The sequence below is a fragment of the Saccharothrix obliqua genome, assembly GCF_019375475.1.
GTDB classification, from domain to species: Bacteria; Actinomycetota; Actinomycetes; order Mycobacteriales; family Pseudonocardiaceae; genus Actinosynnema; species Actinosynnema obliqua.
Genome location: NZ_JAHXGQ010000009.1, coordinates 1 through 56,661 on the forward strand (window position 1 = coordinate 1; position 56,661 = coordinate 56,661).

Genomic DNA, 56,661 nt, shown 5'->3' on the forward strand with positions numbered 1-56,661 from the left:
CACCCGATAATGGGTGCCCCTCAAGGCTTTTTTGCGTTAGGTTCCGCTCGTGGTGGATGTGGTGAAGCACGACGACCTGGCCGGCTTCTGGGCCCTGACCAGTGACTTCTACAACGCGGACCCGGTGTTCCACACGGTCCCCATCGCCGCGGTGAAGCGGCGGCTCAAGCGTCGGGAACCACACGAGGCACCGCCGGTTTCCGTGACGGTCTCCGATGGTGGCGAACTGGTCGCGGCGGCGATCTGGGCGCCGCCGGGACCGGTGGCCCTGAGCGGTGTGCCCGCGCGGTGGGCTGACGCGGTCGCCCTGGGGTTCGCCGGGCACGAGCTGACCCGCGTGCACGGCCCGCGTGAGTCCGCCGAGGCGTTCGTCATGGCCTGGGCCGCTCGGACGGGCCACGGTGTGCGGGAGGTCATGGCCCTGCGCCTGTACCGCCTGGCCGAGCTGACACCGCCGACCGGGGTCCGGGGCACGCACCGCCTGGCGACCGAGGACGACGTGGACCTCCTCGTGCGCTGGTACATGGAGTTCACGGACGAGTCGACGGTGGACGAGCCGGACGAAGCGGAAGCCACCACGTTCGTCCGCGGCACGATGGCCGTGGGTGCGGGCCACACGCTGTGGCTGGACGACGGCGAGCCCGTGTCGTGGGCCGGTACCGGCGCACCGGCGTCCGGCATGTCACGCATCGGCCCCGTCTACACGCCGCCTCGGCACCGGCGTCGGGGTTACGCGGCGGCGGTCACGGCGCAGGCCGCGGCGTGGGGCCTGGACCAGGGCGCGGAGCACGTCGTGTTGTTCACCGACCTGGCGAACCCGACGGCGAACGCGATCTACCAGTCGATCGGCTTCCGGCCGGTGTACGACGCGGCCGAGTACCGGTTCATCCCACCGGCCTGACCCCTACGGGTTGCCGAACAGCTCGCGCGTCACCGGTCGGTTCCGGGCAGCCGAGGAGAACACCAGTGACGTGGTGGTGTCGCCGTACCGCTGGGCCAGCTCCACGAACTCCTCCAGACCGGCCATCGTCCGGCACACCACGCGCAGCAGCCAGCAGTCGTCACCGGTCACGTGGTCGGCGTCGAGCACCTGCGGCGCGGTGACGACCCGCTCCCGGAACCGCGGCGTGTCGAGGCTGCGCACCCGCACCCGGACGATCGCCTCGATCGGCAACCCGAGCCGGTGCGGTGCGACGACGGCCGCGTACCCGGTGATCACCCCGGCCTGCTCCAGGCGGCGCACGCGCTCGGTCGTGGCGGGTGCGGACAACGACACGCGCTTCGCCAGCTCGGCGAAGGTCATCCGCCCGTCGCGCTGGAGCAGGTCGAGCAACTGCCAGTCCACGTCGTCCAGTTCCACCGTGGAATCGTAGGCAGAACGCCCGGAACGCCTTCGTCTTCCCATGTCCTGCCCGGGGCGGCGCAAGCAGGATTTCCACCATGACGAACACGCTGCGCTTCCCAGCCGCCGACCCCGCCCTCGCCGCGGAGTTCTTCGCGGCCGACCTGGCCTGCACCGCTGACCCGGACGACGTCGTGCGTGACCTGCGTGCGGGTGAGACGACCGGTTTCCGGCTGGTGGAGGCACGTGGCGCGGAGGCGTTCGCGCGGGCTCGCATCCCCGGCGCGCTGAACCTGCCGCACTGGGCGATCGACGAGACGACCACCGCGGACTGGGACCGCGACCTGGTGTACGTCGTGTACTGCGAGAGCTTCGAGTGCAACGCCGCCACGAAGGGTGCGCTGCGGCTGTCACGGCTCGGGTTCCGGGTGAAGCGGTTGGCCGGTGGGATGCGTGCGTGGGAGGCCGCCGGTTACCCGGTGGAGCGGTCCGCTGACCCGCAGGGGAAAGGGTGCGTCTGCTGATCTACCCTCGGTTGGGTGACGCGCTTGCTGGTGCTGCAACCCGACGACAACGACCCGGTCGGCCGGCTCGGCGACTGGCTGACCGGCGCGGGCGCGGTGCTCGACGTGGTCCGGCCGTTCGCCGAGCCGCTGCCACCCACCCTGGACGGCTACGCCGGCGTCGTGGTCATGGGCGGCGCGATGGGTGCGTTGGACGACGTCGACCACCCGTGGTTGGCCGATGTCCGCAAGCTCCTGTCGCACGCCGTCGCGAAGCGCGTGCCGACGCTCGCCGTGTGCCTGGGCGCGCAACTGCTGGCCGCCGCGACCGGCGGTCAGGTGCGCCGCGGCGCGCAGGGTCCCGAAGTGGGCGTGCTGCTGGTCGCGAAGCGGGACGTGGCGGGTCGCGACCCGTTGTTCGCGGACCTGCCGTGGACGCCCGACGTGCTCCAGTTCCACCGCGACGAGGTCGCGCTGCTGCCACCCACCGCGGAACTGCTGGCGTCGTCGCCGAAGTACCCGAACCAGGCGTTCCGGGTCGGCGAGAACGCCTACGGCGTGCAGTTCCACATCGAGACCACGCCGGAGATGGTGCGGCGCTGGGCGCGGGACGCACCGGACCTGGCCGCCACCCGACCCGGCCTGCTGGACGCGGACCGGCTCGACGCGGCGCACGAGGACCTTCGCGAGGTGTGGCAGCCGTTCGCCGAGCGGTTCGCCCGGCTCGCGGCCGGTGTGCGGAGTGGCCGGCGGGACTTGCCCCTGGTGTGACGAACAACCGATGATGCGAGTGTTCATCGGATGTACCGGTAGCGTTCATCCACGACTGTGTCGGTTCAGCCGGAGGAATCAGCGTGGATGCCTCGCTCCTCGTCATCATCGTGGTCTGCACGGCGTTGGCATTCGACTTCACGAACGGCTTCCACGACACCGCCAACTCGATGGCGACGTCCATCGCGACGGGAGCGCTGAAGCCGCGCACGGCGGTCGCGTTCTCGGCGGTGCTGAACCTCGTCGGCGCGCTGCTCTCGGTCGAGGTGGCGAAGACCATCTCCGGCGGCATCGTGGACGACGCCCGGATCACGCCCGCGGTGGTGTTCGGCGGTCTGGTCGGCGCGATCATGTGGAACCTGGTCACCTGGTACGTGGGCCTGCCGTCGAGTTCTTCGCACGCCCTGTTCGGCGGGCTCATCGGGGCGACCTGGATCGCCTCCGGCGCGGACGCCGTGCACTTCGCGAAGGTCGTGGACAAGGTGGTGGTGCCGTCGGTGGCCGCGCCGCTGGTCGCCGGCATCGTGGCGTTGCTGGCCACGTTCCTCACCTACCGGCTCACCCGCCGGGCCCGCCCGTCGGTGTCGGACCGGGGTTTCAAAGCGGGGCAGATCGCGTCGGCCGCGTTGATGTCCCTCGCGCACGGCACGAACGACGCGCAGAAGACGATGGGCATCATCACCCTCACCCTGATCACCGCCGGGACGCTCGCACCCGGTGCCGCGCCGCCGATGTGGGTGATCCTGAGCGCGGCGATCGCCATCGCGCTCGGCACCTACCTGGGCGGCTGGCGCATCACCCACACCCTCGGCAAAGGGCTGACCACCATCGAGGCCCCGCAGGGTTTCGCGGCGCAGACCAGCGCGGCGACGGTGATCATGGCGTCCTCGCACCTCGGGTTCGCGTTGTCCACGACGCACGTCGCGTCCGGCGGCATCATGGGCTCCGGCCTGGGGCGGCAGCGGGACGGCGTGCGGTGGGGCGTGGCCGGGCGGATGGCGGCGGCGTGGGTGCTGACGCTGCCGGCCGCCGCCATCGTCGGCGCGTTCGCGGGCAAGGTGGCGTCGCTGGGCACGGGCGGTGTGGTGGCCGTGGCGTCAGCGGCGGTCGTGGTGGCGCTGGGCATCTGGCTGCTGTCGCGGCGGGAACCGGTGCGGCCGGAGCACGTGGTGGACGAGATCGCGGCGCAGGCCGAGCCGCACCAGGTGGCGGCATGAAGGTGGACTGGGCGGCGCTGGGCACCGTGTTCGGGGTGAGCCTGGCGGCGGTGCTGGGGTTGGTCGTGTTGTTCGGTGCGGGCATCCGGGCGTTGTCCGCCCGTGAGGACGCACGGGAGAGCGGCGGCTCGACAACCGTGCCCACGGCGGTCGCCGGCGCGTGCATGGCGGCGTGCCTGGCCGTGGTGGTGTTCGGCATCTACTTGATCGTGGCGAGCTGAGACCGGTCGTGCCGGACTACGGTGTGCGGCGATGACGGATCCAGCCCGCACACCGACGTCCCCCGCCCGGTTCGGCCTGACCGAGGAGCGCAGCGTCGAGCTGCTGCGTGCCGCCGGGTGGTGGGCGGACCGGGTCACCGGTGGCAACGAGCCGATCCTGTGGGCGTTGTCCCGCAGCCCCGACCCGGACCTGGCGTTGCTGGGTGTCGACCGGCTGCGGGAGGCGTCCGGTGCCGACTGGCCCGAGCTGGACGCGGCGTTGCGCGTGGACGAGGTGCTGCGTGGTCGGCTGCTGGCCGTGCTCGGGTCGTCCACGGCGTTGTCGGACTTCCTGGTCGCCCACCCCGACCGGTGGCGTGCGCTGGCCGAGGCGGACCCGGTGTCGTCGGAGGTGTTCGCACCCGCGCTGGTGGCCGCCGTCGAGGGGCTGACCGGTGCGGAGGCGGAGCGCGCGCTGCGCGTGGAGTACCGGGCGCTGCTGTGCCGGGTCGCGGCCGAGGACCTGGCGCACGTGGTCGAGCCGGGCTTGCCCGAGGTGCCGTACGACGACGTGGCCGGTCTGCTGTCGGACCTGGCGGTCGCGGCGCTGCGCGCGGCGTTGGACGTGGCCTCGCGGGAGGTGACGCGGTCCGCCGAGTGCTCGTTGGCGGTGATCGCGATGGGCAAGTGCGGCGCGCGGGAGCTGAACTACGTCAGCGACGTGGACGTGGTGTTCGTCGGCGAGGGCGACGTGGCGGTGGCGACCCGGCTGGCCGGCGCGTTGATGCGCGTCGCCGGGCAGGCGTGCTTCGAGGTGGACGCGGCGTTGCGGCCCGAGGGCAAGGCGGGCGCGTTGGTGCGGACCCTCGACGGGCACGCGTCGTACTACCGGCGGTGGGCGCGGACGTGGGAGTTCCAGGCGTTGCTGAAGGCGCGGCCGGTGGCCGGTGACGCCGCGCTCGGGCAGCGGTACCTGGAGGTGGTGCGCCCCCTGGTGTGGACGGCGGCCGAGCGGGCGGACTTCGTGCCCGACGTGCAGGCGATGCGCCGCCGGGTCGAGGACAACGTGCCGGTCGGGTTGGCCGACCGGGAGCTGAAGCTCGGTCGCGGCGGGCTGCGGGACGTCGAGTTCGCCGTGCAGCTGCTGCAACTCGTGCACGGCCGTGGTGACGAGGAGCTGCGCATCGCCGGCACCACAGCGGCGTTGGCGGCGCTCGGGCGCGGCGGGTACATCGGCCGCACGGACGCCGCCGACTTCGGGCGCGCCTACCGGTTCCTGCGCACCCTGGAGCACCGGCTCCAGTTGCAGAAGCTGCTGCGCACCCACCTGTTCCCGGCGGACGACGACCTGGCCGGGCTGCGGCGGCTGGCGCGGGCCGCCGGGCTGCACGCCGAGGGCGGGCTGTCCGCGGCGCAGGTGCTGCTCGCGGAGTTCCGCAAGCGCGCCAACCAGGTGCGGCGGCTGCACGAGAAGCTGTTCTACCGGCCGCTGCTCCAGGCCGTGGCGAACGTGCCGACCGAGGCGTTGCGGCTGACCACCACCGAGGCCGCGAACCGGCTCGCCGCCCTCGGCTACGCCGCGCCGGACGGCGCGCTCAAGCACATCGAGGCCCTGACCCGCGGCGTGTCGCGGCGGGCCCGCATCCAGACCGCGTTGCTGCCCGTGCTGCTCGACCTGCTCGCGGGCACCCCCGACCCGGACGGCGGGCTGCTCGCGTACCGGCGGGTGTCCGAGGCGCTCGCCGAGACGCCCTGGTACCTGCGGCTGCTGCGGGACGAGGGCGCCGTCGTGGACCGGCTGGCGACGTTGCTCGGCACGTCGCGGCTGGTGCCGGACCTGCTGGTGCGCGCGCCCGAGGTGTTGCGGCTGCTGGCCGACACCGACGCCCTGGTCGGCGACCCGATGACCATCGGGAACCCGCTGCGCAGCACCGTGTCCAGGTACAGCGACCTGGAACGCGCGGTGACCGCCGCCCGGTCGCTGCGCCGCCAGGAGCTGCTGCGGGTGGCGTCGGCGGACCTGCTGGGGCTGGCGTCGCTGGAGACGGTGTGCGTGTCGTTGTCCGAGGTGTGGGTGGCGGTCCTCCAGGCCGCGCTGGACGCGGTGGTGCGGGCGGCGGGTGAACCGCTCGCGGCCATCGCCGTCATCGGCATGGGCCGGCTCGGCGGGCGTGAACTCGGGTACGGGTCGGACGCCGACGTGATGTTCGTGTGCGAGGCCGTGCCGGGCGTGGCCGACGCGGACGCCGTCAAGTACGCGAGCGCCGTCGTGGAGAAGCTGCGGCGGCTGCTCAGCGCGCCCAGCCGGGACCCGGCGCTCCAGGTCGACGCCGACCTGCGGCCGGAGGGCAGGCGGGGTCCGCTGGTGCGCACGTTCGAGTCGTACCGGGCGTACTACGCGCAGTGGTCGGAGCTGTGGGAGGCGCAGGCGCTGCTGCGGGCGAGGTTCATCGCCGGTGACGCGGCGCTCGGCGCGCGGTTCGCGGAGCTGGTCGAGCCGGTGCGGTACCCGGCGGCGGGGTTGGACGCCGGTGCCGTCCGGGAGATCCGGCGCATCAAGGCGCGGGTCGAGGCCGAGCGGCTGCCCCGCGGCGCGGACCCCGGCACGCACACCAAGCTGGGGCGCGGCGGGCTCGCCGACGTCGAGTGGGCCGTGCAGCTCGTGCAGCTGCGGCACGCCCACGAGGTGCCGGGGCTGCGGACGCAGTCGACCGGCGGCGCGCTGCGGGCCGCCGAGGAGGCCGGGCTGGTGGCGGAGGAGGACGCGGCGGCGCTGTTGGACGCGTGGACCACGGCCACGCGTGCGCGCAACGCGATCGTCCTGGTGCGCGGGAAGCCCGGCGACCAGCTGCCCACGACCGGGCGCGACCTGACCGCCGTGGCCGGTGTCATGGGGTACTCGCGGGACCCCGGTGAGTTCCTGGACGCCTACCTGCGCACCACGCGCCGGGCGCGGGCCGTGGTCGAGCGCGTCTTCTACGGTTCGTGAACACTGGGGGCGTGAAGGCAATCGCACAGGACGAGTTCGGCGACGCGGACGTGCTCCGGCTCCGCGAGCTGCCGGATCCGGCGATCAGCTCCGACCAGGTCCTGGTCGAGGTGCGGGCCGCGGGGGTCAACCCGGTGGACCGGCTGGTCCGGCAGGGCGTGCTGAAGGATTTCGTGCCGCACCACTTCCCGCTCGTACCCGGCTGGGACGTGGCGGGCGTGGTGCGTGCGGTCGGTCCCGCCGTGGAGGGTTTCCGCCCGGGTGACGAGGTGTTCGGCTACCAGCGCAAGGACCACGTGCAGCACGGCACGTACGCCGAGTTGATCGCCGCCACGGAGCGCGGGTTGGCGCACAAACCGGCGAACCTGTCGTTCGTGGAGGCGGGCGGGCTCGCGCTGGCCGGGTTGACGGCGCTCCAGTCGTTGCGGCTGGTCGGCGTGTCGGACGGCGACACCGTGCTGGTGCACGCCGCCGCGGGCGGCGTCGGGCACCTGGCGGTGCAGATCGCGCGTGCCCTCGGGGCCGAGCGGGTGATCGGGACGGCGTCGCCGCGCAACCACGAGTTCCTGCGCTCGCTGGGCGCCGAGCCCGTGGCGTACGGGGACGCGCTGGTGGACAACGTGGCGGAGATCGTCGGCGGGGACGGTCGCGTGGACGTGGCGTTCGACTGCGTCGGCGGCACGGCGTTGAGCGATTCGCCGGCGCTGGTGCGCGACCCGGCGCGGATCGTGTCCATCGTGGACACGAACGTGTTGGAGCTGGGTGGGCGTTACGCGTACGCGAAACCCGTGCGGGCCGACCTGGAGCGGCTGGCCGAGTACGCCGCGTCGGGCGCGGTGAAGGTCGTCGTGCAGCAGACGTTCCCGCTGGCCGAGGCGGCGGAGGCGCACCGGCTGCTGGAGGGCAGGCACGTGCGCGGCAAGATCGTGCTCACGGTGTGAGCCCGGTGGGGCCTCCCGTGCCGGGAGGCCCCACCCCGGGTGGTCACTCCTCGTCGTCGGCGGTGGGGACCGAGGTGAAGATCTCGACCACCCACTCCTCGACCAGCGTTTCGTCGGACTCCTCGTCCGGCACCAGCCGGTTGGCGACCTTGACGCCCAGGCCGAGCACGTCGGCGGCGGCGATCGCCTCGATCGCCTCGGAGGCGGAGTCGAAGATGTTGGTGGACAGCACCTGCGCGGTGGTAGCGACGTCATCAGACACGGCGCGACCCTAACCGGACACCACGATCGTGGCGGTGCCCGGGGTGCTAACGCCGGGTGCGCGGCCGGCGACTCCAGTGGTGGGGGCAGTCCAGTACGCGGGAGGCCGGCCAATGGCAGGCGACAAGCACGAACAACCCGTGACCAACACCGGTTTCGCGCCCGGCGGTCCTCTTCCCCGTGGTCGAGGACCCGGCGGTCCCTTCTACGACGGCGAGGTCCCCGGCGTCCCGGCCGAGGACGGCGGCCCGTTCGTGGCCGACCGACCGGGCCCGACCCGCTTCCTCGACTCGGAGGTCGTGGAACCGCCGCGCAAGGGCGGCGACATCGACTGATGGTGCCGCAGACGCTGGGCGCCCTGGGGTCGTTCCTGGCGCTGGTCGCGCCGGGGATCGTGTTCGAGCTGCTGCGGGAGCGCAAGCGCGCGGGCCTCAAGGAATCAGCGTTCCGGGAGTCGGCGCGGGTCGCGCTGGGCAGTCTCGTGTTCACCGCGGCGGCGTGCCTGCTCGTGCTGGGTGTGTTGGGCGTGCTGGCGTTGTGCGGCGTGAGGGTGCTCGACGTGCCGCGGCTCGTGACCGATCCCGCGTACCCGAAGACGGTGTTCTGGCAGGCCGTCGCCGTGGCGGCGGCTCTACCGGTGACGGCCTGCGCGTTGGCCGTGCTGCTCGACCACGTGTTGGGGCGACGTGGTCGGGAGGTCGTCGTCGTTCGGCAGCAGACGGCGTGGCACGAGGCGTTCCGCACGGACCGGCCGGACGACAGCGTGCCGTGGGTGCACGTGCGGCTGACGGACGGTTCGTCGTTCTACGGCTACCTGCGCTCGCACACGGCCTCCGGGGCGCCGGACGAACGTGAAATAGCCCTGGAGGGAGCCGCCCTCACCCACGTCCCCCCGGACGGCCCGCCCCGCACCATCGGCGACCGCTGGTCCCGCGTGGTGATCCCCTCCAGCCAGATCACCTACCTCCGCCTCCAGTACCGCTCGCGAACCACGGACGCTCTAGTCCCACCCCGCAGGCACGGGTCCGGACAAGCCGAAGACCCGGCGTCCACGGGGGACACCGGGTCTTCGACGGGTTCACCGGATCATGCGCCGCAGGTCTGCGCGCCGCATCACACGTCGTAGTACAGGGCGAACTCGTACGGGTTCGGGCGGAGGCGGAGGGGGTTGATCTCCTGTTCCCGCTTGTACGCGATCCAGGTCTCGATGACGTCCGGGGTGAAGACGCCGCCTTCCAGCAGGAACTCGTGGTCCGCCTCCAGGTTGTCCAGGACGGCGTCCAGGGTGGCGGGCACCTGCTTCACGTTCAGGGCCTCCTCGGGCGGCAGCTCGTAGAGGTCCTTGTCGATCGGCGCCGGGGGCTCGATCTTGTTCTTCACGCCGTCCAGGCCGGCCATCACCATCGCCGAGAAGGCCAGGTACGGGTTGCCGGACGAGTCGGGGCAGCGGAACTCGATGCGCTTGGCCTTCGGGTTGTCGCCGGTGATCGGGATGCGCACGCACGCCGAGCGGTTGCGCTGGGAGTAGACCAGGGAGACCGGGGCCTCGTAGCCCGGCACCAGGCGGTGGTAGGAGTTGACCGTCGGGTTGGTGAACGCCAGCAGCGACGGCGCGTGGTGCAGGATGCCGCCGATGTAGTGCCGCGCCATGTCGGACAGGCCCGCGTAGCCGGACTCGTCGTGGAACAGCGGCGCGCCGTCCTTCCACAGCGACTGGTGGGCATGCATACCCGAGCCGTTGTCGCCGTAGAGGGGCTTGGGCATGAACGTGACGGTCTTGCCCGCCTGCCACGCCGTGTTCTTGATGATGTACTTGAACAGCATCAGGTCGTCGGCGGCGTGCAGCAGGGTGTTGAACCGGTAGTTGATCTCGGCCTGACCGCCGGTGCCCACCTCGTGGTGCGCGCGCTCGACGGTGAAGCCGTTCGCCGCGAGGTTCAGCGACATCTTGTCGCGCAGGTCGGCGTAGTGGTCGGTCGGCGTGACCGGGAAGTAGCCGCCCTTGTACTTGACCTTGTAACCCCGGTTGCCGCCGTCCTCCTCGCGGCCGGTGTTCCACCAGCCGGAGACCGAGTCGATCTCGTGGAACGAGGCGTTCGGGGTGGTGTCGAAGCGGATCGAGTCGAAGATGTAGAACTCCGCCTCGGCGCCGAAGTAGGCGGTGTCCGCGATGCCCGACTCGGTGATGTACTGCTCGGCCTTGCGCGCGATGTTGCGCGGGTCGCGGCTGTACGCCTCGCGGGTGAACGGGTCGTGCACGAAGAAGTTGACGATCAGCGTCTTCTCGATGCGGAACAGGTCGAGGCGCGCCGTGTACAGGTCGGGGAGCAGCAGCATGTCCGACTCGTGGATCGACTGGAAGCCGCGCACCGACGAGCCGTCGAACGCCAGGCCCTCCTCGATCGCCTCGGCGTCGAACGCCTCGGCCGGGATCGTGAAGTGCTGCATCACACCGGGCAGGTCGCTGAACCGGACGTCGATGAACTTCACGCCCTCGTCGGAGATGAACTTCAGGACCTCGTCGGGATTCTTGAACACCCTCGTCGACTCCTTCGCTGCGGTGGGGCGCGGTTGACGCCGCCGGTTCGGTGCGTCCTGCCGTCGTCGGTGACGCTATGTCGGCGGTGTTGCCCGGCAGTCACCCGGATGTTTCGCCAGTGTTAACGCACCCCTCAAGGCGGGCAACCGGACCTCCGACCCCTCACCGGCTGAGTACGGCCTTACTCTGGAGGGGTGAGCAAGTGGACCGGATCGTGGCTGTCAGGACCCCGCTCGGCACTGGAGCCGGGTGCCGACTCGGGTGACGGCACCGGGCAGCGCTGGAAGGGCGAACGCCTCGGCCTGCCGAAGTCCGGACCGGGCTCGGTGGCGTCCACGGGCCGCCGCGCGTTCGCGATCATCGTGGACTTCGCGCTCGCCATGGGCGTGGCGGGCGTGTTCACCTACCCCGACCTGCCGCGCAACTGGAGCCTGCTGGCCTGGTACGCCATCACGGTCATCGCGGTGGGCTTCTTCGGCTTCACGCCCGGGCACGCCCTGTTCGGCCTGCGCGTGGCGCGGCTGGACGGCGCGGGCACCGTCGGCGTGCCGCGAGCGCTCCTGCGCACGGCGTTGATCTTCCCGATCATCCCGGCCGTGGTGTGGGACGCCGACGGCCGCTGCCTGCACGACAAGGCCGTCGGCACCGTCGTCATCCGCGTGCGCTGAACGCGCGAACGCCGCCGGCGCGGGCCGGCGGCGTTCGAGTGGTCGACTGGTCGGGACGGGTCAGCGGCGGCGCATGGCGCGCTGGATGTTGCGCATCTTCGCGCCCTGGGGCAGCGGGCCCTTGGGCATGGCCGCGCCGCGGCTGGCGAGCGCGGCGAGGCGGCCGTCCAGGGTGTCGACCTGCGCGGTCGAGATGTTGCGCGGCAGCTTCATCAGGTGGCTCTGGAGCTTGCGGAGCGTGACCTGGCCCTCGTCGTTGCCGACGATGACGTCGTAGATGGGCGTTTCGCCGACCACGCGGGCCACGCGCTTCTTCTCCTGCGCGAGCAGGGACTTGACGCGGTGCGGCGCGCCTTCGGCCACCAGCACCACGCCGGGCCGGCCGATCACGCGGTGCACCATGTCGCCGTTGGTGGTGCCCGCGACGGCCTGCGTCAGCCGCCACTTGCCACGCAGGTTGTCCAGCGCCCACCCGGCCGCGCCGGGCTGGCCCTCGGCCTTCGCGTAGACGTTGCGCTGCACCCGGCGACCGAACACGATCACCGCCAGCAACGCGCCCACCGCGATGCCCAGCGGCAGCAGGACCCAGTGCACGTCCCAGATCAGACCGAGCAGGAACGCCACCGCCGCCGCGCCCACCAGGCACAACAGCATGAGCGGCACGAGCGCCTTGTCCTCGCGGCGCTGCACCTTGAACGCCTCGAAGATCTGCCCGCGCCGCGCCTTGGCGGCCGCGCGCCGCGCCTTCGCCGCTTCCTTCGCGGCGGCCTTGTCCTGCTTACCAGCCATACCCACCAGGATACGGCGCGGGGGGTCGCCCCATCACAACCCGGGTGGGTCGCAATGCGAGGATGCAGCCCATGGAGCGGCTGCTGGAGGGACTCGACCCGGAACAGCGCGCCGCGGTGGACGCCCCGCGCGGCCCGGTCTGCGTCCTGGCGGGCGCGGGCACCGGCAAGACGCGGACCATCACCCACCGGATCGCCCACCTGGTCGCGCGCGGCCACGTGTCGGCCGGGCAGGTCCTCGCCGTCACGTTCACCGCGCGTGCCGCGGGCGAGATGCGGACCCGGTTGCGGGCGCTGGGCGTGCCCGGCGCGCAGGCCCGGACGTTCCACGCGGCGGCGTTGCGGCAACTGCGGTACTTCTGGCCGCGCGTCGTCGGCGGACCGCACTGGGAGCTGATCGACCGCAACAAGCTGCGGCTCGTCGCGCAGGCCGCGAACCGGGCCGGGCTGTCCACCGAGTCCGACTCGCTGCGCGACCTCGCCGGCGAGATCGAGTGGTCCAAGGCGTCGTTGGTCGCGCCCGACGACTACCCGGCGGCGGCTGCCCGCACCCACCGCGACACGCCCGCGCCCGTGGAACAGGTCGTGGAGGTCTACCGGACCTACGAGCAGCTCAAGAACCAGGCGCAGCTGCTCGACTTCGACGACCTCCTCCTGCACACCGCCGCCGCGCTGGAGGAGCACGGCGAGGTGGCCGAGGAGTTCCGCGACCGCTACCGCTGCTTCGTGGTGGACGAGTACCAGGACGTGACGCCGCTCCAGCAACGCGTGCTGGACGCCTGGCTCGGTCCCCGCGACGACCTGACCGTGGTCGGCGACGCCAACCAGACCATCTACTCGTTCGCCGGCGCCTCGCCGCGCCCGCTGCTGGACTTCGCGCGCCGGTTCCCGGGCGCCACGGTGGTGCGGCTGGAACGGGACTACCGCTCGACGCCCCAGGTCGTGGCGCTGGCCAACGAGGTCATCAAGTGGGCGCGCGGTCGTCCCTCCGGTTCCCGGCTGCGCCTGGTCGGGCAGCGGCCGGCCGGTCCGGAGCCGCGGTTCGCCGAGTTCGACGACGAGCCCGCCGAGGCCGCCGCCGTCGCCCAGCGCGTGCGGGCGTTGCTGGACGAGGGCGTCGCGGCCAGCGAGATCGCCGTGCTGTACCGGGTGAACGCCCAGTCCGAGGTGTACGAGCAGGCGCTGGCCGAGCTGGGCATCCCGTACCAGGTGCGTGGTGGGGAGAGGTTCTTCCAGCGCACCGAGGTCCGGCAGGCGATGGTCGCGCTGCGCTCGGCCGCCGCGCAGGAGCCGTCCGGCGAGCTGCCGAAGGTCGTGCGCGAGGTGCTCACCGGGGTGGGCCTGACCGACGACCCGCCGCCCGGCGGCGCGGCGCGGGAGCGGTGGGAGTCGTTGCTCGCCCTGGTCGAGCTGGCCGAGGAGCTGGCCGCCGAGGTGGACGGCGTGGACCTGGCGAAGTTCGTGGTCGAGCTGGACGTGCGCGCGGAGGCGCAGCACCCGCCGACCGTCGAGGGCGTCACGCTCGCCTCGCTGCACGCCGCGAAGGGGCTGGAGTGGGACGCGGTGTTCCTCATCGGCCTGGTCGAGGGCACCATGCCGATCATGCACGCCGATGGCGACGAAGCGGCCATCGAGGAGGAGCGCCGACTGCTCTACGTCGGCGTCACCCGGGCCCGTGAGCACCTGTGGCTGTCGTGGGCGCTGGCCCGCGCCGCCGGTGGCCGCCGGTACCGGCGGCGCAGCCGGTTCCTCCACGGCCTGGTCCCCGAGGACCACCCGGCTTCCCTCGTCGCGAAGCGCGAACCGCTCCAGCGCAAGCCGAAGCCGCAGTGCCGGATCTGCGGCGCGACGCTCACCGACGCGCGGTCGATCAAGCTGAGCCGGTGCGCGAGCTGCCCCTCGGACCTGGACGAGGAGCTGCTGGGCAGGCTCCGGGCGTGGCGGGCGGGCCGGGCGCGTGAGCTGAAGGTGCCCGCGTACGTCGTGTTCACCGACGCGACGTTGGTCGCCATCGCCGAGCAGCGCCCCGAGGACGTCGCGGGCCTGGTCGCCATCGCCGGCATCGGAGCCGCCAAGCTGGACCGCTACGGGGCCGACGTCCTCGCCCTTGTGCAGGGCAAACGCTGAAACTCCACCCGATCGACAGGTATTTGGAAAAAGCAGTTGCATCGGTCGTGGACCGGGTCATAACCTGCTGAGGCCGGGCGCGAAGTGCGCCCGCTGGGGATTGAAGAGCGTTGCGCTGAGACTAGCTGCCCGAGGAGGTGACCGGTGGTGAACACTTCGATGTGCTTCGAGGGAACCGGTCTCCTGATGACCTGGGCAGACGCCGTGTCCGGCAACGCTCGTATCGCTGGGGAGAAGTCTGCCCGCGATCAGCACGCTCTCGTGCGGGGCGCAGGCCGACCGCTGTTCATCCAGGCGCGTGGCAAGTACGTGCCGACCGTTGTCCCGACTCAGAACGTTGCGCCGTCCGCGCAGAGGCGAAGTCCCTGACCGACGTGTCAGGAAACTGAGGCTCACCAAGGCCGCGGACCCGTAACCGGATCCGCGGCCTTCGTGTTTGTTCGACCCGTTTCAGCAGGACAAACCCCATCGCAAGACCTGTGACAGGAGTCCACCTGATGTTGATCGCGACCGTCCCGATAGCCGGGGCGCTGTCCACCGAGCCGGAGCAGGCGGGAGCGGGTGTCGCCAACCTGATCGACACCGCCCCCGACGCCGGCTTGGAACTTCCTTGCCGTACCAACAACCCGGACCTGTGGTTCGCCGACGCTCCCGCCGAGCTGGAGCAGGCGAAGAAGTTCTGCGCCACGTGTCCGGTGATCGCCGAGTGCCTGGCGGGCGCGCTCGCCCGGCACGAGCCCTGGGGGGTCTGGGGTGGCGAGATCTTCGAGCGCGGCGCGGTGATCGCGCGGAAGCGCCCCCGTGGGCGCCCCCGCAAGGACGCCGCACCCGTCGTTCCCGCGGCGCCCGCCGCTGTTGTGCCCGCGGCACCCGCCGCTGCTGTTCCCGCGGCGCCCGCCGCGACCGTTGTCCGGGGGGCTACCGACCAGGAGGCCGCCGCGTGACCACGTACCGCACCACCACCGACGAAGCAGTGACCAGCACCGAACTCGACCCGCGAGGTAACCCCATGTTGCTCGAAGAAAACCTGGCCAGATCCCGAATGCATGACGCCGAGGTATTCGCCCAACGGCAACGGTTGGCCCGCCGCCTGGTCGCCGCCGACAGGTGGCGGCGACTGGCCGGTTGGGCCCACCGCAGGGCCGACCAGGCCCGCGCGGTGGTCTGACCGACCGGCGGATCCGCCGCCGTTGGCACCGGGCCCGCTCTTCCCCCGGTCGGGGGGAGGGCGGGCTCAGCCATGGGTACGGTCTCCGATGTGGCCGCTCACACTCACGACGGAATCGACTGGGCAACCCGCCTGACCACCATGCGCCGGGGCGACGAACTCGACGCCGACACCAACCGCGCCGTCGCCCGCCGACTGGTCCGGGCGTTGCCGGACCACCCGACCGTCGTCGACGTCGGCAGCGGAGCGGGCGGCATGGGCGTCGCGTTCGCGGAAGCCCTCGCCGCCCGGGGTGGCGGAACGGTCGTCCTGGTCGACGCCGTGCCGGAACTCCTCGACGCCGCGACCACGGCCACCCGCGCCGCGGCAGCGCACGAGACCGCCGCCGACCACGCCGTGCGCGTGCGGCCGGTGCTCGCCGATCTCGCCACCGAGCGGCCCGCCGACATCGCGGGACCCGCCCACCTGGTGTGGGCGTCCGGCGTCGTGCACCACCTGCCCGACGAGCGGCGGATGGTGGCCGACCTGGTGGCCGCCCTCGCACCCGGCGGCTGGCTCGCCCTCCGCGAAGGTGGCCTGACCACCAGGTTCCTGCCGTGGGACCTGGGCGTCGGCGAACCCGGGCTCGCCGACCGCCTCGCCCACGCGCGTGCCGAGTGGTTCGTGCGCATGCGCGAGTCGATGCCAGGTGCCGTCCGCCTGCCCGTCGGCTGGAACGTCGTGCTCGCCGAGGCCGGGCTCGCCGAGGTGACGTCGTTCAGCAACCTGGTCGACCGCCCCGCGCCCGCCACGCAGGCCGTGCGGGAGTGGGCGGTGGACCAGTTGCGGTGGCTGGCCGACGTCGGCGGCGACCGGCTGCACCCGGCCGACCGGCACACCCTCACCCGGCTGCTCGACCCGGCCGACCCCGCGTACCTCGCACTGCGCGACGACGTGTTTCTGCTGTCAGCGACGACCGTGTACGTGGGACGCAAACCGTGAACGAGACGTGCGCTCGCTGCGGCCGGACCCGCGAGTCGGTCACCGACCCCGTGAAACTGCTCGCCTGGGTGCGAGAACGCGACCACGACGGGGACCGCTGGCTGTGCGACGAGTGCGCCCGCGCGCACGTCCGCGACATCGAGGGCAAGCTGCCCGCCGATTTCTGGTGACTCGGTGGTGGTTCGCTCCTGATCGACTCCTTTCGGGACTGTCGGTTCGATGGGCGCGCGACTGTTGGTCCGGTGGGCGCGCGCCGAGCGAGGGGCCGGCGCGCTGCCCTGTGCGGCCCACCGCCGGCTTGCCCGGGGGTTGATGAATCACGCGGCTGGTCGAGCGGTCTGATCAGCTTGGGCGCGCCGGTCTTGAACGGAGGTGGGCCGCGCGTGGTGGCTGGGCGGGTGGAGGTGGCCTGGCTCCGCCGCGCTGCCCTCGCGCTGCCCTCGCGCTGCCCTCGCGCTGCCCTCATGCCGCGCTGCCCTCATGCCGCGCTGCCCTCATGCCGCGCTGCCCTCATGCCGCGCTGCCCTCATGCCGCGCCGCGCTCGCGTCACCGCCGCGCCGTGCCCGGGTCATCCTCGTGCCGCGCCCCGCGCGCCGCGCTGCCGTCGTGCCGCGCCGCGCTCGCGCCGCGGCGGGGGAGCGGCTAGGTGAAGGTGGTGTGGCGGTCGCGGAGGAGGGCGCGTAATGCGGCTCGCGGGGCGGCGGTGCCTCGGCTGCTGCCGGCGTCCAGCTCCCGCAGCAGCGCTCGGGCCGGGTAGCCCGCGGCGACGGCGGCGGTCAGGATTCGGGTCTGGTGAGGTGGGTGGGAGTGGCGGGCGGCGTCCAGGGCCGCTCGGATGGGTGGGGCCAGGGGCAGGCCGTCCTTCAGCACCGGGTTCGGCAGGCGGGTGGTGCGTTCCAGGAACACGGCGCCCACGCCCGACTTGCGGTGCGCCGCCGGTTGGAGCAGGTGGATCCGCCCCGGTGGCGGCAGGTCGGAGAAGCCCAGTGCACGCAGGGCGTCCACGCCGGTCAGCACGGCGCCCGGACCGGCGTACGCCAAGGCCGCCCGGACGCGCTGCGCCCTCGTGGGCGGCCCCGCGGCCAGCAGCAGCACGCCGGGCAGCACGCGCTGCCAGGGGCCACCGGGGCGGCACCTGAGGTCGATCTCGTACCGGGGCACACCCGCCGCCCGGAGTTCTGCGGTCCTGATCACATCGGTCATGGATCGATCATGGGTCGGTCGCGACGGGTGCGCCAGGAGGTTCGCAAACCTGTGGACAAGCCCGAACAGCCCTGTGGACAACTAGTCGGCGAACCCCGGCTGCCAGCGGGCGACGATGTCGTGGGCCGGGACGTTCGCGTCCAGCTGGCAGAGGATGCCGGTGGCGCCCAGCGTCACCCGGTGGATCAACAGGTACTGGGGCGGCAGGTTGAGCGACCGCCCGGTCTGCGAGTCGGGGCTGCGCAGGTCACCCACGCGCTCCGCCTGCCGCTGGAGCCACTTCCGGGTGAAGTGGAACGTCTCCGCGCGCAGCGGTTCGACGAACGGCGCGAGGTAGTTCAGCACGTCCTCCTCGCTCAGCTCCGTGCCGGGCCGGATGAAGTGCTCCGAGCGCAGCAGCTCCACCAGGTCCCGCGACCGACCCTCCAGCGCCAGCCGCGTCATCAGGCCCAACGTCCTCGGCAACCCGTCGGGCAGCCGCGCGACGGCGCCGAAGTCGAGCACCCGCAGGCGGCCGTCGGCGCCCAGCATGAAGTTGCCCGGGTGGGGGTCGGCGTGCAGCAGGCCCGACCGGCTCGGCGCGGAGAAGTGGAACTCCGACAGCAGCCTGCCCGCGAGGTCCCGCTCCTCCCGCTCACCCGAACGTATGATCTTGGACAGGGGAGTGCCGTCGGTCCACTCGGTCACCATGACCTTGGGCGCGCTGGCCACCACCTTCGGCACCAGCACCCGGGCGTCGCCGTCGAACGCCTTCGCGAAACCACGCTGGTAATCGGCCTCGGTCCGGTAGTCCAGCTCCTCCAGGTACCGGTCGCGCAGCTCCTCCAGCAGCGGTTTCACCTCGGTGCCCGGCATGATCGCCTGGATCAGCCTGCTGAACCGCAGCAGCTGCTTCAGGTCCGCCTGGAGCGCTTCGTCCGCGCCGGGGTACTGCACCTTCACCGCCACGTCGCGCCCGTCGTGCCACACCGCGCGGTGCACCTGGCCGATGGACGCCGACGCGGCCGGCTCGTCGTCGAACGACGCGAAGCGCTTGCGCCACCCCGAGCCGAGCTGCTCGGCCAGCACCCGGTGCGTGGTGCGCGCGGGCATGGGCGGCGCGGCGGTCTGGAGCTTCGTGAGCGCCTCGCGGTACGGCTCGGCCAGCTCGTCCGGCACCGCCGCCTCGAACACGCTCAACGCCTGCCCGAACTTCATGGCGCCGCCCTTGAGCTGGCCGAGCACCGCGAAGACCTGTTCCGCCGTCTTCGCCGAGACCTCGGCGCTGACCTCGTCGGAACTGCGGCCTGCCAGCCGCTTGCCCCAGCCGCCCACCACCCGTCCGGCCACACCTATCGGCAGACTGGCCAGCTTGGCGGTGCGCTGCACGGCCTTGCGCGGGATATCGCTCACCCGAAGATTCTCCCCTGCCCGATGACGCGGTCGCAGTGGCTTGTGCCCTCCTCGAACCTACACAGCACACGCTGAGGACCCACTCACACAAGTGAGCGGCACTCACAGCGCGGGTGCGCCGGCGCGAGGCGGTGCTCCACCAGCCCCGCGAACGCGTTCACCTCCAGCACCGCGTCCCACGCGGGCGGGCGGGTCCGCGTGGTCTCGCCGGGGTCCAGCGCCAGCAGCGCCTGCCCCACGGTGAACCCCGCGGTGGTCGTCACGGTCGGCAGGTCGGCGTGCAGCGGCCGGTCCAGCAACTGGAGCGCCAGCTCCGGCCAACCCCGGTCCGCGTCGGCCCGGTGCAGGTCCAGGCACCGCAGGCAGCTGCTGCGACCCGGCACGACCAGCGGCCCGACGACGCCGACGCCCTCCGTCGCGCGGACCGCCAGGTGCGGCGTGCCCTCCAGCAGCAGGGCCCGCAGCAGCTCCGGCGGCGGCACCAGCGCGTCGGCCAGCACCACCAGGTCCGGTGCTTTCGGGGACGTCTCGGTGCGCACGGTCGGCGACGCGCGGCGCAGCGCGGCCTCGGCGGCGTCCACGCGGTCCTGGCCGATGTCCGCGTCGAGATAACCCGAACCGGTGTCGCCGGAATTCACCCGACCGCGCGCGACCACCCGGACGTGTCCGACCCCCGCGGTCGCCAGCCCGACGGCCACGGCCACCGCCAGCCGCCCGTCGCCGTGCACCACGACGGAGCGCGTGGAACGCGTGCCCACCAGGTGCGGCGCGGACCGGCGGGTGCGCAGGGCCCACTCGGTGGTCTCGGTGACGAGCCTGCCGTGCGGCACGGGCGCGGCCTCCTCGACCAGGCCGTTGTCGACCAGCGCGTGCAGCAGGTAGGTGAGGTCTTCGGCCTGCGTGTCGTGCCGCGCGAGGCGTTCCCGCAGCTCGCGGACGGTGAGGTGGCCGGTGAGGTCGAGCAGCGCCGCCGCCATGGGCGGTGGCACGTCCTCGATCAGCACGGAGTGCCGCGGGTCGAGGCCGATCTGGAGCGAGTCCGGGCGGCGGTGCAGCACGGGCAGGCCGGGCAGGACGCGGGGGCGATGAGGCAGGTTCACGGGTGCAGGGTGCCGGGCGGAGCGCCGGGACGGGTGCGCCCGTCCACAGGCCCCGCGGGTTGTCCACAGGGTGGCCGGGCGCGGTACCCGGCCACCTGGTCGCTCAGACCTGGGCCTTGCCGAGGATCCGGGTCACCGTGGTACCGCAGACCGGGCACTTGCCCTTGGCCATCCGGCGGTTGTTGCTCTCCTGCACCTCGCCCGTGAAGTCCCGCTTCTCACGACACTTGACGCAGTAGCCGTTGTACGTCTCGGCCACGGCTTCCTCCTTGCTTCGAGAGCACGGCGATCCTCGCCGCACTCAGGGGCTCCGCAGCACGCTACCCGCGCGAACGGACTACCGCTGCACGCGCGGTCCCGCGTGTCCAGCCGTCGTTCGGGCGAATCTGTTGCTCCGTGTTGGTTCATTGCCGCACACCGCCGCTTGGCCGCCGCGAATTGTCGGTCCCTGGCCTTACCGTGAACGCCATGCCCGAACCGCAGGTGGAGGTACGGCGTAGCACTCGACGCCGCCGCATGGTGAGCGCGTACCGCGAGGGGGACACCGTCGTCGTCCTGCTGCCGGCGCGCATGAGCAAGAGCGAGGAGAAGCACTGGGTGGCCGAGATGCTGAGCCGCCTCCAGCGCAGCGAGACCCGCCGGCGGTCGCCCACCCGCACGTCCGACGAAGCCCTGCTCACCCGCTGCGAGGAGCTGGCCGACCGCCACCTGGACGGCGTCCGCCCGAGCAGCGTGCGCTGGGTGCCGCCGATGCGCACCCGGTGGGCGTCGTGCACGCCGAGCGAGGGGACCATCCGCATCAGCGAACGGCTCCGCGACGTGCCCGCGTGGGTCCTCGACTACGTGCTGGTGCACGAGCTGGCGCACCTGCGCGTGCCCGGCCACGGGAAGGACTTCTGGCACCTCGTGCACCGCTACCCGAGGTCCGAGCGGGCCATCGGCTACCTGGAGGGCCTGTCCGCGGCGGCCGGCCTGGGCATCACCGAGGAGGACTGAGCACGCGTGGCCGGCCCGCCGCACGACGGGCCGGCCACGCGCCTAGTCCTCGTCCTCCTCGCGGATGGTGCGCTCCAACTCCGCCATCGGGTCTTCCAACGCCTTGCGGGTCCGGCCGAACCGGTCGGCGAACTCCATCGGGTCGTCCAGGTCCTCGGCGGTCGGCACCAGGTCCGGGTGCTCCCACACGCCGTCCCGCTGCTCGATGCCGTGCTGGTCGCCGAGCAGCTTCCACAGCGCCGCGGCCGACCGGTGCCTGCGCGGGCGCAGCTCCAGCCCGACCAGCGTCGCGAACGTCTGCTCCGCCGGACCGCCCGACGCCCGCCTGCGCCGCAGCGTCTCCCGCAACGCCTCCGCACCCGGCAGCCGGTCGCCGACGGCCTCCGCCACCACGACGTCCACCCAGCCCTCGACCAGGGCGAGCAGCGTCTCCAAGCGGGTCAGCGCGGCCTGCTGCTCGGGCGTGGTCTGCGGCTCCAGCATCCCGGACTTCATGGCCTCCTCGATCGAGGCCGGGTTCGCCGGGTCCACCTGGCCCGCGAGCTGCTCCAGCGCGGAGGTGTCGACGGTGATGCCGCGCGCGAACTCCTCCACCGTGTCCAGCAGCCGCTGCCGCAGCCACGGCACGTGGCTGAACAGGCGCTGGTGGGCCGCCTCCCGCGCGGCGAGGAACACCAGCACCTCGCTCGCCGGGCGCTCCAGGCCCTCGGTGAACTTCTCGATGTTCGCGGGCAGCAGCGCCGCCGTGCCCGCGGGCCCGAGCGGCAGGCCGACCTCGGTGGAGGTCAGCACCTCGGCGCCGAGCTGGGCGAGCGCGCCGCCGAGCTGCGAGCCGAACGCCATGCCGCCCATCTGGCCGAGCATCGACAGCAGCGGACCGGCCGCTTCCTTGGCCTCGGCGGGCATCGCGTCGACCCACGCGCCGGACACGCGCTGGGCCACCGGGTCGCACAGCCGCTGCCACGTGGGCAGCGTGCGCTCCACCCAGTCGCGCGCGGTCCAGCTCTCGGTCCGGCTGGTGCCCGCGGGCAGCGCGGTCAACGGGTCGAGCCACATCTCGGCGAGGTGGACCGCGTCGGCCACGGCCTTGTCCTGGTCCGGGGCGAAACCCAAGCCGCCCTGACCCGCCAACTGCTGCAAGGCGATCTGCTTCGCCAGGTCGTAGTTGACCGGGCCGGACGACGTGCCCGCGTTGCTGAACATCGCGCCGAGCTGGCTCAGCATCGCGCCGAGCTGCGAGAAGTCGAACGGGTTTCCCGCCGGGTCACCCGGCTTGCGGCCGCGGTCGTCGGGGTCCTGCGGGCCGAACCCGAAGGGCACGTCACTCATGCCACCACGGTACGCGGGCCGGGTGCCGCGCGCGGGACCGGTTCGCCGACGGCGTGCGCCGGTGGCCGTACCCTGTCGGGCGTGAGCGAAGGCACCGACACCGCAGTGGCGCAGCCGCCGGCCGACCCGGCACCGCCGCGGCGCGGCCTGACCAGGCGCACGTGGACGCTCGTGATCAGCCTCGCGCTGGTGCTCGGGCTCGGGTTGCTCGGGGGGTTCGTCCGGGTGCCGTACGTGGCGCTGGGCCCCGGCCCGACCTACAACACGCTGGGCCAGGCCCACGGCGCCGACGTGGTGCAGGTCGAGGGCGAGAAGACGTTCCCCACGAGCGGCACGCTCACCATGACCACCGTGTCGGTCACCGACGACGTGTCGCTGTTCGGCGCGCTCGGCCTGTGGATCAGCGGCCGGTACGCCCTCGCGCCGCGCGAGGAGTTCTTCCGGCCCGGCGAGTCCGAGCAGCAGGTCCGCGACCAGAACGTGAAGGCGTTCCAGGACTCGCAGACCAGCGCCGAGGTCGCCGCGCTGCGTTACCTGGGCTACCCGATGAAGGTGGTGGCGGCGGAGATCACCAAGGGCAGCGCCGCCGACGACGTCATCGAGCCCAACGACCGCCTCCTCGCGGTCAACGGCAAGGAGATCGGCGACTACGAGGCCGTCCGCGCCGCCCTGGAGGGCACCAAGCCGGGCGACCGGGTGGAGATCACGTTCCAGCGCGAGTCGGCCCGCCAGACCGCCACCGTCACGCTCGGCAAGACCGAGGACCGGCCGAACGGCTTCCTCGGCGTCCTGCCGGTGGACCGCGCCGACGTGCCGTTCGACGTCAAGATCGGCTTGAGCGACGTCGGCGGCCCGTCGGCGGGTCTGCTGTTCGCGCTGTCCATCGTGGACAAGCTGACGCCGGGCGAGCTGAACGGCGGCCAGGCGATCGCGGGCACCGGCGAGATCAACGACAAGGGCGACGTCGGCCGCATCGGCGGCATCAACTTCAAGATGGTCGCCGCGCGCGAGGCCGGCGCGACGACCTTCCTGGTGCCCGCGGGCAACTGCGACGAGGCCAAGCAGCACGCGCCCGAGGGGCTGCGGCTGGTGAAGGTGGAGAAGCTGGCCGACGCCGTGGACTCGCTCAAGGCCCTCACCGAGGGCAAGGACGTGCCGGGCTGCTGAGCCCGGTCAGGGGCGCAGCGTCTCCAGCAGGGCGCGGGTGAGGTTGGGCGCCAGCTCCGGGTGCTCCACGACCTCCTCGGGCACCTCCACGTTGCCGCGCAACCGCAGCACGCACGCCGCCGACCCGTCCCGCAGCACCGCCGCGACCAGCCGCGCCTCGCGCCGCTGCGGGTGCTCCGCGGCGAACCGGCGTGCCGCCTCGTCGTCCAGGTCCTCCGACAGCCCCGCCTCGGCCTCCGGCGGCAGCACGACGATCTCCTGCGCCAGCGCGCATCCGCGCACGGCGTCCGGCCACACGATCCCGGCCAGCGCCTGGTCCAGCTCGGCGGCGGGCAGCGCGTCCTGCGCGATCGGGGTCAGCGGCGACGCCGCCGGGTCGAGCTGACCCGCCAGCTCGGGCTGCTGCGCGAGCAGGTCCGCGGTCGGGACCAGCGCGAACAACTGGGGCGCCTGGTTCCACCCGGCGGTGGACACGAACTCCTCGACCTCGCGGGCCACGGCGGGCAGGACCACGGGCTGCTTCTCACTGGCTGGCACGCCCGCCATAGTGGCATCCACCCGAATCGGTCGACCGAACGGGGAACCCTCAGCGGCCTCCGTACAGTTGGACAGAACGTACGAAAGCCATTACCGCGATCCAGGAGCGTGCCCAGTGGCCACTCGGCCCCCGGTCGGACTGCCCCGGCTGTCCCGGCGAAGCCGGATTCTGCTCATCGTCGGTGCGGTGGTCCTGGTCGGTCTGATCACCGGTTCCAGGTTGCTCGGCACCTACGTCGACTGGTTGTGGTTCGGCGAGGTCGGCTTCCGCAGCGTCTACGGCATCAAGCTGGCGACCCGGGTCGGGTTGTTCCTCGCCGTGGGCCTGCTGGTCGGCGGCGTCGTCGCGCTCAACCTCATCCTCGCCTACCGCTCCCGCCCGGTGTTCGTGCCGGTGTCGGGGCCCGACGACCCGGTCGCCCGGTACCGCTCCGTCGTGACCCGGCGGATGAAGGTGTTCGGCATCGGCCTGCCCGTGGTCGTCGGCGTCATCGCGGGCGCGTCGGCGCAGGGCGACTGGCAGCGGTTCCAGCTGTTCCTCAACTCCACGCCGTTCAACGAGGTCGACGCCGAGTTCGGCCACGACATCGGCTTCTACGCGTTCCAGCTGCCGTTCTACACGTGGTTGCTGTCGTGGCTGTTCATCGCCACGGCGGTGTCGTTCGTGGGCGCGGTGGTGGCGCACTACCTGTTCGGCGGCATCCGGCTCGCGGGCCGCGGCGGGCAGCTCTCCGGTCCCGCGCGCACCCACCTGTCCATCGTCGCGGGCGTGTTCGTGCTGCTGAAGGCGTTGGCGTACTTCCTGGACCGGTACCAGTTGCTGTTCTCCGACCGCAACGACAAGTTCACCGGCGCCAGCTACACCGACCTGAACGCGGTGCTGCCCGCCAAGCTGATCCTGCTGTGCATCGCGGTGTTCTGCGCCGTGGCGTTCTTCACCGGCGCGGTGCTGCGCAACCTCCAGCTGCCCGCCATCGCGACCGTGCTGCTGGTGCTGTCCAGCATCCTGGTCGGCGCGGCCTGGCCGGCCGTGCTGGAGCAGTTCTCGGTGAAGCCGAACGCCATCGAGAAGGAAGCCGACTCCATCCAGCGCAACATCGCCGCCACCAAGGAGGCGTTCGGGCTCACCGACGACCGGGTGGAGACGAAACCCTACGAGGGCAAGCAGAACGTCTCCCTGGACGAGCTGAAGAGCAACCAGGCGACGCTGGGCAACATCCGCCTGCTCGACCCGGCCGTGATCTCCAAGACGTTCACCCAGTTCCAGCAGCTGCGGCCGTTCTACGCGTTCCCGGAGAAGCTCGACGTCGACCGGTACAAAGTGGACGGCCAGCTCCAGGACTACATCGTCGCGGTCCGCGAGCTGCACACCGCCGGCATCCCGCAGGGCCAGCGCGACTGGATCAACCAGCACCTGATCTACACGCACGGCAACGGCATGGTGTTCGCCGAGGCGAGCAAGGTGAACTCGCCCGCCGACCAGGGCGGCAACGGCGGCTACCCGGTGTTCGAGGTGGCCGAGGTCGACCAGGACGGCAAGGTCAAGCCCGGACCGTTCGGCGTGCAGCAGCCGCGCACCTACTTCGGCGAGGCGGGCGGCGCGAACGACTACGCCATCGTCGGCGGTCGCGGCGGCGACGGGCCGCGCGAGTACGACACCGACCGCAGCCAGTACACGTACGACGGCAAGGGCGGCGTGCGGATCGGCGGCCTGTTCAACAAGCTGGTGTTCGCCGCGGCCTACAGCGAGCGGAACATCCTGTTCAACTCCGCCATCAGCGACGACTCGCGGATCATCTTCAACCGGCACCCGCGTGACCGCGTGGAGGCCGTGGCGCCGTGGCTGACCGTGGACGCCGACCCGTACCCGGCGGTCGTCGACGGGCGGATCACGTGGATCGTGGACGGCTACACGACGCTGGAGAACTACCCGTACGCGCGCCGCACGTCCCTGGCGTCGGCCACGAACGACTCGCTGCCCGGCGTCCAGCGGCAGCCCAACCGGGAGATCAGCTACATCCGCAACTCCGTCAAGGCCACTGTGGACGCTTACGACGGCACCGTGACGCTGTACGCGATGGACGAGAAGGACCCGGTGCTCAAGGCGTGGATGGGCGTCTTCCCGGGCACGGTGAAGCCGAACAGCGACATGAGCCAGTCGCTGCGCGAGCACCTGCGGTACCCCGAGGACCTGTTCAAGGTGCAGCGCGACACGCTGGCCCGGTACCACGTCGAGGCGCCGCGCGACTTCTACTCCGGCGTGTCGTTCTGGGGCGTGCCGTCCGACCCGACCGTGGACAACGCGACCACCGTCGAGCAACAGCAGCAGCAGAACAGCCAGCCACGCGACCAGCAGCCGCCGTTCTACGTGCTGGCGGGCGACCCGACCGGTGACCCGAACAAGGTCAGCTTCCAGTTGACCAGCGCGCTGGTGCGGCAGAACCGCGAGTTCATGGCCTCGTACGTGAGCGTGCGCTCCGACCCGGACAACTACGGGAAGATAAGCGTGCTCACCCTCAACAACGAGGCCAAGGGCCCGCAGCAGATCCAGACCCAGTTCCTCACCTCGGGCGAGGTGAGCGGTGAGCTGAACCTGCTCACGCAGCGGCAGACCAAGGTGGTCTACGGCAACCTGCTCACCCTCCCGGTGGGCGGCGGCCTGCTCTACGTGGAACCGATCTACATCGAGCGGGCCAGCCAGAACACCCAGTTCCCGCAGCTGTTCAAGGTCCTGGTCAGCTTCGGCGACAAGGTCGGGTACGCGCCCACGCTGAAGGAGGCCCTGGAGAAGGTCCTCACCGGCGCGTCGGCGCAGCTGCCCGACCAGTCCGGCAACCAGCCGGGCACGAACCCGCCGTCGACCAACCCCACCCCGCCCGGCACGGGCACCGGGCAGAGCAGCGAGATGCAGTCGGCCGTGAAGGACATCCAGAGCGCCCTGGCCGCCATCAAGGCGGCGCAGAGCAGCGGTGACTTCGCGGCGCTCGGCAACGCCTACAAGGCGCTGGACGAGGCGACCAAGAAGTTCGAGGCCGCGGGGGCGACGGGCAACCAGTCGCCCGCGTCGACCGCGCCCACGTCGCCCACGCCCACCGGCTGAGCGGACCCGCCGACCGCGGATCGGGTGGCCTCGGACACGTCCGGGCCACCCGATTTGCATCCCGGGGCAACCTCCGCGTAGAGTCTGAATTACCGACGCGGGGTGGAGCAGCTCGGTAGCTCGCTGGGCTCATAACCCAGAGGTCGCAGGTTCAAATCCTGTCCCCGCTACAAAGTGCGATTGCCCTGCCTACGGAGTGCGTAGGCAGGGCTTTTTCGCAATCACATTGGGGGCGCAGCCCCCAAACCCCGCGCAGGAGGGCTTCGCCCCCTGCACCCCCGGACTGGTCGCCATTGGCTGCGGCTGGTTGTCATTGGTCGGGGCTGGTGTCGTCCGGTGCTGGGCGGGTGGAATGGCTGGTCCTTGGGGGTGGGTAGGGGCGATTTGGGGAAATGGGGGTGGGGGTGTAGTGTTCTCCATGTCGACGCGGGGTGGAGCAGCTCGGTAGCTCGCTGGGCTCATAACCCAGAGGTCGCAGGTTCAAATCCTGTCCCCGCTACTGTGCGGAAGTGCCCCCCTCACCTGGTGAGGGGGGCACTTCCTTTTTTTGTCAGGTCATGTTCTCCGCCCAGTATTGAGCGCAGACCAGGGAGCACACCCTGCCCTCGCCGGACACCGTGCGGTGCCGGCGGATCTGCTTGCCGCACACCATGCACTCGTCCTTGCCCGCCTGGTCCGGCACGGAGCCGTTGGCCCAGGCACGGGCGTTCTTGACGACCTTGGTATCCATCCACTTGATGCCCACCGCGAACACCTCCGCAACGCCGCCTACGAGGAGTGATGATCCCAGCACTGCTCGTGTGCGCCAGGCCAGAGGGCGCACATCACCGGGTTGTGCTAAGCCGGGCGGGCTGGAACAAGAGCAACAGCGCGGCCAGTGACGTGCCCGATGCCGTTCGGGTGAACGCAAAAGTGCGGTTTCCCTTGCCGGGCAATGGATTTCCAGATCGGGTGGACAGCGGCGGTCAAGCGGCCGAAAGCGTGGCGTTGATCAGCGGCCGGTCACGGAACGAAGCTTCCCGTTGCTCCGCTTGGCCCAACTCCGCTAGCCCGTGATCAGCCACAGTGGACAGAACGGCTGACCATTGTGGACAGCTCCACCTGAAAGTGGCACCGTTGGTGTCGTGTCGGACCTGAACGCTACTGCCGCCGCCCTGCTCGGGCTGCTGCACGACGGACCCAAGACCGGTGGCCAGCTCGTGGCTGAGGCCGGGGAGCGCTTCGGCGCGTTCTTCAGCGTCACCCGCAGCCAGGTCTACCGCGAGCTGCCCGCGTTGGCTGACGCGGGTCTGCTGCGCCTGGGCAAGCAGGGGCCCCGCTCCAGCCAGCAGTACGTCCTGACGGCCGCGGGCAAGAGGGCCTTCAAGAACTGGCTGCTGTCGGAGCCCGGCCCCGACCACCTGCGCAGCCCGCTGATCCTCCGGCTGGTGCACGCCGGCTCGCTGACCGCCAAGCAGCGCCAGACGCTGGTGGACGCGGCCCGCGCGAGCTACGGCGCCGACCAGGAGGCGGCCCGGACGGCCGTGAAGACCGCGGAGGACGCCTACGCCAAGGCCGTGGCCGAGTTCGCGCTCGCCCACGCCAAGGCCGTGCTGAAGCTGCTGGACGCCATCCCCACGGCCTGAGGAGCGCCGACCGGTCGCACCGAGCGGCCGGTCCTGGCGTAATCTTCTGCCGTGAACCCGGACGTCGAAGCAGACATCAAGGACCTCTCCGCCACGCTCGCGAGCATCGAGGCGGTGATGGACCTCGCTTCGCTGCGCGCCCAGGTCGAGGAGTTGGAGGAGGCGGCGGCCCGCCCCGACCTCTGGGACGACCAGGAGAACGCGCAGCGGGTCACCAGCAAGCTCTCCCACAAGCAGGGCGAGCTGCGCCGCGTCGTCGGCCTGCGCGACCGCCTGAACGACCTGGGCGTGCTGTACGAGCTGGCCGAGGACGAGGGCGACGAGGGCAGCATCGCCGAGGCGGACGCCGAGCGCGTCAAGCTCCGCGAGGAGATCTCCTCGCTGGAGGTGCGCACGCTGCTCTCCGGCGAGTACGACGAGCGCAACGCGCTGGTCACCATCCGCGCGGAGGCGGGCGGCGTCGACGCCGCGGACTTCGCCGAGATGCTGCTGCGCATGTACTCGCGGTGGGCGGAGCGCCACGGGTACGGCGTGGACGTCTTCGACACGTCCTACGCGGAGGAGGCGGGCATCAAGTCCGCGACGTTCCGCGTCACCGCCCCCTACGCGTACGGCACGCTGAGCGTCGAGCAGGGCACGCACCGGCTGGTGCGCATCTCGCCGTTCGACAACCAGGGCCGCCGCCAGACGTCGTTCGCGGGCGTCGAGGTGGTGCCCGTGGTCGAGCAGTCCGACCACGTCGACATCGACGAGAAGGACCTGCGGGTCGACGTGTACCGGTCGTCCGGCCCGGGTGGGCAGGGCGTGAACACCACCGACTCGGCCGTGCGCATCACGCACATCCCGACCGGCATCGTGGTGTCCTGCCAGAACGAGCGGTCCCAGCTCCAGAACAAGGCCACCGCGATGGCCGTCCTCCAGGCGAAGCTGCTGGAGCGCCAGCGGCAGGAGGAGCAGGCCAGGATGGACGCCCTGAAGGACACCGGGTCGAGCTGGGGCAACCAGATGCGCTCCTACGTGCTGCACCCGTACCAGATGGTGAAGGACCTGCGCACCGAGCACGAGGTCGGCAACCCGTCCGCGGTGCTCGACGGCGAGATCGACGAGTTCCTCGAAGCCGGTATCCGCTGGCGCAAGCAGCAGCAGGTCGGATAGCCCTTCGGGATCGGTCAAGCCTCCGTTTCACGATGCCACCTTGGGCGAGACGGAGGCTTTACCGAAGCCACGGGTAGACTCCCCGGTCGTGATTCGCCTCGAACACGTGTCCAAGGTCTACAAGACCTCCACGCGCCCCGCACTCGACAATGTCTCCGTCGAGATGGACAAGGGTGAGTTCGTGTTCCTCATCGGACCTTCCGGGTCCGGCAAATCCACGTTCCTGCGCCTCCTGCTCCGCGAGGAAGTGCCGAGCAAGGGACGCGTGTACGTGTCCAACTTCGACGTGGCCAAGATGTCCCGGCGCCGGGTACCGCGCCTGCGCCAGTCCATCGGCTGCGTGTTCCAGGACTTCCGCCTCCTGACGAACAAGACGGTCGCCGAGAACGTGGCGTTCGCCCTGGAGGTCATCGGGAAGCCGCGCAACACCATCGTCAAGGTCGTGCCCGAGGTTTTGCAGCTGGTCGGCCTCGACGGCAAGGCGGACCGGATGCCGCACGAGCTGTCCGGCGGCGAGCAGCAGCGGGTGGCGATCGCCCGCGCGTTCGTCAACCGGCCGCTGGTGCTGCTCGCCGACGAGCCGACCGGCAACCTGGACCCCGACACCAGCCAGGACATCATGCTGCTGCTGGAGCGGATCAACCGCACCGGCACGACCGTGCTGATGGCCACCCACGACCACTCGATCGTCGACTCCATGCGCCGCCGCGTGGTCGAACTCGACCACGGCCGCATCATCCGCGACGACGCGCGGGGCGTGTACGGCGTGGGCCGTTGAGACACCCCCTCATCCCCCGACCCTGAGGAACGTTCCCCCCGATGCGTACCAGCTTCGTGTTCAGCGAGGTCGTCACCGGCCTGCGCCGGAACGTCACGATGACCATCGCGATGATCCTCACGACCGCGATCTCGCTCGGCCTGCTGGGCGGCGGTCTGCTCATCGTCCGCATGGTCGACAAGATGCAGGACAACTACCAGAGCAAGCTGGAAGTGTCGGTCCTGCTCACCAACGACGTCAGCGCCAACGACAAGGACTGCGCGCAGCAACCGTGCGCCGGCCTGCGCAGCGCGCTGGAGACCACGTCCGGGGTGGAGACCGTGGTCTACGAGAACCGCGACAAGGGCTACGAGCGGTTCAAGCAGATCTTCGAGGCCCAGCCCGAGCTGGTGAAGCTGGCCCGCCCGGAGGCGATCCCCGCCACGTTCCGGGTCAAGCTGGAGGACCCGGCGCGCGCGGGCGTGATCGTGCAGGCGTTCACCGGCAAGGCGGGCGTCAAGGCGGTCAACGACCAGGGCGAGTTCCTGGGCAGGCTGCTCGACGTGTTCAACGGCCTGCGCAACATCGTGCTCGGCCTCGCGCTGGTGCAGGCGCTGGCGGCGTTGCTGCTGATCTCCAACACGATCCAGGTGTCGGCGTTCACGCGGCGCACCGAGGTGGGCATCATGCGCCTGGTGGGCGCGACCCGGTGGTACACGCAGCTGCCGTTCCTCATCGAGGCGGTGGTGGCGGGCGTCATCGGCGCGGTCGTCGGCGTCGGCGGTCTCGCGTTGATGGTGTGGGGCGGGACCAGGGTGTCGGGCGAGCTGTTCAGCTCGCAGATCCTGCCACCGATGGGCCTGCTGGACGTGGTGATCATCTCGCCGATCCTGCTCGGCGTGGCGGTGTTCATCTCGGCGCTCACCGGCTACGTGACGCTGCGGCTGTACGTGCGGCTCTAATCGGCTGGCGTGCTCACGTAGAGTTTCCGACATGGTCAAGGAACGCGGTCAGAAGGTGATCGCGTCGAACCGCAAGGCTCGGCACGACTACACCATCCTGGACACCTACGAAGCGGGTGTCGTGCTCGTCGGCACGGAGGTCAAGAGCCTCCGCATGGGCCGGGCGTCGTTGGTCGACGCCTTCGGCCAGGTGGACGACGGCGAGGTCTGGCTGCACGCGCTGCACATCCCGGAGTACGTGGCCGGGACGTGGACCAACCACGAGGTGCGCCGCAAGCGCAAGCTCCTGCTCCACCGCAAGGAGATCGAGAAGCTCATCGGCAAGACCAAGGAGAGCGGTCTGTCGCTGATCCCCTTGCAGATGTACTTCAAGGACGGGTACGTCAAGGTGGAGCTGGCGCTCGCCCGCGGCAAGAAGGCGTACGACAAGCGGCAGGACCTCGCGAAGCGCGACGCGCAGCGGGAGATCCAGAAGGCGCACGGGCGCGCGCTGAAGGGCCGTTACTGAGTCAGCCCAGGTTGAGGTAGGCCAGCACGGCGCGCACCCGGCGGTGCTCCGACGTGCTGGGCTCCAACCCGAGCTTGGCGAAGATGTTGCCGACGTGCTTCTCCACCGCGCCGTCGGACACGACCAGCGCCCGCGCGATCGCGGCGTTCGACAGGCCCTCCGCCATCAGCCCGAGCACCTCGCGCTCGCGCTGGGTCAGCGAGTCCACCGGGTTGCGCTTGCTGCGCACCATGAGCTGCGTGATGACCTCGTGGTCGATGCTGGTGCCGCCCTCGGCGACGCGCCGCACCGCGGCCACGAACTCGGCGACGTCCGCGACGCGTTCCTTCAGCAGGTACCCGACGCCGCTCGCCCCGCCGGCGAGCAGCTCCACCGCGTAACGCTCCTCCACGTACTGCGAGAGCACCAGCACCGGCAGGCCCGGCACCCGCTTGCGCGCCTCGATCGCGGCACGCAGCCCCTCGTCGGTGAAGGTCGGCGGCATCCGCACGTCGACGATCGCCAGGTCGGGGCGGTGCTCCCGCACCGCCGCCAGCAGCGAGTCGCCGTCCTCCACCGCCGCCACGGTCTCGATGCCCTCGTCGGACAGCAGGCGTTCCACGCCCACCCGCAACAGCACCGAGTCCTCGGCGATCACCACGCGCACGGCAGCTCCGTCCGGATCACGGTCGGCCCCCCGGCGGGGCTGACCACCACGACCACGCCGTCAATGGTCGCAGCCCGGTCCGCGAGGCCCGCGAGGCCACCACCCGGGCGCACCTGCGCACCGCCGTGGCCGTTGTCGGTCACCTCCACGACCACGGAGTTCTCCGTGCGGGTGACCTGCACCGCGGCCCGCGTGGCGCCCGAGTGCTTGGCGATGTTCGTCAACGCCTCGGCCACCGTGAAGTAGGCGGTGCTCTCCACCGCTGTCGGCGGGCGCGGCTCGACGTCCACCGACACGTCGACCGGGATCGGGCACTTCGCGGCCAGCGACGACAGCGCCGCGTCCAGGCCGCGGTCGCCCAGGACGCTCGGGTAGATGCCGCGGGCCAGGTCGCGCAGCTCCGAGATGGCCAGCTTGGCGTCCGCGTGCGCCTCGGCGATCAGCTCGGCCGCCGCGTTCGGGTCGCTGTCCATCTTGCTGCGTGCCCGGCCCAGCCCCATGGCCACCGCCACCAGCCGCTGCTGCGCCCCGTCGTGCAGGTCGCGCTCGATGCGCCGCCGCTCGGCCTCCGCGGCCTCCACGCCACGTGCCCGGCTCGCCGACAGGCGGTCCGCCTTGGCCTCCAGCACGCTCGCGCGGGTCGGCCCGAGCAGCGCGTGGGCCATCGCCGCGTGCAGCCGGCCCATGCCCCGGATCACCGGGATCGAGATCAGGGCGAGCAGCAGGCCCAGCACGGAGACCGGCACGGCCTTCGCGAACGAGTCGACCAGCCACACCGCGTCGCCCAGCATCACCTGCGGCGTGACCGGCAGGAGCTGGTGGTAGAACGGCAGCAGGGTGAGCGCGAGCACCGCCGGCCACGTGGCCATCACCAGCAGGAACTCGATCATCCCGAGCGGCAGCATGAGCATCCAGTAGCCGAAGTCGCGCCACGTCGCCGGATCGGTCACCAGGGCCTTCATGCGCGGCCACAGCCCGGAGTCGGGCAGCGGCCGGTACGGGGACGGGATGTCGGCGCCCAGCGTCACCCGCAGCCAGGCCCGCTCGACCTGCGCCGCGGCGCGCGTCAGCACCAGGGTCAGCGCCAGCAGCGGGAAGCCGACCCACACCACCAGCGTGCCGATGCTCAGCGTCAGCAGCGGCACCAGCAGGCTGAACCAGAAGAGCCCGGTGACCAGGTTGAGCAGGAAGTACCCGCTGGTCCGTGCGATGTGCGAGTTGGCCCGCGCAGTCATGTTCCCCACCTTCACGCCGGATGTGCCCGTCCAGCATCACCTGTCCGCCCGGTCCTCAACCATCAGGGCGGCCGGCCTCCGGAGGGTGGGGACAGCCCTACCCGCCGTATTGGGAATGAACCGGCGGGCCCGGCACGTTATGATGGGCGGACGCAAGACCACGACCAGGGGGTGAACGGTTTCGACTTTGTGCGTTGATTCAAGGGAAGCGTGCCGGTGCAGGCGAGAGACCACCGCAAGCGTCATCGCAAACCAATAAGCGCCGAGTCTAACGACCAGGCCGCTTACTCCCTCGCCGCCTGAGGCTAGGAGAGTGAGCTGTCAGCCCGGAGGAGCCTCCGCTCCGGATGCTGGCATCAGCTAGGAGGCTCACCTTCGTCCCCGGCCACGGGGGACGACAGGGACACCCACAGTGGCTGGGCCCGTCACGGCGACTTGTCCGCGTGATCGCCGGGGCCGAGTAGAGACACAGCGGACTGCGCACGGAGAAGCCTTGTTGAAGCGGCAGAGGACCCGGGTTCGATTCCCGGCACCTCCACGGGACGAGGGGTGAGGTGTGCCGACGGAGAGCGTCGGCCATCTCGCCCCTTTGTGCTTTCCGGGGGTGCAACCCCCGGGCCCCGCCCGGGGGTTGCACCCCCGGGCGGGGCCCGACCCTGGCTTGCGTTGGTGGGGGGCTGGGGGGACCGGGGGGCTTGGTTGTGGGGGGCTTGGGTTGGCTGGGGGGCTCTGGGGTTAGAGGTCTGTGGTGAGGATTGTGGCCAGGTTGCGTTCTGCCAAGGCCGTGATCGTCACGAAGGGGTTCACGCCCAGGGAGCCCGGGATGAGGGCGCCGTCGGTCACGTACAGGTTCCGGTAGCCCTTGACGCGGCCGTGGTTGTCGGTGGCCTGGTCGAGGACGGCGCCGCCCAGGGGGTGGTAGCAGAAGTCCTCGGTGAAGGGCTTGCGGTTGGCGAAGACGTCGTAGCGGTAGCCGGTGCCGTTGGCCTCGTTGATCCGGTCGAAGGTGGCCTCGGCGGCCGGCAGCGCCTCGGTCGGGCGCCAGTGCAGGTCGGTCCTGCCCGTGGTGGTGTCGTAGGTGAAGTGGCCGCGTTCCTCGGTGCGCGCGATGGCCAGGTAGAGGCTCACGTAGGTCTCGATGCCGGCCGGGACGGGCGCGATCTCGGCCAGCACGCCGTGCTGCGGCGCGTCGACGGCCAGCACGGGTATCGCCGACTGGCGGAAACCGGTGGGGTCCCAGAGGTGGTTGGCGCGGGCCACCATGACGTTCCCGTTGGGTGCCCAGCCCGTGCCGACCTCGGCGGGCAGGTCCGGCAGGTCGCCGGTCTCGCGGGCACGCAGCAGGAGTTCGGTGGAGCCCAGGCTGCCCGCGCCGAGGAAGAGCCGGTCGCAGGTCAGGTGCTTCTCGGCCACCAGCTCGCCGTCCGGGGTGATCTCGCGGACGGTGAGGGCGTAGCCCGCGCCGTGCGGCTGGATGCGGGTCACCTGGTGCAACGGGGCGATGGTGACGTTGCCGGTGCGCTCGGCGTCGGCCAGGTAACCGCGGTCGAGGGTGAACTTGCCGTGGTTGTTGCCGTAGATGACCTCGGCCGCCAACGCCGACTTCGGGGCTTCACCGCGTTCCTCGGCGGCCATGTGCGCGAACGAGTAGACGTTCGGCACGGTGACCGTGTCGAAACCGGCGCGGGCGGCGAGGGTCCGGGACAGGCGTGCGTAGCGGTAGAACTCGCTGGCTTCGAGCAACGCGCCGGGGATGCGGTTGACGCGCAGCATCCGGTTCGCCAGGGGGAAGTACGTCGCGTACATCTCGTCGGCGTCGACCGAGGGGAACCGGTGGGCGAAGTAGTCGCGGTCGGGCACGACGGCCATGCCGCCGTTGACCAGTGAGCCGCCGCCGACGCCGCGGCCGACGTACACGCCCATGTTCGAGAAGTTGACCCGGTCGAGCACGCCCGCGTGGCGTCGGATGGGCCGGTTGGCCAGGTCCAGGTAGAGGACGCCGTTCACCGGCGCCTCGGTGCGGTCCTTGAACCACATCGAGCGGTGGTCCGGGTCGAGCATCCCGCAGAACACCCGCCCGTCCGGGCCGGGTCGCTGCCAGCGCTGCCCCATCTCCAGCACGAGCGTGCGGACGCCCGCCTCACCCAGGCGTAATGCCGCCACGGAGGCTCCGTAGCCGCTACCGACGACGATCGCGGGTACGTGGTCGGACGCCGCGGTGGCGCGTCCGGTGAACAGGGCTCCGGCGGCGAGGGTCGCCGCGCCGAGGAAACCCCGGCGTGAAAGATCGTTCATGTTTCTCGAGGCTAGCGCCGCGCGGGCGGGGCGGTCAGCGGGTCCTCCGGCCAGCGGTGCTTCGGGTAGCGGCCCCGCAGCTCCGACCGGACCTTCGGGTAGCCGGTGCGCCAGAACGACGCCAGGTCGCCCGTGACGGCCGTCGGCCGGCCCGCTGGCGACAGCAGGTGCAGCACGACGGGCACGCGGCCGTCGGCCAGGCGTGGCGTCTCCGTCCAGCCGAAGACCTCCTGCACCTTGACCGGCAGCACGGGCTCCGGCCCCGAGTAGTCGACGCGCACGCGTGACCCGGAGGGCACCTCCAAGCGGTCCGGCGCGAGGTCGTCGAACCGCGTCGCGGCGGGCCACGGCAACAGCGCGCGAGCCACCTGGCCGCCGCTGATCCGGGCCAGGTCCGCACGTCGCCGCGCCTCGCCCACGTCGACCGCGGCGAGCAGCGCCTCGTCGTCCACGGAGGGCCACGGGTCGCCGAGCACGCGGTGCAGGAACGCCATGCGCTCACGCACCCGGACGTCGTCCGCGGTCCACCGGAGCAGGCCGACGCCCTCCGCGCGCAGCCCCGCGAGCAGCGCCCGCCGGGTGGCGTCGGCCGAACGCAGGGGCTTCGCCGACAGCGTGATCGCGCCGAGCCGGAGCACCCGGTTCGCGACCACGTCGCCGTCCCAGCGGACGTCGTCCTCCTCGGTCAGCAGGTTCGGCGCCGCCGCGCGGGCCAGCTCCTCGGACGCGCGGACCGCGAGCCGGATGCGGCCGTGCCCCCGGCCCGGCGCGCGGTCGGCCGTGGCGACCGCCAGCCACTCGGCGTCGGACAGCGGACCCACCGGCAGCTCGGCCGCCGTGCCGCCCGCCATCAGGTAGACCGGCGAGCCCGGCGCGCGCCTGCGGGCCAGCCGCTCCGGGTGGGCGAGCGCGACCACCAGGGCCGGGTCCGGGTCCGGCCGCTCGACGCCGTCGACCAGGGCCGCCAGCCGGCGCACCTCGCGCGGGTCGGCCCGGCGCGGGTCGAGTTCGACGCCGGGTGACGCGCGGTCGTCGTCCAGCAGCGCCACCACCGCGGCGGCGGCCCGCGGGCCGACCAGCGCCGCGCCGTCCAGCAGGGCGCGGGCCAGGCGGGGGTGCAGGCCGACGTCGGCCATGCGGCGACCGCGCTCGCTGACGACGCCGTCGGCCAGCGCGCCGAGCGCGGTCAGGGTGGCGCGGCCCGCGTCCAGCGCGCCCGGCGGCGGCGCGTCCCACCAGCCCAGGCCCTCCCCGGTCGGGACGCCCCAGCACGCCAGCTCCAGCGCCAGGCGGGTCAGGTCGGCGGTGCGGATCTCCGGTTCCGGGTAGCGGGGCAGCGTGCTGTGCTCGTGCTCCGGCCAGCAGCGGTAGGCGCGACCCGGCGCCTCGCGGCCCGCGCGGCCCGCGCGCTGGTCGGCGACGGCCGCGCTGACCCGGACCGTGGCCAGCCCCGACAGGCCGCGGCGGTGGTCCACCCGCGGCACGCGGGACAGGCCCGCGTCGACCACCGCGCGCACACCCGGCACGGTCAGGCTCGACTCGGCGATGGCGGTCGCCAGCACGACCCGCCGGCGTGGGCCGGGCCGCAGCGCCGCGTCCTGCGCGGCGGCGGACAGCCGGCCGTGCAGCTCGACCACGTCCACGTCCGGCAGCAGCGCGGCGCAGCGCCCGATCTCCGCCACGCCCGGCAGGAACGCGAGCACGTCACCGGTCACCTCGGACAGGGCGCGGTGGATCGCGCGGGCGGTCGTGGCCTCGACGCGCTCGTTGCGCAGCGGCGGCACGTGGACCACGTCGACCGGGTGGGCGCGGGCCTCGACGCGCAGCACCGGCGCGTCGCCGAGCAACGCCGCCAGGCGGTCCGCGGCGACCGTCGCCGACGTGGCCAGCAGGCGCAGGTCGGGCCGCAGGCCCGCGCGCGCGTCGAGCAGCAGGGCCAGCAGCAGGTCCGCGTCCAGGTGCCGCTCGTGGCACTCGTCCAGCAGCACCGTGCCGACGCCCGCCAGCTCCGGGTCGTGCTGCAACCGGCGCACCAGCAGGCCCGAGGTCACCACCTCCACGCGGGTGTCGCGGGACGTCCGCCGGTCGCCCCGCACGGCGTAGCCGACGGTGCGGCCGACCGGCTCGCCGAGCAGGTCCGCCATCCGCGCGGCGGCGGCGCGTGCCGCGATCCGGCGTGGTTCGGCGACCAGGACGCGGCCCTCCAGGGCGAGCGGCACGAGGGTCGTCTTGCCGGTGCCGGGCGGTGCCACCAGGACCGCCGTGCCGTGCTCGGCCAGCGTCCGCACCAGTTCCGGCAGCACCCCGGTGATCGGCAGTTCCACGGTGGGCAGTCTGCCAACCACCGCCCGGCCGCGGACGTGCGAGGCTGGGAGGGTGGTTGACCCGCTGCGCGACCCCGACGACCCGGAACTGCTCGACCCGTACCGAGCCCGCGAGCTGGCGGGCCTGGTCGAGGCGGCGCGGCTCGCGGCGGGCGCCGTCCGGTACGGCAAGGTGGGCGACGTCGGCTGCGCCCGGGTGGTGGTGAACCGGGACAACCCGCTGCCGCAGGGCAACCACGCGTGTGCGCTGGACGGGTCGTCCGCCGAGGTCGCGGGCACGCTGCTGCGGCTGGAGCAGGCGTTCGCGGACGCGGGGCGCGCGGAGGCCGTCGTGTACGCCTCGCCGACCACGGTCGCCGAGATCGAGGGCATCGCCGACGACGCCGGCTGGTACGCCGTGGAGGAGGCGCTGGCCGTCGTGCACCGGGGCCGCGTGACGCCGACCGGCGTGCGGCCCGCGGTGGACGCCGACCTGGCGGGCATGGCCGCGCTGCTCGCCGACGACCTCGGCGCCGAGCCCACCCGGCTCGCGCGGCACCTCGGGCAGCGGCTGGACGACCCGCGCTGCCCGTTCGTCGTGGTCGACGACGGCGACCGGCTCGCCGGGTTCGCGGCCGGGTTCGCCGAACGCGGCGTCGGGCTGGTGGAGCACGTCGTGGTGCGGCCCGCGCGGCGGCGGCGCGGCGTCGGCACGGCGCTGGCGCACGGCGTGGTGGCCGCGGTGCGCGGGATGGGCGCGGCGCTGGTGGCCGGGCACGTGCCCGAGGGTGGCGCGGGGGAGCGGTTCGCGGAGGCGTGCGGGTTCGAGACCGGTTATCCGGTAACCGCCTATGCACGCAGAGTTGACGAACTGCTCGATTGAGATTTCGCCTCACCTTCCGCATATCCTTAGCACAGCTAACGGAGATCGGAGGGCGCTCGTGTCGGGGAACGACATCAGGTCCAAACCCCGGCTGCCCGGCGAGGTGTGGGTGCTCGTCGTGGCGAGCTTCATCATCGCCATCGGCTTCGGGATCGTCGCACCGGTGCTGCCGGCCTACGCCAAGGGCTTCGACGTCGGCACGTTCGCCGTGTCCGCCATCGTCAGCGCGTTCGCCCTGGTCAGGCTGCTGTTCGCGCCGGTGAGCGGCCGGTTGGTCAGCCGGTTCGGGGAGACCCGCACCTACATCGCGGGCATCCTCATCGTCGCCGCGGGCACCGCCGCGTGCGGCTTCGCCACCGCGTACTGGCAGTTGATCGTCTTCCGGTCCTTCGCGGGCGTCGGCTCCACCATGTTCACCGTCGCGGCCGTCGGCCTGCTCATCCGCATCACGCCACCGCCCATGCGCGGCCGGGCGTCCGGGTTGTGGGCGACCGGCTTCCTCCTGGGCAACATCGGCGGCCCGATCATCGGCGCGGCCCTCGCCGAGATCTCCATCCGCGTGCCGTTCATCACCTACGCGGTCGCGCTGACCATCGCCGCCCTCGTCGTGTGGTGGTTCCTGCGCCGCTCCACGCTCGCCGCGCTCGACTCCAGCACCGACCAGGTGTCGCTCACGGTGACCCAGGCGCTCGGCTCGCCCGCCTACCGCGCGGCTTTGGCGTCCGGCTTCGCCAACGGCTGGGCCGTGTTCGGCGTCCGGATCTCGTTGGTGCCGTTGTTCGTCGTGGAGGCGCTGCACGGCGGACCGGCGCTCGCCGGTGTCTCGCTGTCCGTGTTCGCCGTGGGCAACGCGGCCGTGCTGATGATCTCCGGCAAGCTGTCCGACACCGTGGGGCGCAAACCACTGGCCATGACCGGCCTCGCGGTGTCCGCCGTGGGCACCATCTGGCTCGGGTTCACCACGAGCGTGCCGATGTTCATGGTGGCGTCCCTCGTCGCGGGCGTCGGCGCGGGACTGCTGAACCCGCCGCAGAACGCCGTGGTCGCCGACGTCATCGGCACGAAGGCCAAGGGCGGCCCGGTGCTCGCGGCGTTCCAGATGGTCACCGACCTCGGCGCCATCATCGGCCCGCTGCTCGCCGGCGTGCTGGTGGACCACGTGTCGTACAGCGCGGCGTTCACCCTCACGGGTGTGATCATCGCGGTGGCCCTCGCGGTGTGGGTGTTCGCGCCCGAGACGCTGCCCCGCGTGCCGTCGACGCACGTGGCGGAGGACGTGGCCAACGAGTCCGGCCGCCTGGACGAAGGTCCGGAGGTGCCCCTCGGCGAGCGGCTGGCGGGCCGTCCCCGTCAGCCGGACGCGTGACCACTCAGGTTCTGCTCAGCATCTCTCGGTAGCGTGCGGCGACAGGTGAGCGGGAAGGATGCGACGACGTGGGTGGCGCTGAGCGCAACGCTCGGAAGAAGAAGCAGGAACAGCGCGCGGTGAAGGCCGTGGCCTCGGCGCAACGGGCCAAGGGCGACCAGACCAAGGTCGTCATCGGCGTCGTGGTCGTGGTCGTGCTGGCGCTCGTCGTGGTCGGCGGCGTGATCTGGTCCAACTCCGGGTCCCCGAACAACGACGCCCTCACCCCGCCGGACGACATCAAGGGCGTGGCCGCGACGGTCAAGCGCGAGGGCGCCGTCGTCGTCGTGGGCGACGACACCGCGAAGGCCACGATCGACCTGTACGAGGACTTCCTGTGCCCCGCCTGCGGGCAGTTCAAGAAGCTCTACGGCGAGCAGATGAAGCAGGAGATCGAGAAGGGCGCGCTGCGCGTCCGGTACCACCCGCTGCCGTTCCTGGTGAAGTATTCCAGCCCCGAGGGTTACTCGAAGGACGCGGCGAACGCCTCCCTGTGCGCCGCCGACCAGGACAAGTTCTGGCAGTACCACGAGTCGCTGTTCGCCAAGCAGCCCGAGGAGGGCGGCCCCGGCTACACCAAGCAGCAGCTCGTGCAGCTCGGCACCGACCTCGGCATCACCGCGCCCGGGTTCAAGACGTGCGTCGACGGCGACACCCACGTCGCGGAGGCCCAGGCGGAGCTGGACAAGGCACGCGGCACCTCGTTCTTCAAGGGCACCCCGACCGTCGCCGTCGGCGACCAGAAGATCGATGTCGGCGACCGCGACTGGCTCACCAAGCTGGTGAAGTAGCTCAGGACAACCCCGGCGCCGGCGGCGGTCCGCCGTCCCAGCGGACCAGCCGCCGCGCCTTGCCGGTCTCCGCGCGCGGCACCGCGCCCGGCGGCGCGACCACCACCCGGCACGTGATGCCGAGCCGTTCCCGCAACGCCACCACGAGGTCCGCGTGCAGGCGCTCGTCGTCCGGGCCCTCCACCACCACCCACAGCTCCGGCCGTGCGCGGCGGTCCTCCACCACCAGGTAGTGCGGCCCCACCCGCGGGTCGGCGAGCACCACGCTCTCGACCTCCGACGGGAACACGTTCACGCCGCGCACCACCAGCATGTCGTCCCGACGGCCCAGCACCTTGCTCATGCGCCGCAACGTCCGCGGGCTGTCCGGCACCGGACCCGCCAGTGCGGCGACGTCGCCGGTCCGGTAACGCAGCAACGGCATCCCGGTCTTCGTCAGCGTCGTGAACACCAGCTCGCCCGGCGTGCCGTCCGGCACCGGCCGGCCGTCCGGGTCCACCGCCTCCACCAGGAAGTGGTCCTCCGCGACGTTCAACATGCCCGCGGAGTCGAGCGATTCGCACGCCACGCCCGGCCCGATCACCTCGGACAGCCCGTAGACGTCCAACGCGCGCAGCCCGAGCAGCCCCTGGATCTGCTCCCGCATCCCGTCCGTCCACGGTTCCGCCCCGAACACGCCCACCCGGAACGACGGTTCCACCCCGGCGCTCCGCAACGCCTCCCCGAGGTGCACCGCGTACGACGGCGTGCAGCACAGGACGTCCGGGCGCAGGTCGGCGATCAACCGCACCTGCCGCTCCGTCATGCCGCCCGAGACGGGCAACACGGTGGCCCCCAACCGCATCCCGCCGTGATGCACCCCCATGCCGCCCGTGAACAGCCCGTAGCCGTAGGCGTTGTGGATGAGGCTCTTGGCAGACACACCGGCCCCACCGAGGGCACGAGCCATCACCGAGGCCCACACGTCCACGTCGTGCGCGGTGTAGGAGATGAGCGTGGGCCGCCCACCCGTACCCGACGACCCATGAACACACACAATCCGCTCATCAACCAGAAACCCGTCCGGGTAGTGCTCCCACAGGTCCTGCTTCGTAACGAACGGCAACCGCCACAGGTCGCCCAACGACACATCCCGGGCGTCCCGAACCCCAACCTCCCGCAACCGCCGCGCCTGCACCCCCTCGGCCCCCAGGAGCCGCCCCACCATCCCCCGCAACCGCCGCTCCTGAACCCGGCGCCGAACCTCCGGTCGCACACCCTCAGCGTCCGGCTCCACCAACGACGAGACACCCATGCACCCCGTCCTAGCAGCCCGAACGTGCGACCGGTACCCCCGATTTCCATCTGCGTGGTGGCATGTTGTACGGTATTGCCACACGACAACGGCGGGGACGCCGGGAAACGTGCAGGCACGGGGCTGTGGCGCAGCTGGTAGCGCATCACACTGGCAGTGTGAGGGTCAGGGGTTCGAGTCCCCTCAGCTCCACCAAACGATTATTAGCACGAACACCTCTAGGGGCGGATTCCGGTAAAAGCCGGGTTCCGCCCCTTTGGCTTGTGTGGGATTACCGGTGTCATGCGGCCGGGGCCGGTGATCTTGATCTTGACGACGAAGGTCTCCACCAGCGCCTTGCGTTGGTTGGGATTGCCCGCGTTCAGTACCTCGGTGATGTGCTGCTGGACTTCGTTGAGGCTGGCCGCGTCGGGCATGACGGGCTCGCTCTCCAGCTCTTCGGCGAGTTCAGCTTCCCGTTCGCGCAGTGAGCGTTGCGTGTTGCGGTGGCCGCGTTCGTGGAGGGTGTGGGAGATGGTCTTGGACCTGAGCCGGTCCTTGGTGTAGAGGCCGAAGATGAGCCGGACGAGGATCGCCTCGGCCTCGTTGATCACGAGCTTGTCGGTCTGGGGGTCGACGTCGTAGCCGGGTGGCGGCGGGCCTCCCTTCCACTTGCCCTGTTCGGCTCTGCGTTCCATGTCCGAGGTGACCCGGCCCACGATCAGGTGCCGCTCGAACTGGGCGAACATGGCCAGCATCCGGCCGATCGGGGTGGAGGTGTCGAAGGGCTCGGTCGCGGACCGGAAGGCCACGCCGCACTCTTCCAGCTCTTCGAGCAGGGTCACGGTGTCGCGCAGGTTCAGGACACCCGCGACCGCCTCCCACGGCGTGAGCGTGTTCCCCTGCGCGTCAACGAAATCTTCCTTGTCGAACCCAAGGGCGTAGCGGCGCGGCATCGCGTGGTACTCGCCGCTGATCATCATGTCCGTGGCGACCTTGCAGGCGGCGTCGGACAGCGGCAGCACCGCGGCCAACTCCGAGCGCCCCAGCCGGGGCGGCGCGGTGCGACGGCGACGGGTGCGCGGGCGGTTGACGATGGGCACCACGGGAACGTGGCCCATGCCGTGTTCGTCGCGCCGCTCCTCGAGCCTGCTCGGACAGCAGGTCCAGGCGGTTGGCCTGCCAGATGTGCCACAGCTCCGCGTCGGTCGCCTGCTCCCCACCCGACTTGAACCCGGTGACGTCCAAGCGCTCGTCGAGCGCGTCCACGATCAACTGCGGCCAGTTGATCACGACCTGGCGCACGCGGCCGTCCAGGCGGCGGATCAGTTCCGGGTGCATGTACTACGAGGGCTGTTCGCCCTCGTAGTAGGCGTCGTATAGCTCCAGCTCGGGCAGCAGCGCGTTGTGCAGCCGCGCCAACCGCGACACCCACTGGACCGGGGACAGTGTGAACCTCGTGGAGATCGTCAACCCATCACCACCATCCGCCCCGACTTCCGCGGCTTCGAGCCGCGCAGTTTCCAGCCGCCGACCGCCATCGCGGCCGTGGGGACCGCGTCGATGCGTCGGCCGGTCTTGCCGCGCTCGGGCTTGTCCGGGCGGATCAGGTCGGGTTCACCGGGTGGGTGTCGGACCTCCACCGCGTCGAAGCACCACTCGGCGACGGGGTTGCCGTGGTGGGACCAGCTGCGCGAGCGGGTCAGGGCCATCAGTTTGTTCATGCCGTGGGTCATGCCCTCGTAGGTCTGTGCCACCGGGAACATCGGCACGCCGGTCCGCCGTTCGAGGCGTTGGCGGACGGGTTCGCCGGATCACTCGTCGTAGGAGATATCGGCGACGCGCAGCAGGCCGGTGTCGGCGGTGATGTCGTCTTCCACCCGGTCGTAGTCGATGACCTCTCCGTCGGTGACGGTGAGCCAGCCCTGTTCGGCCCATCGGCTGCCCTTGCCGTCGGTGCGTTCGTCCAGGAACTCCACGGCCGACTCCGGGAGCCAGAACCGCCACAGCACGGAGGCGTGGCCGTCGATGCCGTCCGGGACGACCAAGCACCACGCGGTCAGGTCCACCTTGGATGCGAGGTCGAGGCCGCCCCAGGCCGGGCGCCGGGCGAAGGCTTCCCGCAGCTGGGCGGGCTCGTCGTGCTCGGTCTTGGCGAAGCTGGTCGGGTCGTTGCCCGCGGTGGTGGCCGCGATCAACAGCGGCTCAAGCCGGGTGCCCATGCCAGTCCGCATGGCGGTCCAGAAATCGCCGTTGGGCTGGGTCAGGACCTCATCGAAGATCACGGCGGACGGGTTGGAACCCGGGTTGCCCAGCGCGTCGGCCGGGACGACCGCGTACACCGAGTTGGTCTTGCGGTCCACGATCCGCGCGGAGTGCTCGATGACCCGCAGTCGCCGCGATAGCACCGGGGACAGCGCGACCATGCGGGCGGCGACGTTGAAGACCAGGCGGGCCTGGTCGGTGTCGCGGGCGCAGCCGTAGATCTCGGCGGACTCGACGCCGTCGCCCACGAGCATGTGGAGCACCGCGAACGCCAGCAGCGGACCTCGCCGAACAAGGGCTTGACGATGTCCTCGCGCTGCCAGTTGGCGAGGATGAACGGCCGCCTGGCCCAGCGGTCTTTGGTGTGGACGCAGATTTCCTGCGCGAAGGCCACCGCGTGATCCGCGCGTGGCACGCACAGGTGCTCGCCGCGCTTGCGGCAGGTGCGGCCGTCGAACTGATGCCCGCACACCGGCAACCGCGCCCCGCGATTGGGTGTCGTGGTGGTTGTTCGGGGCGTAGCGGTGCCGGTGCGCGAGCGGGTCTGGGTGCGCTTGGGGTTGGCGCGGGGCTTAGCCGAGGAGGCGGTCCGGGCCGTTGTGGTTCTGGTCGAGGCCACCGCCCACCTCGGCCTTGACCGCCCGGCGATCGGACGGGGTCATGCCGAAGCGTGCGGCGAACTGGAGGAAGGGGCGCTCGGCCTCGGACTGGATCGCCAGTACCGGGTTCTTCACCAGCCCGCCCGATCCCTGCACGAGCAGGGCCGAGCTGTTGAGCAGGGTGGTGGCCTCGCGGTAGCGGGCCGGCGCTTGGCACAGGATGGCGAAGGCGTCGGCGTCCCGGACGGTCAGCACCTTGCGGGCGACCAGTCCGGGTGCGAGCCGGTCCCGGATCGCGCGGGCCGGGTCGGACAGCCGGTCCGGCGGTTCGACCTCGGCATCGGGTGGGACCGGCTCGCGGGTGTTGATCCGGTCGGGGCGGTCACCGTGCGGCACGCGCAGCGACGTGGGCTTGGGTGCGGGTCCACGCTTGCCCACTGACCACCCCCGTTTCGTGGCAGTCGGCGAGCTGATCGGAGGGCTCGAACCCGTGCAGGCGGGGGATGCGCTCGCCCTGGCAGCCGCGAAAGTCATTCGTATTAAGGTGTGCCGGTGTCCATGACGATCACGGTGCCTTACGACGAGCGCCTGTTCGAGCGCACGACCCGGTTCCTGCTCCGTCCGCAGCTCAACCGGCTCTACGTGCTGGGCGCGGTGCTCGTCGCGCTTGGCGTCGCCATGCTGACCCTGACGACGATCGACAAGGTGGTGGGGATCGTCTGTGTGATCCTCGGCCCCCTGCTGGTGTTCCGCATCGGGCGGGTCACGGCCGCCCAGGCGCTGGAGGCGCAGTGGTCCGCCACTCGGGCCGCGTTCAACCTGGTGATCGACGACCAGTGGGTGAGCATCGCGTACCCGCTGGCCCAGATGCGGTACCACTGGGAGACGCTGGCGCGGGTCGTGGAGAAGCCCGACGTCTGGTACCTGATGTTCACCAAGTCGCAGGCCGTCCCGCTGCCCAAGAACCTCATGACCCCGGAGCAGCAGGCCGAGTTCGCCGCCCTCGCCGCCGCGCGGACGTCGGTGGTCCCGCTACGGCGTGCGTCGGCCCAGCGCGCGTGAAATAGCCCGGCCACCGGCCCGCACGGCGGGCGGCACGGTGTCGGTGCGGGTCTCGATCGGCACCACCACGGAGACGGCGGCCACCACGTCGCCGTTCGGGCCGTGCACCGGGGCGGCCATCGAGTAGGTGATCGTCTCGATCTGCCGGTCCGAGATGGCGTAGCCGTCCCGCCGGACGGTCGCCAACGCGGTCCGGAGCGCCTTCGGCGTGGTGATGGTGTGCCGGGTGAACCGCTTCATCGGGGCCTTCAAAGCCCGTTCCGACGACGAGGGTCGCGCCACCACGACCATCGGTAACGGTCACCAGGCCGGACGGGACGACGGTCACCGCCGCCTACGCCGGCGCGGGCCTGGCGACAGAGGTCACCGATCCCGCGGGCGGCAGGTGGCTGCGCGAGTACGACGCCCACGGCAACCTGGTGGTCGAAACGGACCCGGCGGGTGCCACCACGAGGTTCGAGTACGACGAACGCGGCCACCTCGACCGCACAATCGACCCGCTCGGCAACGTCACGCGGTACGAGACGGACGACGTCGGGCTGATCACCGCGATCACCGACCCGCTCGGTGCCACCACCCGACACCAGCGAGACGCCTTCGGCCGTGTCGCCGCCACGACCGACGCGCTCGGCGGTACCACCCGGTACAGCTGGACCGTGGAAGGCAGGCTGTTGGCGCACCCGCCCCGACGGTAGCACCGAGCAGTGGCGCTACGACGGCGAGGGCAACCGGGTCGAGCACGTCGACGCGCTCGGGCAGGTCACCCGCACGGAGTTCACCTTCTTCGACCTCCCGGCGGCCCCCACCACTTTGGACGGTGCTCGCACGTCGTACACATACGACACGGAGCTGCGACTCGTCGAGGTCGTCGGCCCGCACAGGTTGAGCCGGCGCTACGAGTACGACGGCGCAGGTCGCCTGCGGCGGGAGGTCGACTTCGACGGCCGGGTGCTCACCTACACCCATGACGCCGCCGGCAGGCTGTCCACCCGCACCAACGGCATGGACGAGACGGTCTACGAGCGCGACGTTCACGGCGACGTGGTTGCCAAGCACACACCGACCGGCACGGCCACCTTCGACCGCGTCCCCTGCGGTCGCGTGGTCCGGGCGACCAACCCGGACACCGAGGTCGTCTACGAACGGGACGCCCGCGGGCGCGTGCTGGCCGAAACCGTCGCCGGACGTACCGTCCGATCCGGTTTCGACGCCGTAGGCAGGCGTGTGTTCCGCGAGACCGCGGTGGGCGTGACCTCCGCCTGGGAGTACGACGCGGCGGGCAGCCCGGTGGCGCTGCACGCGACCGGCGGCAGCCTCGCCCTCCAGCACGATCCGCTGGCCGCCAGATTGAGCGGAGCCTGGGCGAGCTCACCGTCACCCAGCCGTGGTCGCCCGCGCACCAGCTGACCGGTCAGGTCGTCGCGGCCAAGCAACCGATCACCCACCGCAGCTGGCGGTACCGACCGGACGGCAACGTCGAGGGGATCGCCGACCCGGCCGGTGAACGTCGGTTCGCGCTCGACCGTGGGGGATCGAGTGTCGGTCACCGTGACGGGGGAGGGCACGGACGTCCGGTTCACCTCCGTTCCCGCCGTCCAGGTGGGGAGCCGAACGTCCAAAGCCGGGTCGCTCTGACCCACGAGCGGAGACCGATGGGAACTACCGGGGGTGGGGACGATGAACGGCGTGGTCTCGGTTCGGTTGGCACCTGAGTGGGGCACCGACCCGCTGTGGGTGCGCAAGGACGGTGACCCGATTCCGGCGAACTACTCGGCCGAGCGGTTGGCGGACGATTTTCGGCGTGCCTGCCGACCTCGTCGCGGCGATCAACGCGTGGGACGACGAGTTCCAGACCGTCTACGACCCGGACGACCCGATGGATTCCGGATTTCCGGACGAGGCGACCACGGCGGCGTGGCACGAGCGGGGTGGGCGGTTGGCTGAGAGGTTGGCCGCGGTATTTCCGGTGCGAGTCGAGTTCCATACCGCGCGCGGGGACCGCGTGTTCGGCGGTTGAGGTCAGCACCCGCGGGCACTGATCACAGGGGAGTGGTGGTCAGGTCGTTATCTGGGATCCAGCCGGTTCGGTAGGCGTGGTGCCGGCACTCTCGCTCGCCTCAGTGGAGGCGTAGCGCCGCCGTTGAAGCTCATCGCGTTCAGCGTCGGGGATCGTCATCGATTCGGCCAGCACGGCGGCGAGCGCGTGCACTTGGGTGTCGTCGATGTCGATGTGGAAGAGCCACCGGATGTTCTCGTCGCGCGTGATGAGGTCGATCGCCGAGCGTGACCTTCTACCTTGTGCGGTAGTTGTTCGGACGTATCGCACCTGGTCGATCGGGATGTCTTGGCGGATCTCGGCTTGCTCCAGGAATGTGCTCGCCTTGGCCGTGATGATGCGGCGGTCCGTGACGGCGACCAGCGTCCTAGCCGCGGCCCTCGCTGTCGCCAACTTCTCCTTCGCTCCGTCGACGATCGCGGAGATGGGGCTGAGGGGGTCGAGCTGGTCGGGGAAGCCGAGGACGCGCAGGGTCTCGTCGTCGTCCAGGAGCCATCGCAGAATGCGGAGGTAGGGCTCTGGCTCCAGTGATCCGGGTGCGCAGACGACGTCCGCGGCTTCCAGCGGTGGGGCCGGCGGATGGAGGGCATCGGCAAGGGGCTCGATCACCTCCAGGAGCCGGGCGGAGACTTCGCGGGCTGCCTTCACGTCCTTCCGCTTCCCCGGCAGCGGCCACGTGTCGGGGCCGCGGAGTTCGGCGGTGATCCGCAGCTCTCGGGTCAGCGCGTCGGCGATGCTCGTCGCCTCGGCGAGGGTGACGTCGAACTCCGCGCGGGTGTCGCGCGCGATGACCTCGGCGTAGTGCGCTTCGGCGGCGTCTTCTCGTCCAGCGGCTCTCGCCCTTGCCGCGCGAAGCGCGTGATACCCGGTCCATGCTTCGAGGGAAGACAGGAGGGCGTGGACGTCGAAGGCGATCGCCTCGGCGTTCGTCTGGAGATACTCACGATGGCCGCGTGCGTCGGCCTGACCGATCTGCCTCACGTGGTCGCGGATGTTCCCCTGGTAAAGCTCGAGCTGCTTCTGCAACAACGGTCCGCTGCCTGCGACGTCGTCCCACAAGGACGTCGGGACCGACTCGATCTCTCGTGCCTGGTCGACCGCGCGGTTGATGGCGGCGACGAGCCCTGTCAGTTCGGCCCACTGACCCTTGCGGGTGGTGGTGAGGATCTGATTCGTCACCGCGAGGTTGGTCCTGACGAGGCCCGAGATCTGACTCAGCATCACCTGGAGGCCGACCATGGCCAGCGCCGGCCCGATCAAGGCCGCGACTCGCGCCTTGCTCACCGCGCTCACGGAGTAGAAGCGGGCCTGGTGCACGATGCGGCCGGACACCGTCACCGCTCCCAGGTTTCCGCCGTCCTTGACCGCGAGCGTCGCGCCGTTGTTCAGCAGGGCCTGTGTCGTGGCGCCGATCCTGTAGAGCCCCTGCACGCCGGCGAACGCGTTCCCGAGATTGCCGACTGCGGTCGTCGCGTTCCCGATCGAGGCGAGGATCGCTGAGATCTGCTTGCGGTCGGCAGCCGGCACGATCCCGAAGTCGATCAGGTCGGGCTTCAGCTCCGGAGGGACCTCACCGGCGATGACGGCCACCCCCGGGAGCACCTCCACCAGGACCGTCGACGCCGTAGTCGAGTCGATGCCCGGATCCGAAATGGGGCCGTCCGCCACAGGCGCGTCGGTGGTATCGCCCCGGCCGTTCTCCTCAGGCTCGGCGGTTCTCACCGAATCCGAAGGCTCCTGCATGTGATCTCCTCCCGCAGGCGCGCGCAACGGCCGAACCTCGTCGGCGTTGACCGCCGGAGTCTACGGCTCAGGGGTGGCACGACGAACCGAAGTCCAAAGTGGACAGTCAGGGCTTCGATCGGAATCCTGGTGCGTGCACGGGGTGCCGCCTGCTGCCGCGGATGTGATATGTAACGGGAGGGGCGCTCGGGCGATGGACTTACGACAGCCGTGACCGCGTGAGGAGGCGCCGGTGGTCGTGGAGCGGGACGCGGCTGGTGGTGCGCCTCCTCCTCGAGTCACTGCCGACGAGTTGCTCGACCTCCGCGAGAAGCAGTGGTCGGCGCGGCTTCGCGGGTGTTCGCTCGTGGCCGAGCTGGAGGTCAAGGACGAGCACGCCCGGCAGGCGGCCAAGGCGCTGGGGCGGGTGTACGCCAAGTGGCGCTCACGGGGCCACCCGGATCGCGTGTTCGCGCGGTGGCCCGCCTGCGTCGCCGTGGCCCTCACCGGGATCGCCGCCCGCGAGTACCGCCAGGGCGAGCTGTGGCCCGAGGTGTGGCGGAACCTGGGGTACGACGGCGAGCAGCAGGACCGGACCTTCTGGGGCCAGGGGTTCCACACCGCGGTCCGGCACCTGGGGATGCCGGACTTCCCCGAGATGCGCACGAAGTACGTGGGTCCGGTTCTCATGCACACCGGCATCCCGAACTACTGCCTGGACGACTACTTCCGCCTCGTCGCCCAGCGCCGGGCCATCGACCCGGACCTCGACCCCGAGGGCTTCCTCGACTGGGCGACCGCGGTGCCCACGCGGCTCGACGTGCTGGACGTGCCCGCCCGCCGCTTCCTCGAGCACGGCAGCGACTACGCGCTGGACTTCCTCGGCCGCACCTTCGACCTGCTGGACCGGCTCGGTGACCCGACCCCGGACAACGCGGGCTTACCGGCGCGAGTGGTGGTACGGGCCCGGGAACTGGCCTCCAGCGGCGGTTTGAGCGTCCGGTCCGGCAGCCACCGCCGCGTGGAACGGCCGCGTATCGGGCTCGACCCGTTCGGCCGCGGTATCGAGGTGATCCTGCCCGCGACCGGTGACGCGGTCGACGGCGCGGCCCTGTGGGCGGTGACCGCGGACGGCGTCACGCGCACGGTGCGCAGCCAGGCACCGTGGGAAGGGGTGGCGGAATCGGTGCCACCCGCCGCCTTCACGTTGTTGCAGCCGGTCCGCACCGTGGTCGCCGCGCGGGAGGGCAGCGGTGACCGGACGGAGCTGACGGTCGTCGACGCCAAGTCCCCGCTCCTGGCCTTCACGGCCGACGGCCGACGCCTCGCGGCGAGCATTCCCCTGCCGCCCGACGACGTCTGGCTGGTCCACCCCGACGAGTACGAACTGGTCGCGGACGGTCCTCTCCGGATCACCGTCGAGGGGCAGCTCCCACTCGGCTGGACGGGCTGGCGGCTCCGGCAGGTGCGCCTGGCCGACGTCCGGTCCCTGGAGCTGGCGGGCATCACGGCCACGCGGCGCTTCGTCCGCGGTTACCCGCGACCCCGGATCGAGGTGGGCGGCCCGGTCGCGGGTGTCACCACCCCCTACGGCACCCCGGTGCACGCCGACCTCCCCGCGATCTGGCTGCCGGGCCGTGCGGACGCGGAGACGACGTGGACCGTCGAACTGCGACGCAGCGGTGACGACACGCCCGTGCTGTCCACGACCCGCACGGTCCGGGCACCGCACTCCGTCACCGGCGTGTGGGACGACCTGCCGCGTCCGGTGCTGGGCTCGTTCGACATCACGGTGCGCGGCCCGCTCGGTCGCGGCGTGAGCCGCACGGTGTTCGTCGCGGAGGGGCTGGGCAGTCGCTTCGCGCCGGCGGCGCGCGTGTTCGCCGGCCGCGGCCTGGTGCGCGGCCGGGCGGAACTGGTCGCGCCGGTCGGGGCCGGAGCGGTGCCGGGTGCGCTCGACTTCGCCCCCGAGGTGCGTGCCGGTGTCGTGGAGTACCGCACCGGGACCGAGACCGAGCCCCTGGTGGTCACGCCGCCGCACCTCCAGGTGATGCACGAGCAGGCGGACCAGTCGCTGGCCTGGTCGGCCGGGCCGCTGCGCATCGCCGCGGACCTGTTCGCCGACCACCCCGGTGTGCTGCTGGTGCGCGTGCCCGGCGTCGGCGAGGTCCCGCCGCTGCGCGTGGTCGTGTCGGGAGCGGTCGTGCAGACCGTGCCGCCCAGCGGTCGGTCCCGGGGCACGGCCCGCTACGACCTGGTCCGCATCGCGGACACCGTCGCCGAGCACCACAGCGCCGAACTGGCGCTCGACCTCGGCGGGACGTCGGTGCGCGTGGCGTCGATCCGGCCCCGCCGCCTGGCGCGGGGTGTCCGGCGCGTGGAGGAGCACCTCCGGCTGGTCGAGCCGGTGTTGGTGGAAGGTCTCACCGCCGGCATCTACGCGACGACGGCGCCGTGGCGTGGTCCGACCGCGGTGCCGGTCGCCGGCGACATCCCGTTGCCCGCGGAGTTGCGGCACGCGGGACCGCTGCTGGTCGAGCTGCGCGTGGACGACCCCTGGGTGCCCGCCGAGTGGCCCGACTGGCCGGAGCAGTTCGTCGTGGTGCCCGGCGAGGGACACCTGGTCGGCGAGGACCCGGAAGAGGAGGCGTTGTCCCGGTTTGTGGCGGGTGTCGGCCCGTTCCCGGCGGACATCCGCGACCTGCGCCGGCTCTGGGCGTTGATCCACCTCGCGCCCCGGCTGCGTGCCGCGCGCGATGTCGCCGCGTTCCGGGAGACCTGCGCGGAACCGTTGCGCCGCAGCACCATCGACGCGCTCGAAGCCCTGGTGGCGCTGCGCCTGTCCCCGGAGCAGACCGCGACCGCGGTGATCTCGGCGGGGTTGGCGTCGTCCGGCGTGCCCGGCGGTCACCACGCCGAGGCGGCCCGGCGGCTCTGGTCGCTGTCCCCGCTGGCCGGTGTCCTGGTCGCCGCCGCGGCCGACGAGGACTGGCTCGACGCCGCCCGCCGCCAGTGCGGTGACTGCGTCGACGTCATCGTCGCGGAGGGACGGGACCCCCACGCGGGCGTGGGCAGGTTCGGTCCCGAGACGGCCGCGCTGACCACCATGCCCGTGCAGCAGTTGGAAGGCGTGTGGCGGGCCGCCCGGGTGGTGCCCCACGGGCTGCTGGACGCCGACAGCAGGGCGGTCGCCGCCCGCAGGCTGTTCGACCGGCGCGACGACGACCGCGTCCGGGACGTGGGCCGGTCGACCACGACGTGGTTGCCGGGCCTGGTGGAACTGGTGGCGGACCGACCGGTGCTGCGTGCCCAGGTCGCCGCACGCACCCCGCCGCCGGGCCGGACCGGGTGGTGGGGCATCCCGGCGTTGTCGGCGGCGTTCGCCGTCGTCGCGCGCCTGGCCGCGCGTGGTGTGCCGGCGTGCGTGGCCGTCGAGCGGGAGTTCCGGCAGACGTGGGCGGAGCTGGCCGGGATCGCGCCCGAGATGGCGGTGCTCGACCTGGTGGTGGCCGAGTTGTTGATCGCACGCGCGGAGGGGGAGCAGGGTGAGCCGCACCCTGGACTCACTGGGGACCAGTGAGTTCGTCGTCGAGAGCTACCGCCGGTACCTGGGGTCGCTGCTGCCGGTCCGGGAACCACGCATCGCGAGCGCGTTGGCCCGGGAGATCGCCGAAAGCCCGGTGCTCGCCAAGGGGCCGTTGCTGGAGGCCACGCCGCCGTACGCCACGGGCGCCACCCTGCGCGAGCTGATCGACCGCGGGGTCCTCGCACCGTCCTTCGCGGACCTGGCGCTGCCCCTCGACCGCCCGCTCTACCGGCACCAGGAGGAGGCGCTGCGCAAGGTCGCGCGGGGACGCAACGTCGTGGTGGCCACCGGTACCGGGTCCGGCAAGACCGAGAGCTTCCTGCTGCCCGTCCTGGACTCGCTGGTCGCGGAGCACGCGCGTGGCACGCTCGGAGCGGGTGTGCGCGCCCTGCTGCTGTACCCGATGAACGCCCTGGCCAACGACCAGCTCAAGCGGCTGCGGGGCCTGCTGGCGGACACCCCGGCCATCACCTTCGGCCGGTACACCGGCGACACCCCGGACAGCGCCCGCCGCGGCGTCGAGTCCTTCGAAGCGCTCAACCCCGGGGAACCCCGCCTGCCCAACGAACTGCTCAGCCGCGAGGAGATGCGGGCACGACCACCGCACCTGCTGCTGACGAACTACGCGATGCTGGAGTACCTGCTGCTGCGGCCCGCCGACCTGGAGCTGTTCGAGGGGCGGACCTGGCGGTACGTCGTGCTGGACGAGGCCCACGTCTACGACGGGGCCAAGGCCGCCGAGGTCGCGATGCTGCTGCGGAGGCTGCGGGACCGGGTGGCCCCCGGGGAACCCGTGCAGTGCATCGCCACGAGCGCGACCGTCGGCGACGACCCGGTCAAGGTCACGGGCTTCGCGACCAAGCTGTTCGACGCCCCCTTCGACTGGGTGGACGACGACCCGGACCGGCAGGACCTGGTGCGTGCCGCCAGGGTGGAGGCGCCGGAAGGCCCGTTCTGGGGACCGCTGCCGGGTTCGGCCTACCTCGACCTCGCCGGTGCGGCCGATCCCGCGGCGGAGGTGTTGCGGCTGGCCGAGGAGCACGGGTTCGCCGCGGACGACGCCGGTACCGCGTTGGCCCACGAACTCGGCATGGCCCGGCTGCGTGCCGCGCTGGCCCGCGGCCCCGGCACGCTGGACGCGCTCGCCGACGACCTGCTGCCCGACGAACCGCTGCCCGCCGGACGACGGCCGGGCGAGGTCGTGGCGGCGATGGTCACCGCGGGCAGCGGGGTCCGCGACAACGCCGGCTCCCCGGTGCTGTCGGCGCGCTACCACCTGTTCGCCCGCGCCACCGAGGGCGCGTTCACCTGCCTGACCTCCGCCGGTCCGCACGTGGCGCTCGGCAGGCACGAGACGTGCCCGTCCTGCGAAGGCGCGATGTTCGAGTTCGGCGCCTGCAAGCGGTGCGGCGCGGTCCACCTGAGCGGCACGGTGGTCACCGGCGACCGGTTCGTCCCGCGCACGGCCGGCGAGGGCAGGCGGGGCTGGCTGCTGCTCGGCGACGCCCCGATGGCGGTCGACCAGGACGACGACGCGCTGGAGGACACGCCCGCGCTCACCGCCCAGGACCGGTTGCTGTGCGTGGCGTGCGGTGGGCTCCACACCGCCCCGCGCGCCGAGTGCGGCCGGGCCGGCTGCGCGGGCGACCTGCTCTGGCCCGTTCGCCTGCTCGACACCCACGAGGAATCACCCAGCGGGTGCGCCTCGTGCGGAGCGCGTGGTCGGTCGGGTGTGGTGCGCTTGTTCGAGAGCGGCAACGACGCGGCGGTCTCGGTTCTGACGACCGCGCTCTACCAGGCGCAGCCGCCCGCGCCCGACGACGACCAGGCCGATCAACCCGGTGCAGGCCGCAAGCTGCTGACGTTCAGCGACAGCAGGCAGGCCGCCGCGTTCTTCGCGCCCTACCTGGAGACCAGCTACTCGGGCATCCAGCACCGCGCGCTGCTGCTGCGCGGGCTCGCCGCGGCGGCGCGGGACGGTGATCCGATCAGCATCGGCGACCTGGCGTTCCACGTGGCGAAAGCCGCCGACCGCGCGGGTGTGTTCCCGCGCCGGACGTCCCGCCAGGAGCGCGAGCGGGACGTCCTGCTGTGGATCACGCAGGAGCTGGTGGCCACCGACGACCGGCAGTCCCTGGAGGGCCTGGGTCTGCTGCGGGTCACGATGGACCGGGGGTGGCCACTGCCCCCGGCGCTGCGGTCCCTCGGGCTCA

General features: G+C 71.8%; 54 protein-coding genes, 3 tRNA genes and 1 other RNA gene (1 of these 58 only partly in view). 36 read left to right on the plus strand and 22 right to left on the minus strand.

Annotated elements, in window-relative coordinates:
- Positions 1-49 precede the first annotated feature (49 nt).
- The gene (locus KZQ38_RS37235) at positions 50-901 is read left to right on the plus strand and encodes a GNAT family N-acetyltransferase (RefSeq protein WP_219445218.1); all 852 of its coding nucleotides are present in this window, start codon (positions 50-52) and stop codon (positions 899-901) included.
- Positions 902-904: 3 nt separating this feature from the next.
- Here KZQ38_RS37235 and KZQ38_RS25525 read toward each other — a convergent pair whose 3' ends face one another.
- On the minus strand, positions 905-1,360 hold the full coding sequence (locus tag KZQ38_RS25525) for an Lrp/AsnC family transcriptional regulator (RefSeq protein WP_219445220.1): 456 nt from the start codon (positions 1,358-1,360) through the stop codon (positions 905-907).
- An 80-nt stretch (positions 1,361-1,440) separates the two neighbouring features.
- Between KZQ38_RS25525 and KZQ38_RS25530 the strand changes: the two genes are divergently transcribed.
- The 6 genes from KZQ38_RS25530 to KZQ38_RS25555 all read left to right on the plus strand — a co-directional run bounded on the left by KZQ38_RS25530 (position 1,441) and on the right by KZQ38_RS25555 (position 7,963).
- Positions 1,441-1,866: a rhodanese-like domain-containing protein gene (locus KZQ38_RS25530; protein WP_219445222.1), complete on the plus strand. Its 426-nt coding sequence runs from the start codon at positions 1,441-1,443 to the stop codon at positions 1,864-1,866.
- Positions 1,867-1,881: 15 nt separating this feature from the next.
- Positions 1,882-2,616, plus strand: a complete 735-nt coding sequence (locus KZQ38_RS25535; RefSeq protein ID WP_219445225.1) for a type 1 glutamine amidotransferase — start codon at positions 1,882-1,884, stop codon at positions 2,614-2,616.
- Between the two features lie 83 nt (positions 2,617-2,699).
- A complete protein-coding gene (locus tag KZQ38_RS25540; RefSeq protein WP_219445227.1) occupies positions 2,700-3,833 on the plus strand; it encodes an inorganic phosphate transporter in 1,134 nt (377 codons plus the stop codon).
- The gene (locus KZQ38_RS25545; protein WP_219445229.1) at positions 3,830-4,054 is read left to right on the plus strand and encodes a hypothetical protein; all 225 of its coding nucleotides are present in this window, start codon (positions 3,830-3,832) and stop codon (positions 4,052-4,054) included. Before KZQ38_RS25540 ends, KZQ38_RS25545 begins: the two co-directional genes overlap by 4 nt.
- A 31-nt stretch (positions 4,055-4,085) precedes the next feature.
- Positions 4,086-7,022 carry a bifunctional [glutamine synthetase] adenylyltransferase/[glutamine synthetase]-adenylyl-L-tyrosine phosphorylase gene (locus KZQ38_RS25550; protein ID WP_219445231.1) on the plus strand — a complete coding sequence of 979 codons (2,937 nt, stop codon included), beginning with the start codon at positions 4,086-4,088 and terminating at the stop codon, positions 7,020-7,022.
- A gap of 11 nt (positions 7,023-7,033) precedes the next feature.
- Positions 7,034-7,963 carry an NADP-dependent oxidoreductase gene (locus tag KZQ38_RS25555; RefSeq protein WP_219445232.1) on the plus strand — a complete coding sequence of 310 codons (930 nt, stop codon included), beginning with the start codon at positions 7,034-7,036 and terminating at the stop codon, positions 7,961-7,963.
- Between the two features lie 43 nt (positions 7,964-8,006).
- Here the strand turns inward: KZQ38_RS25555 and KZQ38_RS25560 are convergent, their stop codons facing one another.
- Positions 8,007-8,225, minus strand: a complete 219-nt coding sequence (locus KZQ38_RS25560) for a hypothetical protein (RefSeq protein WP_219445234.1) — start codon at positions 8,223-8,225, stop codon at positions 8,007-8,009.
- A 112-nt stretch (positions 8,226-8,337) separates the two neighbouring features.
- Between KZQ38_RS25560 and KZQ38_RS25565 the strand changes: the two genes are divergently transcribed.
- A complete protein-coding gene (locus tag KZQ38_RS25565; RefSeq protein WP_219445235.1) occupies positions 8,338-8,559 on the plus strand; it encodes a hypothetical protein in 222 nt (73 codons plus the stop codon).
- Complete coding sequence (locus KZQ38_RS25570; protein ID WP_219445237.1) at positions 8,559-9,350, plus strand: DUF6338 family protein; 792 nt, start codon at positions 8,559-8,561, stop codon at positions 9,348-9,350. The genes KZQ38_RS25565 and KZQ38_RS25570 overlap by 1 nt, the downstream gene beginning before the upstream one ends.
- On the opposite strand, the gene glnA is transcribed toward KZQ38_RS25570, so the two are convergent.
- Positions 9,338-10,762, minus strand: coding sequence for a type I glutamate--ammonia ligase (gene glnA, locus KZQ38_RS25575; RefSeq protein WP_219445239.1), 1,425 nt, complete (start codon positions 10,760-10,762; stop codon positions 9,338-9,340). The genes KZQ38_RS25570 and glnA overlap by 13 nt on opposite strands.
- Positions 10,763-10,957: 195 nt before the next feature.
- On the opposite strand from glnA, the gene KZQ38_RS25580 reads away from it, so the two are divergent.
- Positions 10,958-11,431, plus strand: coding sequence for an RDD family protein (locus KZQ38_RS25580; protein ID WP_219445240.1), 474 nt, complete (start codon positions 10,958-10,960; stop codon positions 11,429-11,431).
- Positions 11,432-11,491: 60 nt separating this feature from the next.
- On the opposite strand, the gene KZQ38_RS25585 is transcribed toward KZQ38_RS25580, so the two are convergent.
- Positions 11,492-12,220, minus strand: a complete 729-nt coding sequence (locus tag KZQ38_RS25585; RefSeq protein WP_219445242.1) for a DUF4191 domain-containing protein — start codon at positions 12,218-12,220, stop codon at positions 11,492-11,494.
- Between the two features lie 62 nt (positions 12,221-12,282).
- Between KZQ38_RS25585 and KZQ38_RS25590 the strand changes: the two genes are divergently transcribed.
- The 5 genes from KZQ38_RS25590 (at position 12,283) to KZQ38_RS25610 (ending at position 16,665) form a co-directional block, all read left to right on the plus strand.
- Entirely contained in the window at positions 12,283-14,346 is a 2,064-nt protein-coding gene (locus KZQ38_RS25590; protein WP_372452285.1) for an ATP-dependent DNA helicase UvrD2, read from the plus strand.
- Between the two features lie 497 nt (positions 14,347-14,843).
- Positions 14,844-15,290: a WhiB family transcriptional regulator gene (locus tag KZQ38_RS25595; protein ID WP_219445246.1), complete on the plus strand. Its 447-nt coding sequence runs from the start codon at positions 14,844-14,846 to the stop codon at positions 15,288-15,290.
- Positions 15,287-15,514, plus strand: coding sequence for a hypothetical protein (locus KZQ38_RS25600; RefSeq protein ID WP_219445248.1), 228 nt, complete (start codon positions 15,287-15,289; stop codon positions 15,512-15,514). Before KZQ38_RS25595 ends, KZQ38_RS25600 begins: the two co-directional genes overlap by 4 nt.
- A 90-nt stretch (positions 15,515-15,604) precedes the next feature.
- On the plus strand, positions 15,605-16,495 hold the full coding sequence (locus KZQ38_RS25605) for a class I SAM-dependent methyltransferase (RefSeq protein WP_308258590.1): 891 nt from the start codon (positions 15,605-15,607) through the stop codon (positions 16,493-16,495).
- Positions 16,492-16,665 carry a hypothetical protein gene (locus KZQ38_RS25610; protein ID WP_219445250.1) on the plus strand — a complete coding sequence of 58 codons (174 nt, stop codon included), beginning with the start codon at positions 16,492-16,494 and terminating at the stop codon, positions 16,663-16,665. Before KZQ38_RS25605 ends, KZQ38_RS25610 begins: the two co-directional genes overlap by 4 nt.
- A 473-nt stretch (positions 16,666-17,138) precedes the next feature.
- Here the strand turns inward: KZQ38_RS25610 and KZQ38_RS25615 are convergent, their stop codons facing one another.
- From KZQ38_RS25615 to KZQ38_RS25630, 4 genes are all read right to left on the minus strand, one after another.
- A complete protein-coding gene (locus KZQ38_RS25615) occupies positions 17,139-17,699 on the minus strand; it encodes a hypothetical protein (RefSeq protein ID WP_219445251.1) in 561 nt (186 codons plus the stop codon).
- An 81-nt stretch (positions 17,700-17,780) separates the two neighbouring features.
- Positions 17,781-19,091, minus strand: a complete 1,311-nt coding sequence (locus KZQ38_RS25620; protein ID WP_219445252.1) for an ABC1 kinase family protein — start codon at positions 19,089-19,091, stop codon at positions 17,781-17,783.
- 83 nt (positions 19,092-19,174) lie between these two features.
- Positions 19,175-20,191, minus strand: coding sequence for a ThiF family adenylyltransferase (locus KZQ38_RS25625; RefSeq protein ID WP_219445253.1), 1,017 nt, complete (start codon positions 20,189-20,191; stop codon positions 19,175-19,177).
- A gap of 103 nt (positions 20,192-20,294) precedes the next feature.
- Positions 20,295-20,450 carry a DUF5679 domain-containing protein gene (locus KZQ38_RS25630; RefSeq protein WP_219445254.1) on the minus strand — a complete coding sequence of 52 codons (156 nt, stop codon included), beginning with the start codon at positions 20,448-20,450 and terminating at the stop codon, positions 20,295-20,297.
- Between the two features lie 209 nt (positions 20,451-20,659).
- On the opposite strand from KZQ38_RS25630, the gene KZQ38_RS25635 reads away from it, so the two are divergent.
- The gene (locus KZQ38_RS25635; protein ID WP_219445255.1) at positions 20,660-21,187 is read left to right on the plus strand and encodes a M48 metallopeptidase family protein; all 528 of its coding nucleotides are present in this window, start codon (positions 20,660-20,662) and stop codon (positions 21,185-21,187) included.
- Positions 21,188-21,229: 42 nt separating this feature from the next.
- Here the strand turns inward: KZQ38_RS25635 and KZQ38_RS25640 are convergent, their stop codons facing one another.
- Positions 21,230-22,516 carry a zinc-dependent metalloprotease gene (locus KZQ38_RS25640; RefSeq protein WP_219445256.1) on the minus strand — a complete coding sequence of 429 codons (1,287 nt, stop codon included), beginning with the start codon at positions 22,514-22,516 and terminating at the stop codon, positions 21,230-21,232.
- Positions 22,517-22,597: 81 nt separating this feature from the next.
- Between KZQ38_RS25640 and KZQ38_RS25645 the strand changes: the two genes are divergently transcribed.
- Entirely contained in the window at positions 22,598-23,683 is a 1,086-nt protein-coding gene (locus tag KZQ38_RS25645; protein WP_308258591.1) for a YlbL family protein, read from the plus strand.
- A 6-nt stretch (positions 23,684-23,689) separates the two neighbouring features.
- Here KZQ38_RS25645 and KZQ38_RS25650 read toward each other — a convergent pair whose 3' ends face one another.
- Positions 23,690-24,229, minus strand: coding sequence for a PPA1309 family protein (locus KZQ38_RS25650; RefSeq protein WP_219445257.1), 540 nt, complete (start codon positions 24,227-24,229; stop codon positions 23,690-23,692).
- 130 nt (positions 24,230-24,359) lie between these two features.
- Between KZQ38_RS25650 and KZQ38_RS25655 the strand changes: the two genes are divergently transcribed.
- The 3 genes from KZQ38_RS25655 to KZQ38_RS25665 all read left to right on the plus strand — a co-directional run bounded on the left by KZQ38_RS25655 (position 24,360) and on the right by KZQ38_RS25665 (position 27,819).
- Positions 24,360-27,320, plus strand: a complete 2,961-nt coding sequence (locus KZQ38_RS25655) for a UPF0182 family protein (RefSeq protein WP_219445769.1) — start codon at positions 24,360-24,362, stop codon at positions 27,318-27,320.
- 96 nt (positions 27,321-27,416) lie between these two features.
- Positions 27,417-27,490, plus strand: a tRNA-Met gene (locus KZQ38_RS25660).
- 255 nt (positions 27,491-27,745) lie between these two features.
- Positions 27,746-27,819: transfer RNA gene (locus KZQ38_RS25665), tRNA-Met, on the plus strand.
- A 51-nt stretch (positions 27,820-27,870) separates the two neighbouring features.
- Here the strand turns inward: KZQ38_RS25665 and KZQ38_RS25670 are convergent.
- The gene (locus tag KZQ38_RS25670) at positions 27,871-28,065 is read right to left on the minus strand and encodes a hypothetical protein (RefSeq protein WP_219445258.1); all 195 of its coding nucleotides are present in this window, start codon (positions 28,063-28,065) and stop codon (positions 27,871-27,873) included.
- Between the two features lie 379 nt (positions 28,066-28,444).
- Between KZQ38_RS25670 and KZQ38_RS25675 the strand changes: the two genes are divergently transcribed.
- From KZQ38_RS25675 to smpB, 5 genes are all read left to right on the plus strand, one after another.
- Positions 28,445-28,945 (plus strand): PadR family transcriptional regulator, encoded by a 501-nt coding sequence (locus KZQ38_RS25675; RefSeq protein ID WP_219445261.1) that lies wholly within the window; start codon positions 28,445-28,447, stop codon positions 28,943-28,945.
- Between the two features lie 51 nt (positions 28,946-28,996).
- Positions 28,997-30,100, plus strand: a complete 1,104-nt coding sequence (gene prfB / locus KZQ38_RS25680; protein ID WP_219445263.1) for a peptide chain release factor 2 — start codon at positions 28,997-28,999, stop codon at positions 30,098-30,100.
- A gap of 88 nt (positions 30,101-30,188) precedes the next feature.
- Positions 30,189-30,878, plus strand: a complete 690-nt coding sequence (ftsE, locus tag KZQ38_RS25685; protein ID WP_121002587.1) for a cell division ATP-binding protein FtsE — start codon at positions 30,189-30,191, stop codon at positions 30,876-30,878.
- Positions 30,879-30,919: 41 nt separating this feature from the next.
- Positions 30,920-31,819, plus strand: coding sequence for a permease-like cell division protein FtsX (gene ftsX / locus KZQ38_RS25690; RefSeq protein ID WP_219445268.1), 900 nt, complete (start codon positions 30,920-30,922; stop codon positions 31,817-31,819).
- Positions 31,820-31,850: 31 nt separating this feature from the next.
- Positions 31,851-32,327, plus strand: coding sequence for an SsrA-binding protein SmpB (gene smpB, locus KZQ38_RS25695; RefSeq protein ID WP_219445274.1), 477 nt, complete (start codon positions 31,851-31,853; stop codon positions 32,325-32,327).
- Between the two features lies 1 nt (position 32,328).
- Here the strand turns inward: smpB and KZQ38_RS25700 are convergent, their stop codons facing one another.
- Positions 32,329-32,973 (minus strand): response regulator transcription factor, encoded by a 645-nt coding sequence (locus tag KZQ38_RS25700; RefSeq protein ID WP_219445276.1) that lies wholly within the window; start codon positions 32,971-32,973, stop codon positions 32,329-32,331.
- Positions 32,961-34,208 carry a sensor histidine kinase gene (locus KZQ38_RS25705; RefSeq protein WP_219445277.1) on the minus strand — a complete coding sequence of 416 codons (1,248 nt, stop codon included), beginning with the start codon at positions 34,206-34,208 and terminating at the stop codon, positions 32,961-32,963. The genes KZQ38_RS25700 and KZQ38_RS25705 overlap by 13 nt, the downstream gene beginning before the upstream one ends.
- Positions 34,209-34,375: 167 nt before the next feature.
- Here KZQ38_RS25705 and ssrA point away from each other — a divergent pair.
- Positions 34,376-34,749, plus strand: a transfer-messenger RNA (tmRNA) gene (gene ssrA / locus KZQ38_RS25710).
- Positions 34,750-34,943: 194 nt separating this feature from the next.
- On the opposite strand, the gene KZQ38_RS25715 is transcribed toward ssrA, so the two are convergent.
- A complete protein-coding gene (locus KZQ38_RS25715) occupies positions 34,944-36,503 on the minus strand; it encodes a GMC oxidoreductase (protein ID WP_219445279.1) in 1,560 nt (519 codons plus the stop codon).
- An 11-nt stretch (positions 36,504-36,514) separates the two neighbouring features.
- A complete protein-coding gene (gene hrpB, locus KZQ38_RS25720) occupies positions 36,515-38,836 on the minus strand; it encodes an ATP-dependent helicase HrpB (RefSeq protein ID WP_219445771.1) in 2,322 nt (773 codons plus the stop codon).
- Between the two features lie 43 nt (positions 38,837-38,879).
- Here hrpB and KZQ38_RS25725 point away from each other — a divergent pair, with 43 nt between their 5' ends.
- From KZQ38_RS25725 to KZQ38_RS25735, 3 genes are all read left to right on the plus strand, one after another.
- Positions 38,880-39,689, plus strand: a complete 810-nt coding sequence (locus KZQ38_RS25725; RefSeq protein ID WP_219445281.1) for a GNAT family N-acetyltransferase — start codon at positions 38,880-38,882, stop codon at positions 39,687-39,689.
- A 58-nt stretch (positions 39,690-39,747) separates the two neighbouring features.
- On the plus strand, positions 39,748-41,055 hold the full coding sequence (locus KZQ38_RS25730; RefSeq protein ID WP_308258593.1) for an MFS transporter: 1,308 nt from the start codon (positions 39,748-39,750) through the stop codon (positions 41,053-41,055).
- Between the two features lie 68 nt (positions 41,056-41,123).
- The gene (locus tag KZQ38_RS25735) at positions 41,124-41,885 is read left to right on the plus strand and encodes a DsbA family protein (protein WP_219445284.1); all 762 of its coding nucleotides are present in this window, start codon (positions 41,124-41,126) and stop codon (positions 41,883-41,885) included.
- A 1-nt stretch (position 41,886) separates the two neighbouring features.
- On the opposite strand, the gene KZQ38_RS25740 is transcribed toward KZQ38_RS25735, so the two are convergent.
- Positions 41,887-43,179 (minus strand): phenylacetate--CoA ligase family protein, encoded by a 1,293-nt coding sequence (locus tag KZQ38_RS25740; RefSeq protein WP_219445286.1) that lies wholly within the window; start codon positions 43,177-43,179, stop codon positions 41,887-41,889.
- Between the two features lie 119 nt (positions 43,180-43,298).
- Between KZQ38_RS25740 and KZQ38_RS25745 the strand changes: the two genes are divergently transcribed.
- Positions 43,299-43,374 (plus strand) — tRNA-Ala (locus tag KZQ38_RS25745).
- A 23-nt stretch (positions 43,375-43,397) separates the two neighbouring features.
- Here KZQ38_RS25745 and KZQ38_RS25750 read toward each other — a convergent pair.
- The 4 genes from KZQ38_RS25750 to KZQ38_RS25760 all read right to left on the minus strand — a co-directional run bounded on the left by KZQ38_RS25750 (position 43,398) and on the right by KZQ38_RS25760 (position 46,460).
- A complete protein-coding gene (locus KZQ38_RS25750) occupies positions 43,398-44,261 on the minus strand; it encodes a recombinase family protein (RefSeq protein ID WP_308258594.1) in 864 nt (287 codons plus the stop codon).
- A 366-nt stretch (positions 44,262-44,627) separates the two neighbouring features.
- Complete coding sequence (locus tag KZQ38_RS36455) at positions 44,628-44,915, minus strand: hypothetical protein (RefSeq protein ID WP_257902260.1); 288 nt, start codon at positions 44,913-44,915, stop codon at positions 44,628-44,630.
- A gap of 57 nt (positions 44,916-44,972) precedes the next feature.
- Positions 44,973-45,677 carry a terminase large subunit domain-containing protein gene (locus tag KZQ38_RS36460; RefSeq protein WP_257902261.1) on the minus strand — a complete coding sequence of 235 codons (705 nt, stop codon included), beginning with the start codon at positions 45,675-45,677 and terminating at the stop codon, positions 44,973-44,975.
- A gap of 318 nt (positions 45,678-45,995) precedes the next feature.
- On the minus strand, positions 45,996-46,460 hold the full coding sequence (locus KZQ38_RS25760) for a phage terminase small subunit P27 family (protein WP_219445288.1): 465 nt from the start codon (positions 46,458-46,460) through the stop codon (positions 45,996-45,998).
- A gap of 120 nt (positions 46,461-46,580) precedes the next feature.
- Between KZQ38_RS25760 and KZQ38_RS25765 the strand changes: the two genes are divergently transcribed.
- Positions 46,581-47,084, plus strand: coding sequence for a YcxB family protein (locus KZQ38_RS25765; protein WP_219445290.1), 504 nt, complete (start codon positions 46,581-46,583; stop codon positions 47,082-47,084).
- Here KZQ38_RS25765 and KZQ38_RS25770 read toward each other — a convergent pair.
- Entirely contained in the window at positions 47,055-47,324 is a 270-nt protein-coding gene (locus KZQ38_RS25770) for an IclR family transcriptional regulator domain-containing protein (protein ID WP_257902262.1), read from the minus strand. The genes KZQ38_RS25765 and KZQ38_RS25770 overlap by 30 nt on opposite strands.
- 179 nt (positions 47,325-47,503) lie before the next feature.
- Here KZQ38_RS25770 and KZQ38_RS37610 point away from each other — a divergent pair, with 179 nt between their 5' ends.
- The 3 genes from KZQ38_RS37610 (at position 47,504) to KZQ38_RS25785 (ending at position 49,101) form a co-directional block, all read left to right on the plus strand.
- Positions 47,504-47,779: an RHS repeat domain-containing protein gene (locus KZQ38_RS37610; RefSeq protein ID WP_219445294.1), complete on the plus strand. Its 276-nt coding sequence runs from the start codon at positions 47,504-47,506 to the stop codon at positions 47,777-47,779.
- Between the two features lie 115 nt (positions 47,780-47,894).
- Positions 47,895-48,491, plus strand: coding sequence for a hypothetical protein (locus tag KZQ38_RS25780; RefSeq protein WP_219445296.1), 597 nt, complete (start codon positions 47,895-47,897; stop codon positions 48,489-48,491).
- A gap of 394 nt (positions 48,492-48,885) precedes the next feature.
- Positions 48,886-49,101 carry an immunity protein CdiI family protein gene (locus KZQ38_RS25785; RefSeq protein ID WP_219445297.1) on the plus strand — a complete coding sequence of 72 codons (216 nt, stop codon included), beginning with the start codon at positions 48,886-48,888 and terminating at the stop codon, positions 49,099-49,101.
- Between the two features lie 39 nt (positions 49,102-49,140).
- On the opposite strand, the gene KZQ38_RS25790 is transcribed toward KZQ38_RS25785, so the two are convergent.
- The gene (locus KZQ38_RS25790) at positions 49,141-50,883 is read right to left on the minus strand and encodes a hypothetical protein (RefSeq protein WP_219445299.1); all 1,743 of its coding nucleotides are present in this window, start codon (positions 50,881-50,883) and stop codon (positions 49,141-49,143) included.
- Positions 50,884-51,115: 232 nt separating this feature from the next.
- Between KZQ38_RS25790 and KZQ38_RS25795 the strand changes: the two genes are divergently transcribed.
- Both KZQ38_RS25795 and KZQ38_RS25800 read left to right on the plus strand, forming a co-directional pair.
- On the plus strand, positions 51,116-54,442 hold the full coding sequence (locus KZQ38_RS25795; RefSeq protein ID WP_219445301.1) for a hypothetical protein: 3,327 nt from the start codon (positions 51,116-51,118) through the stop codon (positions 54,440-54,442).
- On the plus strand, positions 54,408-56,661 hold the start of the coding sequence (locus KZQ38_RS25800) for a DEAD/DEAH box helicase family protein (RefSeq protein ID WP_219445303.1). The gene runs 2,372 nt beyond the window's last position; only the first 2,254 of its 4,626 coding nucleotides appear in the window; the start codon lies at positions 54,408-54,410; the stop codon falls past the right edge of the window. Before KZQ38_RS25795 ends, KZQ38_RS25800 begins: the two co-directional genes overlap by 35 nt.

Coding starts and splice junctions, on each gene's coding strand:
- KZQ38_RS25530 (WP_219445222.1), top strand. CDS start 1,441: ATGACGAACACGCTGCGCTTCCCAGCCGCCGACCCCGCCCTCGCCGCG.
- KZQ38_RS25545 (WP_219445229.1), top strand. CDS start 3,830: ATGAAGGTGGACTGGGCGGCGCTGGGCACCGTGTTCGGGGTGAGCCTG.
- KZQ38_RS25550 (WP_219445231.1), top strand. CDS start 4,086: ATGACGGATCCAGCCCGCACACCGACGTCCCCCGCCCGGTTCGGCCTG.
- KZQ38_RS25565 (WP_219445235.1), top strand. CDS start 8,338: ATGGCAGGCGACAAGCACGAACAACCCGTGACCAACACCGGTTTCGCG.
- KZQ38_RS25570 (WP_219445237.1), top strand. CDS start 8,559: ATGGTGCCGCAGACGCTGGGCGCCCTGGGGTCGTTCCTGGCGCTGGTC.
- KZQ38_RS25585 (WP_219445242.1), bottom strand. CDS start 12,220: ATGGCTGGTAAGCAGGACAAGGCCGCCGCGAAGGAAGCGGCGAAGGCG.
- KZQ38_RS25590 (WP_372452285.1), top strand. CDS start 12,283: ATGCAGCCCATGGAGCGGCTGCTGGAGGGACTCGACCCGGAACAGCGC.
- KZQ38_RS25595 (WP_219445246.1), top strand. CDS start 14,844: ATGTTGATCGCGACCGTCCCGATAGCCGGGGCGCTGTCCACCGAGCCG.
- KZQ38_RS25615 (WP_219445251.1), bottom strand. CDS start 17,699: ATGACCGATGTGATCAGGACCGCAGAACTCCGGGCGGCGGGTGTGCCC.
- KZQ38_RS25635 (WP_219445255.1), top strand. CDS start 20,660: ATGCCCGAACCGCAGGTGGAGGTACGGCGTAGCACTCGACGCCGCCGC.
- KZQ38_RS25640 (WP_219445256.1), bottom strand. CDS start 22,516: ATGAGTGACGTGCCCTTCGGGTTCGGCCCGCAGGACCCCGACGACCGC.
- KZQ38_RS25650 (WP_219445257.1), bottom strand. CDS start 24,229: ATGGCGGGCGTGCCAGCCAGTGAGAAGCAGCCCGTGGTCCTGCCCGCC.
- ftsX (WP_219445268.1), top strand. CDS start 30,920: ATGCGTACCAGCTTCGTGTTCAGCGAGGTCGTCACCGGCCTGCGCCGG.
- smpB (WP_219445274.1), top strand. CDS start 31,851: ATGGTCAAGGAACGCGGTCAGAAGGTGATCGCGTCGAACCGCAAGGCT.
- KZQ38_RS25705 (WP_219445277.1), bottom strand. CDS start 34,208: ATGACTGCGCGGGCCAACTCGCACATCGCACGGACCAGCGGGTACTTC.
- KZQ38_RS25715 (WP_219445279.1), bottom strand. CDS start 36,503: ATGAACGATCTTTCACGCCGGGGTTTCCTCGGCGCGGCGACCCTCGCC.
- KZQ38_RS25740 (WP_219445286.1), bottom strand. CDS start 43,179: ATGGGTGTCTCGTCGTTGGTGGAGCCGGACGCTGAGGGTGTGCGACCG.
- KZQ38_RS36460 (WP_257902261.1), bottom strand. CDS start 45,677: ATGCTCGTGGGCGACGGCGTCGAGTCCGCCGAGATCTACGGCTGCGCC.
- KZQ38_RS25765 (WP_219445290.1), top strand. CDS start 46,581: ATGACGATCACGGTGCCTTACGACGAGCGCCTGTTCGAGCGCACGACC.
- KZQ38_RS25770 (WP_257902262.1), bottom strand. CDS start 47,324: ATGAAGCGGTTCACCCGGCACACCATCACCACGCCGAAGGCGCTCCGG.
- KZQ38_RS25790 (WP_219445299.1), bottom strand. CDS start 50,883: ATGCAGGAGCCTTCGGATTCGGTGAGAACCGCCGAGCCTGAGGAGAAC.